Genomic DNA, 56,410 nt, shown 5'->3' with positions numbered 1-56,410 from the left:
CAGTATCTCGGGCATCGGCGATACGACGAGATGCGTTTGCATCGACCGCCGGTCGAAAATCGCGGTCAGTTCGCCCAGCGGCTCGACGCGCAATGCATCGGCCGGTGCGGCGCGATAGGTGCGATCAGCCATAATCTTCGGCGGCGGCGGTCAGTTTCGCAAGGATGGCCATCAGCGTGGCGCGTTCGCTGGCGCTGATGTTCGATTCGAGCTGCGTCTCGCTGGCCAGCGCCGCGGGGACGATCGCGTCGTAAAGCGAACGCCCCGTTTCGGTGAGTTCGAGATGGTGCGAACGCCCGTCGGCCTCATGCGCCTGGCGCGCGATGAGCTGGCGGTCGGCGAGCGCCTTGGCGGCGCGGTTCACCGTCACCTTGTCCATGCGCGTCGCCTCGACCAGCTCGCGCTGCGTCTTCGGCTGCCCTTCGCCGAGCACCGCCATCAACCGCCATTCGGGGATCTTCAGCCCAAAGCGATTCTCATATTCGGCGGCGATCCGGCTCGACAGGGCGTTGGAGGCGATGGACAGGCGGTAGGGCAGGAAATTATCGAGATTCAGCTTCTTCGCGGCCATGAATTGGTCACCCCCACACGCTCAAAAAATCCCGGCGCGCCCATCCTATCGCCTGTTTCGGGCCTGTGAAGGGCGGAATGACGCGAAAGTCAGAAAGACATGCGCGCGCCGACCCATAAGGTCCGTGGGGTCGCGCGTTCGACGATGCCCGACGACGAGATCGCGGCGGGCACCAGTTCGTCGAAGAGATTCTCGCCGCGCGCCTCGATGCTTACCGCCCCCGAAAAGCGCCACGACAGCCCGGCGTCGAGCGTCAGCGCGTCGTCGAGCGCGAGCAATCCAAGGTCATCTTCGTTCTGCTTGCCGACATAACGCAGCGTCGCGAAGCCGCCGAACGGACCATTGTTATTGGTGCGCAGCGAGACGCTGCCGCCGTGCTTCGCAATCTGCGCCGGGCGGCGTCGGTCGAGCCCCAGCGCCGCGCCCGATGCATCGACCTTCGCATCCGTGAAGGCATAGGTCGCGCGCAGCGTCGCCGGGCCGATCCGCTGCTCGGCGCTGACTTCGACGCCCTTGCTGTCGATCGCGTCGAGATTCTGCCGCTGGTTGAGGTTCGGCGCGAGCGTCACATTGGCGATCGCATTCGTCAGATGGTTGGCGAAGAGTGTCGCCGACAGTTTCGTGTCGCCATTGTCCCAATCGGCGCCGACCTCGCCGCCCCACAGGCGTTCGGGTTTCAGCGCGGCATTCGCGGTCGTCACTTCGGCGCCGACGCGGAACGGCCGATAAAGCTCGTTGAGCGTCGGCAGGCGCCAGCCGCGATAGGCGGCGGCGCGCAGCGAGAATGCGTCCGACGTCCAGCGCACGCCGGCGCGGCCGCTGCCTTCCCAGCCCTGCCGCGCGGCGAAGCGCAGGTCGGTGATGACGGGACCCGCGATATTGCGTTCGAGCCGATAGCCCTCGCCGAGCCACCAACGGTCGACGCGGCCGCTGAGCGTCCACAGAAAGCCGTCATTGACATCGCCCGACGTCCATTCGGCGAAGGCGCCAACGGTATCGCTGCTGCCGCCCGCGATGCGGTGGCGACCCGGCGTGACGCCGCTGAAGAAGAAATCCTCCTCGGTGCGTCCGGTTGTCCGCCGCCAGTCGGCGCCGATGCGAAGCGGGTTGGCGTCGCCGATCAGCGGCCGCAACTCGACGCGCGCGCCCAGCCCGGTGGCCGGCACCCGCTGAAAAAGCGCCGGTGCCACGCTGTTCCGTCCCGCCGGGACGCTTGCGAAGCCGCTTTCGAAATCACGAAGCTGGATATAACCGAGCGCGAGCCATTGCGTTTCGCCAACCGGATCATGGATGAAGCGAAGGCTGGCATCGACCCCATCGACCTGGCTTTGCGTAAAATCGGTGCCCCGGTCGCGCCGATCCGAAAAGCCGCGCAGGCTCGCCTCGACCCGGCTGTCATCGCCGGCATCGAAACGCAGGCGCAGACCGAGGCCACCCTGTTCATAGGGCGCGGCGCGATCGACGCTGCCGCGCTGTCCCTTCGCGACCGGCACAAATCCGTCGCCGCGGCTGTAGCGCCCGTCCACCGCGATGTGGCCGCTGCCGACCTCGCCGCCAATCGATGCTGATGCGTCCCAACTATCGCGGCTGCCATAGGCGAGGCTCGCTTCGGCGCCATCGGTCATTTCCGAATAGAGTCCGACCGTCCCCGCAAGTGCACCCGGGCCATCAGCCCCACTGCCACCTCCGCGCGCGACGATGATGCCGCCAAGGTTGATCGCGTCATAGGCGCTCCACGCGACCCAGCCACCAAAGGGATCAGCCTGCGGCACGCCATCGAGCGTGACGAGCGCGCGCGCCGACGCATTGCCGCCGAGCCCGCGCAGCGTGATGCCCTGGCTTGTCGGATGCGCCGAACGGCCGTCGGAGCGGCGGAACTGGACGATGCCAGCCTCGTCGCGCAGCCGGTTCTCGACCCGCGCGCCGAGGCCGGGATCGAGATCCAGAAGGATCGCCGAATTCTGGACCTTGTCGCCGGGAGGTGGCCCTAGCTGCCCCGCACCGATAACGACGATCTCGTCTTTCGAGCGCAGCGAAGAAGCGGAAGGTTGAGAGTAAAAATAATCATCCGCTTCTTCGTTCAACGCCGTTTCATTTCCCTGCGCCATCGCCGCCGCCGGCAGCGCCAGCGCCAGGGTCCCCGTCAGAAGCCGGATCACGCGGGTTTTACCGCGTCGGGGTGAGCGCGCTGGAACGCCTCATGCTCCATGCACGCCGCGTCGATTTCGACGAGCCGCGGAAACGCGTCAAGCGGCACCTCGAAACGCCGCGCATTATAAATCTGCGGCACAAGACAGCAGTCGGCGATCCCCGGCGTATCGCCGCCGAGATAGCGGCCGTCACCCGCCATCGCCTCGAGCGCCTCGAACCCCTGGCTGATCCATGTCGCGATCCAGCGGTCCTTGGTCTGCTCGTTGAGGCCGAGGTCGCGCTTCAGATATTTAAGCACGCGCAGATTGTTGAGCGGATGGATGTCGCTCGCGATCACCTGCGCGCGTGCAAGCGCGACGGCGCGCGGCATCGCTTCCTCGGGGATCAGCCGCGGTTCGGGAAAGGCGCGGTCGAGCCAGTCAATGATCGCCATGCTCTGGATGATCGGCTCGCCATCGACGACGAGCATCGGGACAAAGCCTTGCGCATTCTGTTCCAGATAGGCGTCGCTGCGCTGCTCGCCCGCGATCAGGCTGATCTCGACGCGCTCATAGTCGAGCCCTTTCAGGTTCATCGCGATGCGAACGCGAAAGCTGGCCGAGGAGCGGAAATAATCGTGGAGGACGAGCTGGGTCATGGCCCGCCTAATGCGATGCTTTCGGCATCTCCGCAATCCATTGCCGTAGCAGTGCCGCGCCTTCCCTGTGCACCGTCGACCGCCCGACCTCGGGCATCGCGATGCCGGGGTCGGTGCTTTCGAGGCGATAGATCAGGAAGCTGTGCGCGGGATCGCCCGGCGCGATGGCGAAGTCCATCCCGCCGCTGCCGCGCCCTGCCGCGGTCGGGCGCTTGCCGATGCCGTAATTGACGCCCGCGGGATCGTCGGTCCAGCGCAGGAAAAGCCCGCTGTTCGACGCGCTGCCTGCAGGATTGTGGCAGTGCGCGCAATTGACGTCGAGATAGGCGCGCGCGCGCGTCGCGACGCTGCCGCTCTTGGGATCGTCCCACACCGGCATCGTCGGTTTGAGCGCGGCAGGGTTTTCGAAATAGAGGCTGCGCAGCTTGTCCGACGCCGCCGGGTCGAGGATGAAATTGCGCGCCTTGGGCCCGATCGGGACAATCTCGCCGGCGAGGCTGTGGCATTCCTTGCACTGGTTCTTGTTCGGCACAGCGTAACGGATGCTGTGCGTCTCGCCGTCGGGGCTCTTGAAGGTCACCGGCACGCGGCGGCCACCCAAGGCCAGCGTCGCATCCTTGCCGTCGGCGTCCCAGATATAGGGCAGCGCAGTCCAGCCGCCGGCGCGGCGGATCAGCAGGCGCGTTTCGACCGGGCGGCCGTCGTTGACGTCGCTCCAGCCGAAGCTTTTGACGAGCACGGTTCCAACCGGAAACTCGATGACGCCGTCGGCCGCGACCTTCGCCTTCTTTCCCGCCGGGATCGAGATGAAGCGGTGCTTGTCGGTATAGTCGCTAAACAGCGGCGCACGCAGCGTGTAGCCGATGCCGGTCGAGGGTGTTTGCGGATCATTGCCGCGAAACAACCCGAACGCTGACAGCTTTGCCGGCATCGCATCGCTTTCGACCACCGCCTGATCGACCCCGGGCGGCGGCGATGCCGCCCCGCCGCTCGCGCACAGCAGCGCCGCTCCGACCGCGGCGAAAACGCGTCTCACCGGACCTTCGCCTCCATCGCGTCGGGCAGCTTGATCACGGGCAGCGCCGCGGGCGGCGTGCCCTTCGACAGGTCGGCGGGCGACGGCTTCGCCTCGCTCTGCGGCGTCTTTACGTCGGGCAGGTTCAGCGACAGCACGCCGACCTTGTCGAGCACGATCGCATCGCCCGCACCGTCCCAAAGGACTGGCGGGATGCTGCCGCCCATCGCCGCCGCGATCATGTCGCCGCCAGGGAACTTCGGCGCATAGCCCGCCTTGCCATGCTGGTTGCCGCGCACGACGATCGCGCGGGGCAGCGGCTGATATTTCGGATCCTTGTGCTCATAACGATAGCCCACGATCATCACGTTCGCGGTGCCATTGTCGGCGAAGACATTGTCGAAAATCTCGACATTGCGGTTCGCCATCACGAGCACGCCGGTGCCCGTCGGAACGCTCGCGACAATATTGCCCTTGGGCGCGAAATTGGCCGTGCTGTTGTCGTTCACGATATTTTCGAAGACGCGGACATTGTGCCCGCCCTGCATCGGCAGGCTCGGCAGGTCGAACACCAGGATGCCGCCGGTATTCTTCGTCGCGATATTGTCGTGAACGTCGGCGTCGTAGCTGTTCTCGATTTCGATCCCCGCGACATTTTCGGTCGCGATCGAATCGCGGACGACGATATTCTTCGACTGGCCGACATAGATGCCCGCATCCGACGCGCCGCGCACGAACACGCTGTCGATCAGCACGTCGCTGCTTTCGACCGGATATATGCCGTAGGCGCCGTTGGTTTCCTTGGGCCCCGCGGTCCATTCGACGCGCAGCTTGTGATAGACGATACGGTCGGCGCCTTTCGACTTGATCCCGTCGCCCTTGGTGTTGAGCACCGCGAATTCGGTGAGGAAGACATCGTCGGAGGTGACGAGCAGTCCCTCGCCCGCGCCCTGCTGCCCGGCGAAGTCGAGGATCGACCCGCCCTCGCCCGCCCCGGCGCCGCGCACGGTCACATTGGCGACGTCGAGCGACAGGCCGTCGGTGAGCTTCCACACGCCCGCGCCCAATTGCACCGTGTCGCCCGGCTGCGCGAGGATCAGGGCTTCTTGCAGCTTTTCGTTCGCGTCGGGCGTTGTTGCACTGACGCTGATCACTTTCGCCGCCGCCGGACTGGCGGCAAGGACCGCCACGATGCTGAGCGTCGCCGCGTGGCGCAGGCCATGGAATCGCATATGTCTCTCCCCTTATTTTCGGGGAGCATGGTGCAAGACTTGACGGATGCCAAGCGATGTTGCTGACATATGTGTAGCTAACCCGGGGAGAGGTCGCTTTGATTCACAGATTAGGTTTGGCGCTTGTCGCCTTGATAGCCGTGCCGTCGATGGCGGCGGCGCCCGCGCCGATTGCCGGGCGCTGGAAAACCGACGATGGCAAGGCCGTCGTCGTCATGGCCGCGTGCGGAAACAAGATGTGCGGGCGCGTCGATCGCCTGCTGATCAAGCAGCCGACTGGGGGCCAGCGCGACGAGCGCAATCCCGACAAGGCGAAACGCGGCCGCCAGGTCACCGGACTACAGATTTACTGGGATCTCGTGCCGCATGGCGACGGCTGGAAGGGCGAAGGCTATAGCCCCGAGGATGGGCGATATTATAAGGCGCACCTGCGCGTGAACGGCGGCAAGATGACGATGAAGGGCTGCGTCAGCCTGTTCTGCCGCACGGTGACATGGACGAAGATGGGATAAACTCGATCCTCCCTGTGCCGCAGGCATGGGGAGGTGGCAGCGCGAAGCGCTGACGGAGGGGCTGTGGCGCAACGTCGCCGCCCCTCCACCACCGCCTACGGCGGCGGTCCCCCTCCCCATCGCTTCGCGACAGGGAGGATTTGCCTTCACCCTTCGCCCAAAATCCAGTTGACGCCCTCGGCGACGTGAATGCGCGTGGTGTCATAGATCGGCAGCAGATTGGCGTCGGTGTCGACGAGCATCACCAGTTCGGTGCAGGCGAGCACGATCGCCTGGATATCCTGTTTGGCGATATCGGTGATGAAGGTTTTCATCGTGCGGCGCGAACTTTCGTTCACCTTGCCGAGCATCAGCTCTTCGTAAATGATGCGGTCGATCTCGTCGACGCGGCTCGAGTCATAGGGTGCGAGCGTCAGCCCGTGGCGCACCAGCCGCTGACGGAACCAGGGTTCGGTCGTCACATTGCGCGTGCCGATCACGGCCGCCGACTTGACCCCGTCGGCCTTCATCTTCTGGCCGGTCTCGTCGACAATGTGGAGGATCGGGATCGAGATCGCCGCGGCGACATCCTCGGCGACCTTGTGCATCGAATTGGCCGCGATCATCAGCGCGGTCGCGCCGGCGGCCTCAAGCCGCTGCGCCGAGGCGATCAGCACCTCTTTCGCATGCGTCCACCCTTCAGGGGTCGTGATGCGCGAGAGCTCGCAATAGTTGAGGCTTTCCATCAGGATCGGCGCCGAACAGGCTGTGCCGAGGCGCTTTTGCACCCCCTTGTTGAGATGGCGGTAATAAAGCTCGGTCGACGCCCAGCTCATTCCCCCGATCAGGCCGATTTTGCGCATATTGCCCCTTTTGAAAACACGTCGCCCCCGCGTAGGCAGGGGCCGCTGGCAGCTTTGCGCCACCTCGATAGCGGCCCCTGCCTTCGCAGGGGCGACGATTCTTGTCTAGTGCCCGCTGCCGCTAAGCGCCTTGACGATGTCGTCGGCCATCTTCTTGGCATCGCCGAGCAGCATCATCGTCTGGTCCATGTAGAAGACGTCATTGTCGACGCCGGCATAGCCGACCCCGCCCATCGAGCGCTTCACGAACAGCACGGTCTTCGCCTTTTCGACGTCGAGCACGGGCATGCCGTAAATCGGCGAGGTCTTGTCGGTCTTCGCCGACGGGTTGGTTACGTCGTTCGCACCGATGACGAAGGCGACGTCGGCCTGCGCGAATTCGCCGTTGATGTCCTCGAGCTCGAACACCTCGTCATACGGGACGTTCGCTTCGGCGAGCAGGACGTTCATATGGCCGGGCATGCGGCCTGCGACCGGATGGATCGCATATTTGACCGTCACGCCCTCTTTCTTGAGCTGGTCGGCCATTTCGCGCAGCGCGTGCTGCGCCTGCGCGACCGCCATGCCGTATCCGGGAACGATGATGACGGTATCGGCCTGGCTCATCAGGAACGCCGCGTCTTCGGCGCTGCCCGGTTTCCACGGGCGCTGTTCTTTCGACGCGCCGTCGCTCGGTCCCGCGTCGGCGCCAAAGCCGCCTGCGATCACGCTGATGAAGCTGCGGTTCATCGCGCGGCACATGATGTACGACAGGATCGCACCCGACGAGCCGACGAGCGCGCCGGTGATGATCATCGCGGTGTTGCCGAGCGTGAAGCCCATCGCCGCCGCGGCCCAGCCCGAATAGCTGTTGAGCATCGACACGACGACCGGCATGTCGGCGCCGCCGATCGGGATGATCAGCAGGAAACCGATAAGGAAGCTGAGCCCGGTAACCGTCCAGAAGATCCACGGGCTCTGGTCGAAGGTGAAATAGGCGACGAGCCCGATGATCGCGGCGAGCGTGCCGAGGTTGATGATATGCCGCCCCGGCAGCATGATCGGCGACCCCGACATATTGCCGTTGAGTTTCAGGAAGGCGATGACCGACCCCGAGAAGGTGATCGCACCGATCGCGATGCCGAGCCCCATTTCGATCCGGCTGACGGTGAAGATTTCGCCCGCGGCGTCTGCAATGCCGAACGCTTGCGGATTGAGATAGGCCGCCGCTGCGACCGCGACGGCCGCCAGGCCGACGAGGCTGTGAAAGGCCGCGACAAGCTGCGGCATCGCGGTCATCGCGATCCGCCGCGCCATCACGATACCGATCACGGCACCGATCGCGATCGCGACGAGGATTTCGACCAGCCCGACCGTATCGAGGAAGCCCTCGGCGGTGGCCGGCGCATGGGTGAGCAGCGTGGTAACGACGGCAATCAACATGCCCGCCATACCGAAACGGTTACCCGCCTGCGCCGTCGCCGGGCTCGACAGCCCGCGCAGCGCGAGAATGAACAGAACGCCCGCTACCAGATAGGCGACGGAGGCCCAGGGATTAACCGCGAGACCGTGGCCGCCGGTTGCGGCGGAAAGGATCGACTGAAATTCCATCTCAGCGCTCCTTCTTCTTGTACATCGCCAGCATGCGCGCGGTGACGGCGAACCCGCCGAAGATATTGATGCTCGCCATCACGACCGCGGCGAGGCCGAGCCATTTGGACGAGGCCGAACCCGCGGCGGCGCTGGCGATCAGCGCACCGACGATGATCACCGACGAAATGGCGTTGGTGACGCTCATCAACGGCGTGTGCAGCGCCGGGGTCACCGACCAGACGACGAAATAGCCGACAAAGCAGGCCAGTACGAAAATTGAAAAAATCGCGATAAAATCCACGGGCTCGCTCCCCTGCTGATTCCGTTTCGCGCACCTCTTGCCGCGCGCCGCCGAATGTGTCGACTCCAAAGCTCCCAAAAAGAAACGCCCGCATTCCTCAGCGTGAGAAATGCGGGCGCTTTGCGACATAAAATATCGCTTTGCCGGGCTAGCCGGCGATGTTTTTTACATTTTCGGGACGAGCACCGCGTCGATGACATGGACGACACCGTTCGCCTGGCCGATATCGGCCTGCGTCACCGTCGCCTTGTTGCCGCTGGCGCTGGTCAGCAAAATGGTGTCGCCGCTCTTGGTTGCGGTCAGATCCTGCCCGTCGGCGGTCTTGAGCACGGCCTTGCCGCCGCCTTCGGCGATCTTCGCGCCAAGGTCCGCCGCGGTCAGCTTGCCCGGAATGACATGATATTTGAGTACGCCGGCGAGCACATCCTTCTGCGCCGGGCGCATCCAGCCGTCGCGCGTCACCGGCGGCACTTGCACAAAGGCGGCGTCGTTCGGAGCGAACACGGTGAATGGCCCCGCGCCCGAGAGCGTTTGCGCCAGACCAGCCTGCGTCACCGCCGCGGCCAGCGACTTGTGATCGGGCGAGGCCGCGAGGTTGGCGGCGATGGTGCTGCTCGCCAGCATCGCCGACGGGCCGGCAGCGGGCGTCGCGGGCACCGCGGTTTCGCCGCCCGCGACGGTGGTCGTCTCGGTCGGCGTTTCCTTCTTGTCGCCGCAGCCCGACAGCGCGAGCGCGGCCGCTGCGGCCGTCAAGATCAGATGGGTTTTCATATCCTTATCCTTTCGAAAGCCGGACGCAGCGGCGCGAATCATCAGCCGAGGCTGGGCATCAACACGCCGTTGATGACGTGAATATTACCGTTCGACTGCTCGACGTCGGGCTGGGTGATGAAGCCGCTGCTGCCCTGCGTGCCGTCGACCTTGATGTTGCCCTGCACTTCGGTGAAGGTCAGCGTCTCGCCTTCGACGGTCGCGAGCGTCGCCTTGCCGCCGCCGGCCTTGATCTTCGCGTAAAGATCCTCGGCGGTCACGCGGCCCGGAACGACATGATAGGTCAGCACCTTCGCAAGCGATTCGGTATTGTTCGGGTTCATCAGCCAGTCGGTCATCGGCTGCGGGACCGCGGCGAAGGCCTGGTCGGTCGGCGCGAAGATCGTGAACGGCTGGCCCGCGAGCTTGTCCGACACGCCCGCCGCGGTCAGCGCGGTGGCCAGCGTCTTGTGGTCGGGCTTGGCGGCGATTTCGAGCGCGATGCCGGTGGGCTGCGCGGGTGCGGCAGGCGCGGCTTCAGCCGGAGCGGCGGCGTCGGCGGCCACTTCAGCGGCTTCGGCCGGCGCGGCGGTTTCCTGTGCGTAAACGGGCGACAGGGTGGCAAGCACAAGGAGGGGAGTGGCGAAAAGCTTCGCAGGCAACATCAATCATTCTCCGGTTGGTTGATAGTCAGGGTTGGAAGACCCTGAACGCACTCTAACCGGAGAAAGTTTCCTGAAAAGGCCGAAAAGGGCCGTTTCGTCGACGAAATCAGCTGGCGTCGTCTAACAGGGCTTCCAAAGCGGTAACGGCCGTCCCGAATGCAAAGATCGCCTCCCACGCCGCCTTGGGATCGGAGCATAGCGATTGCGGCGGAGGCATCATGTAGGGGCGGCGAACGCTATTGAGGGCGTGTGGGTACCGGGCTTCAAACTTGCGACCTGCCGCTTTCAAGCGCTGATCCAGCGGCCGAAACGGCGATTTCGGATCATCGTAAAGGCTGTTCGGCAAGGAGCATAGCCGGTTTCCAGCGGTCACGCTGAGCAGCCGGGTGCGCCAGTACAGATCGAAAACGATCTTGAACCTGGCGTCTTGCAGAAGAGCGGGAGAGGCCTGTGGCGGCGCGGCTCGAACGGGCTGCGCGGTTAGCAGAAGCAGCCCCGCGAAGACAAAGACGCCTCTCGCCTTCAACCCAGCAACCGCTCGTTCACAACCTTGCCGCCCTGCGTCAGGCGCACGGCGTTGCCGATTTCCTCGTCGAGCACTGGCTTGCCGGCTTCCTTGTCCCAGAAGGCCGAGAGGAAGTTGAACAGGTTGCGGCTGAACAGCGCGCTCGTGTCCGCGGGCATCAACGCCGCGATATTCTTCGCGCCGATCACGATGACGCCGTGGATTTTCTTCGCTTCGCCCGAGACCGATCCCTCGACATTGCCGCCGCTTTCGGCTGCCATGTCGACGATCACGCTGCCGCTGCGCATCGTCGCGAGCTGCGCGTCGCTGATTAGCCGCGGCGCGGGGCGCCCCGGGATCAGCGCGGTGGTGATGACGATGTCCTGCTTGGCGATGTGCGACGACACGAGTTCGGCCTGCGCCGCCTTATATTCGTCGGACATTTCGGTGGCATAGCCGCCCGCGCCCTCGCCCTCGATCCCCGCGACACTCTCGACGAAGATCGGCTTGGCGCCGAGCGACAGTATCTGTTCCTTGGTCGCGGCGCGCACGTCGGTCGCGCTGACCTGTGCGCCCAGACGGCGCGCGGTCGCGATCGCCTGCAGCCCGGCGACGCCGACGCCCATGACGAACGCCTTCGCGGCGCTGACGGTGCCCGCGGCGGTCATCATCATCGGAAAGGCGCGGCCATAGGCGTTCGCCGCGATCAGCACCGCCTTGTAGCCCGCGAGATTCGCCTGGCTCGACAGGATATCCATCGACTGCGCGCGCGTGATGCGCGGCATGAATTCCATCGCCAGCGCCTCGAGTCCCAGCTTTGCGTATTCATCCACGCGCGCGCGCTCACCGAACGGGTTGAGCCCGGCAGCGAGCCAGGCGCCATCGGCAAAGCCCGACAGCCCCTTGGGGTCGGGCCCCTGGATCGCGAGGATGATGTTCGCGCCCTTCAGCGCATCGGCGCGGTTGCCGACGCTCGCGCCGGCGGCGCTATAATCGGCATCGGCGATCGAAGCCTGATCGCCCGCCCCCGATTCGACGGCAACTTCGGCCCCCAGGCCAATGAATTTCTTCACGGTTTCGGGGGTTGCGGCGACGCGGGTCTCGCCGTCGGCGAGCTCCCTCAGGACAGCGATGCGCATGCCGGTCGGGTCAGGACGCGATGAGCAGGACGACGCCGATGACGACGACCGCGGTGATGATCGAGCCGATCTTGAACAGGCTGATGAAACCCGCGTAGGTTTCTTCGGCTGCCTTCATTTCCTGCTGCTGCGCCATCTTTTTTCCCCTTGAACGGCCATATCTGTGCGCGAACGCACAACGCTGCGCCTTAGAATCGGTTATCGCGCCGGTCTTAGCCACGCGCCCCGCGATGCTCAAGTGCGGGTTTGTGGACAGGGACCCTAGACTTCGCTGCAGGAAAAGACGAATGCCCTTAATCGCCCTTTTACCCCTATCGGATAGTTATGCAGCCCTCAGCAGAACAAACCCATAGCAATGTCGGTTCAGGGGGCAGATTCGATACGATGACTAGCACGCGCGACACGCGAATGGTGATGATCGTCGACAGCGAGCCTGCCCAGCAGCGCTTTCTGGCGGCCTTGGTGTCGCGTGGCGGCTGGCGCAGCGTCATCGCAGCCGACACCGATACCGCACTCGCCAAGCTCGGCACCCAGGAAGGCATGGCGCTCGACGCGGTGCTCGTCGATCAGGGTGCGCCGGGTATGGATATTTCCGAATTCGTCGGCGAACTGCGCCGCTGGCGCCCCGCGCTGCCGCTCGTCGTCATCACGATGCGCAACGGGGTCGAGGTCGCGGTCAGCGCGATGCGCGCCGGCGCAAGCGACTTCGTCCAGAAACCGATCGCCCCCGACCGCTTGCTCGAAGCGCTCGACCGCGTCGTGTCGACCAGCGGCCCGCAGGGCGAACTGCGCCCGCTCACCGAAAAACTGCGCGCGCCGCTCGCGTTCGAAGAAATCATCGGGTCGAGCCCCAATTTCCGCAGCGCGCTCGCGATCGCCGCCAAGGCCGCGCGCGCGCGCGTCCCGGTGATGATCAACGGCAAGCCCGGCACTGGCAAGGAAGTCTTTGCCCGCGCGATCCACAGCGCGTCACCCCGCGCCCGCGGCCAGCTCGTCATGGTCGATTGTTCGGCCGTATCACCCGGCTTGATCGGCTCAGGCCTCTTCGGCCACGAACGCGGCGCCTTCCCGGGCGCGTTCGACCGTCAGGTCGGCCGCCTCGTCCAGGCCGACGGCGGCAGCATCATCATCGACCATGTCGAATGCATCCCGCTCGAAACGCAGGCGAAGCTCGTCGAATTCCTGAACAGCGGCGAAGTGCAGATGATCGGCGGCTCGATCCGCCAGAGCGTCGACGTGCGCATCATCGCGACGAGCACCAGTCCGCTCGACAAGCTGATCGAGGCGGGTCATTTCCGCGAAGACCTGTTCTACGCGCTGTCGAGTGCGCAATTCACCCTGCCCTCGCTCTCGGAACGCCGCGGCGACGTCGGCCCGCTCGCGCGCCATCTGCTCGCGCGCATCGGCGGCCTGCCGGGGATGAGTTCGATCGGCGTGACCGATGACGCGCTGCGCCTGCTCGCCGCTTATGCCTGGCCGGGCAATGTCCGCCAGCTGCAGGACGTGCTGTTCCGCGCCGCGGTCGGCAGCACCACCGACGTCCTCACCAGCGCCGATTTCCGCGCGATCGAGGCGACGCTCGGCGGCGGCAGTCTGAACGGCGAAGGCGAGATCGCGATCAACGGCGAGGCGATCGGCGTCACGCTCTATCTGCCCGACGGCAACCTCCGCCCGCTCGAGGAAATCGAGGCCGACGTCATCCGCCTCGCGATCGGCCATTATCGCGGCCGGATGAGCGAAGTCGCGCGGCGGCTGGGGATCGGACGCTCGACGCTCTATCGCAAATTGAGCGACCTGGGGATCGACACGGCTGCCTGACGCGCCGTCAGCGCGGCTCGTCCGATCACGCTTGATATATAAGTTATAGCTTATATATTTATCCCGAAGCCATCGGGAGAATCATTATGTCGTTCGATACCGTCGCCCAAGCCGCCATGGTCGTCCGCAAGGTCGAGGACGTCACGCACGAGGGCCAACCCGCGCGCGCGGTTATCGCGTCGCGCGACTATCCCACCGACATCGCCGATCTGTGGAATGCGATCACCGAAAAGGACCGCATCCCGCGCTGGTTCGCGCCGGTCGACGGCGACCTCTCCCTCGGGGGGAAATATCAGATCAAGGGCAATGCCGGGGGCACCGTCACCGCGTGTGACCCGCCGCGCAGCTTTGCACTGACATGGGAATTCGGCGGCGGGATGAGCTGGGTCGAGGTCGAGCTGGCTGCGGCGAGCGACGACAGGACGCGCCTCACGCTCAGGCATATAGCCCCGCTCGACGACAAATCGGAGGAATTCTGGGACAGGTTCGGCCCCGGCGCGGTCGGCGTGGGCTGGGATCTGTCGCTGATGGGACTTGGCTGGCATATCGAAACCGGCGAGAGCAACGAACGTTTCGCCGAAGAAACCTGGGCGCTGAGTGACGAAGGCAAGGCGTTCGCGACATGGAGCAGCGAGGCATGGACCGCCGCTTCGATCGCCTACGGCACCGCGGAGGCGGCCGCGAACCGCGCTGGCGCCAATACGACCGCGTTTTACACGGGCGCCGAAGCACCCGAATGAGCCCCCAATGAGCAACGCCTTCGACATCCTCGGCGACCCTGTGCGCCGCCGCATCCTCGAACTGCTCGCCGACGGCCAACGCGCATCGGGCGAGATCGTCGAGGTGATCGCCGCCGAATTCGCCATCTCGCAGCCCGCGGTGTCGCAGCATCTGCGCGTGCTTCGCGACAGCGGCTTCGCGACGTCGCGTGCCGACGGGCGGCGGCGGCTCTACGCCATCGCGCCCGAGCGATTCGACGAGATCGACGCATGGGTCCAACGCTTCCGCCGGACGTGGGAGCCAAGGTTCGAGGCGCTCGCGACCGAAGTGGCGCGCGGGAAGAAGGCGCGGCGGGTGGAAGAATAACTTCCCTCCCTTTAGGGAGGGGTCGGGGGAGGGCCTGTTTCGACGGCGGACGACCTCGACATGCCCTCCCCTAACCCCTCCCGCAAGCGGGAGGGGGAAGAGATCAAACCGTCAGCGCCGCGTCCCTAAGCCCCCGCCACACCCGCAGCGCCTGCCGGTTTTCGGCGATGTCGTGGACGCGTAGCAACTGCGCGCCCTGCGTCGCCGCCTGATAATGCAGCGCCACCGTGCCGCCGAGCCGCTGATCGGCGGGCGCTTCGTTATCGAGCGCGCCGATCATCCGCTTGCGGCTGGCACCGAACAGGATTGGGCAGCCCAATGTGTGGAACAGCGCGAGGCCGTTGATTAGCGCAAGGTTGTCGCCGACGCCCTTGCCGAAACCGAGCCCCGGATCGACGATGATCTTCGCCGGGTCGACCCCGGCGGCAACGCACGCCGCGACGCGCTCGGCAAGCATGTCGTAGACGTCGAACAGGACGTGCGCGTAATTGCCGCCCTCGTGCGGGTCGCTCTTCGCTGATGGCGCGTGCATCAGCACGACGGGGCAGCCCGCGTGCACGACCACTTCCATCGCGCGGTCGTCGTAGCGCAGCGCCGAAATATCGTTGACGATCCGCGCGCCGGCGGCGAGCGCCGCCTCCATCACCGCGGCCTTGCGCGTATCGATCGACACCGCAACGCCGCCCCGCGCGAGCGCCGACACCACGCCTTCGATGCGCTTGATCTCGTCGCCTTCCCACACCAGCGGCGCGCCGGGGCGCGTCGATTCGCCGCCGACATCGATGATCGCCGCGCCCGCAGCGCCCATCGCGAAACCGGCTTCGGTCGCCGCAACCGCATCGACATGCTTGCCGCCGTCCGAAAAACTGTCGGGCGTGACGTTCAAAATGCCCATGAGCTGCGGCTCGTTCAGCCGGATTTTCCGCTCACCGAGTTGCAGCACGCCGCGCGGCCGCGCGACACCGGCACGCTGCGCATTTGCCGCCTGCGCCAATCTGTCGGGCATCGCCGCGATCCAGCCATCCCATTCGGCAACCGGAACGATCGCCGATTTGACGGTCAGACCGTCGCGCAGGCTGATGTGCCATGCCGCGAACCATACCATCGAGTCGGCGATCCGCAGGCAATCGTCGTCAAGTTCGTGCGGGCGGTCGACGAAGCAGGTCGGGCGGCAATAGATTTGCGCATCCGCCGACGCGGCGCCGAAGTCGGGCTTGGTTAGAGGTGAAAACATGCCCGGTCCCTTCGTCGCCCCCGCGAAGGCGGGGGCCGCTGGCATTATAAAGCCGCCACGTCGTGGCAAGCCGATTACGGCCCCCGCCTTCGCGGGGGCGACGGTCTTTTACGCTTCGTTTGCCAGCAGCCAGTCCTGCCGCACCGCGTCGATCACGCGGAGTTCCTTGCCATTGTCGACATGCCAGAAGGTCCAGCCGTTGCAGCTCGGCGCGCCTTGCAACCCCGCGCCGACCTTGTGGATCGACCCCGCCGGCTGGCCTTCGCAATCGAGGCTGCCATCGACGCGCACCTTGGCTTTCCAGCGGCGCTTGGTATCGGTCAGTATCGTTCCCGGCGCGATCATGCCGCATTCGACGAGCGTGCCGAACGCGACGCGCGTCGCGGCCTTCGGCGCCATCATCGTCTTCACCGCGCTTTCGTCGAGCGGCAGCGCCAGCTCGATACGTTCCAGCGCGGCCGCGATATAATCATCCTCGCGTTCGATGCCGATGAAGTGACGACCAAGGCGCTTTGCGACCGCACCCGTCGTGCCGGTGCCGAAGAAGGGATCGAGGATCACGTCACCGGGGTTCGAACAGGCGAGCAGGACGCGATAGAGCAGCGCCTCGGGCTTTTGCGTCGGGTGAACTTTCGTGCCGCCCTTCTTGAGCCGTTCCTGGCCGCCGCAGATCGGGATCAGCCAGTCCGAACGCATCTGCAGTTCGTCGTTCAGCGTCTTCATCGTGCGATAGTTGAAGGTGTAGCGCGACTTTTCGCCCATCGACGCCCAGATCAGCGTCTCATGCGCGTTGGTGAAGCGCGTGCCCTTGAAATTGGGCATCGGGTTCGCCTTGCGCCACACGATGTCGTTGAGGATCCAATAGCCATTGTCCTGCAACGCGGTGCCGACGCGGAAGATATTGTGATAGCTGCCGATCACCCAGATGCTGCCGTTCGGCTTGAGGATGCGCTTCGCTTCCTTGAGCCAGGCATGGGTGAAGCGATCGTAGGTCGCGAGGCTGTCGAACTTGTCCCAGTCATCGTCGACCGCGTCGACCTGGCTGCCGTCGGGGCGCAGCAGGTCGCCGCCAAGCTGGAGATTATACGGCGGATCGGCGAAGATCATGTCGACCGACGCGGCGGGCAAGCTGCGCATCATCTCGACGCAATCGCCCTGCAAAATGCTGTCGAGCGGCAGGTCCGCGGGGTCGACCTTCGGCGTCCGCTTCTTCGTCGCCGGCGCCTTGACCCGTTCCATCACACCCATGCTTCACCCCGTTCCTTGCTCGTAAGAAGGCCCTGATGAGTCCAGCGGAGTCCGCCGTCAAGCGCAGGAGTCTAAGGAATCCGCCTCTCTAACTGGTTAACGCGATGAGAACGAAACGAGTCTGGCACACCATATGGAGTCGGCCGCGACTCGGAGACTCAACCACTGGTGGTGTGGCGATGAAGACTCACTGGCGAAAAAAATTTGCGTCTCGGGGTCAGAGCCCCGGATCGACCCCCGTCAGGTCGATCGAACGCTGCCACAGTTCGCGCGCGAGCTTTGGATCGCGCGCGTCGCGCGTTGCGCGCGCCGGGCCCGAGCGGCCCGACACCTCGCCGAGCCCCTGCGGCCCCAGATAGTCGCCGCCCTGCACGCGCGCGCCCGTCGCCGCCTGCAAGGTCGGCCACGCGCCCTGCGCCGCGCTGTTGAAAAAGGGCGCGGCTAGCGGGGTCATCGTGCGCAGCGGCAGCGGCAAGTGGCGCGTCAGTTCAGTGAGCGCGACCCCCGGGTGGCATCCGATCGCCTGCGTCGCGCGTCCGGCAGCGCTCAGCCGCCGGTCGAGTTCGAACATATGGAGCAGGTTCGCGAGCTTGCTCATCTGGTAGCGCGCCCAATTATGGTAGCTGCGCGACGCCGACAGGTCGCTGTAATCCATCGCCCCGTTGCGGTGCGCGATGCTGCCGGTGATGACGATCCGGTCGTCGACATGCGGATGGAGCAGCCCGGTCAGCGCGAAGGTGCCGAGGTGGTTGACCCCGAATTGCAGCTCATACCCCTGCTTGGTCAGCGTCCGGGGCGGGATCATCACCCCCGCATTGTTGATGAGGACATCGATCCGCGGTCCCGCGAGCACCGCCTTCGCCGCATCGCGCACCTGGTCGAGGTCGGCGAGATCGAGCGACTGGAACGACAGTTCGGCCTTTGGCACGTCGACCCAGATGCGGTTCATCGCCACCTCGGCCTTGTCCTCATCGCGGCAGGCAAGGATCACATGCGCGCCGCGCGCCGCGAGGATTTTGGAAACTTCAAACCCGATTCCGGCATTGGCACCGGTAACAAGGAAACGCCGCCCTGTTTGCGTACCGACATCGTCGGCCGAAAATCCTCTGCTCATCGCCTGTTCCCCTCTTAGGCTTTTAGGCTTCGGGCGGTCAGACCAGCTGCATTTGTGCGACCGGGGCAAAACTGGTCCGATGGTGCGGCGTCGGGCCATGTTGGCGCAGCGCCGCGAGATGCTGCGCCGTACCATAGCCCATGTTGGTTTCCCAGCCAAAGCCGGGGAAGTCGCGCGCCGCGGCGACCATGAAACGGTCGCGATGCTCCTTCGCGATGATGCTCGCCGCCGAAATACATGGGTGGAGTGCATCGCCGCCGATGATCGCGGTCGCGGTGTAGCGCCAGCGCGGCAGCCGGTTGCCGTCGACGAGGACCTCGGCGGGCTCGAACCCCAGCGCCTCGACCGCGCGCGTCATCGCAAGGAAGGTCGCCTGCAGGATGTTGACGCGGTCGATCTCCGCAACGCTCGCCTCGCCGACGCCCCAGCGGCAGCGCGCCTTGATCTGCGCTTCGAGTTCGGCGCGGCGCTTGGCGGTGAGCTTCTTGCTGTCATCGAGGCCGGGGATGCCGCCCTCGCAGAGCAGCACCGCCGCCGCGACGACGGGCCCCGCGAGTGGTCCGCGCCCGGCTTCGTCGACGCCGACGATCACTTGTTCCCCTTCCATTTATGGGAGGGGTTAGGGGAGGGCCGGTCGAGGTTCGGCGCTGTCGAAACATGCCCTCCTCCAACCCCTCCCGCAAGCGGGAGGGGAGCTATATCCGCCACGGCGGATATCTCCGATATTCGGCCGCTTGGTACAGGCACAGGCGATTGCCCGCGGGATCGGCCAGCCGTGCCTCGCGCCAGCCCCATTCCTCGTCCTTGGGCATCTGATCGAAGCGCACCCCGCGCCGCGCCAGATAGGCGACCCACGCATCGAGCGCGCCGCTTTCGAGATAGGCGGTCACCCCGCCCGCCGCGCCCTCGCCGACGTGGATCGACAGGGTCACCCCGTTGGCGGCCTCGAAGCGCGCGTAACCATTGTCGGGGCTATCGACGATCTGTGTCAGCCCCATCTGCTTGTAGAAAGCGACCGACACAGCATAGTCGTTCGCGGGCAGCGTGACCTGATTCAGCGCCGGGCCGGTGAACAGCCCGTCGTTGCGCACATATTGCTGCCCCATCGGGCCATGCCCCTGCCCCAGTCCCGGCGCATCGTGCAGCGACAGCCGCACGAAATCGCGCGCGCGCGCGATCGCGGGTTCGAGCGGCATGCCCTGTGCCAGCCCGGTCGCGATCGCGCTCGCGAGCGTGCAGCCGGTGCCGTGGCTGTGCGGCGTGTCGATGCGTGGCGCTTCCCAGCGCGCGACTTCGCCCTCGCCGGTTTCGAGCAGCCGGTCGATCACCGTCTCGCCCTCGGCGTGGCCGCCCTTGACGAGCAGCGAACAGCCGTGCGCGAGCACCGCATCCTCGCCCCCCAAGGCTTCCAGTTCGGGCAGGTTCGGCGTTGCGACCATCGCGCGATCGAGCAGCGCGCGAAACGCGTCGATCGTCGCCGTGTCGGCGAGCACCGATCCGCTCGTCGCGATCATCACCGGATCGAACACGAGCGCCGCCTGCGCGAGATCGGGCCGCGACAATCGCTCCGCAACCGCAGCGGCGGTTTCGGCGCTGCCGATCATCCCGATCTTGACCGCATCGACGCCGATGTCCGACGCGACGCTGTCGATCTGTTGCAGTACCATATCGGTCGGGACCGGATGGACGCCCTGCACCCCCAGCGTATTCTGCGCGGTGATCGCGGTGATTGCGGTCATCGCATGGCCGCCAAGCATCGTGACCGCCTTGATGTCGGCCTGGATACCCGCACCGCCACCGCTATCCGAGCCGGCGATGATCAGGACGCGCGCGGTCACCGAACCACTCCGTCGTCCCAGCGGAAGCTGGGACCGCTATCGGGCATAAGCCGCGTCATGACGCACCCGATCCCAGCTTTCGCTGGGACGACGTGAAAGTGGACGGTCACCCCTTATGCTTTCGCTCCGTCGAAGCGGGGAATTTCGCCAGCGCCGCGCCCTCGCGCAGCGGCCGGTCGAGCAGGTCGCCGCCGCAATTGGGGCAAATCTCGTCGAGCTTGTCGGCGCAGTTCGCGCAGAAGGTGCATTCGAACGAGCAGATGAAGGCGCCGTGAAGGTTGGCGGGCAGATCGCGTCCGCATTTTTCGCAATCGGGTCGCATTTCAAGCATGATAAGTCTCTTTCGGTTCTAAAAAATCAAATGGTTATGCCGTCGCCGCGCGCACGGCGTCGCAGATCATGTCGACGACCTGCTCGACCTGTCCGGCATCGTCGCCTTCGGCCATGACACGGATCAGCGGTTCGGTGCCCGACGGGCGGATGACGAGGCGGCCGCGGCCGTTGAGCGTGGCTTCGCCTTCGGCGATCGCCGCGATGACCTGTTTGTCTTCGAGCGGCTTGCCGCCGGCAAAGCGGACATTCTTCAAAAGCTGCGGCACCGGGTCGAACTGGTGCAGCAATTCACTCGCGGGCTTGCCCGACGCGATCAACTCGGCGAGCACCTGCAGCGCCGCGAGCGTGCCGTCGCCGGTCGTCGCATGATCGGACAGGATCATATGCCCCGACTGCTCGCCGCCTACGTTGAAGCCGCCCTCCTTCATCCGTTCGAGAACATGGCGGTCGCCGACCTTGGTGCGCTCGAGCCGCAGTCCCTCGCCTTCGAGGAAACGTTCGAGGCCGAGGTTCGACATCACCGTCGCGACGACGCCGCCGCCTTTCAGCCGCCCCTGCCGCGCCCAGCTCGCGCCGATCAGTCCCATGATCTGGTCGCCGTCGACGATCCGTCCCTTTTCATCGACGACGATCAGCCGGTCGGCGTCGCCGTCGAGCGCGATGCCGATGTCGGCGCCACTCGCGACCACCGTTTCCTGCAGCAGCGCGGGTGCGGTCGATCCGCATTTGTCGTTGATGTTCGTGCCATTCGGCTCGACCCCGATCGCCACCACGTCGGCGCCGAGTTCCCAGAACACGGTCGGCGCGCTGTTATACGCCGCACCATTGGCGCAATCGAGCACGATACGCAGCCCGTCGAGCCGGACCGATTCGGGCAGGCTCTGTTTCACCGCATGGATATAGCGCCCGCGCGCATCGTCGATGCGCTTGGCGCGTCCGATGTGGCTCGGTTCGGCGAGCTTCGGTTCCTGCCCCAGCAAATGCTCGATCTGCGCCTCATCCTCGTCGGACAGCTTATACCCGTCGGGGCCGAACAGCTTGATCCCATTATCCCGAAACGGGTTGTGACTCGCCGAAATCATCACGCCGAGGTCGGCGCGCATCGAGCGCGTCAGCATCGCGATCGCCGGGGTCGGCATCGGCCCGACCTGGACCACGTCCATGCCGACGCTGGTAAAACCTGCGACGAGCGCGTTTTCGAGCATATAGCCCGACAAGCGCGTGTCCTTGCCGATCACGACGCGATGCTTGTGGTCGCCGCGCAGGAAGTGCGCGCCCGCCGCCATGCCGACGCGCATCGCGACTTCGGCGGTCATCGGGACCTGGTTGGTCAGGCCGCGAATCCCGTCGGTTCCGAAAAACTTGCGCATGTTCCCTCAGCTACCTAACCATCGCCCGGCAAATGCCTGCCCCGGCTTCCCACGGGATGGCCCCCGCGGAGCATTTCCCGGCCCAAAAACCGGTTCCCGTTTCTTTCGGGAGGTGCTCTAAGTCACCCTCTTTTGCTTGGCAAGCAGGCCAGAAAAAACGCCGGGAGAATCCGTCTTGAAATCCGCTTGGTTCATCCTTTCGGCGCTCGTCGCCGGCATGCTTTTGGGAATCGGCGTCGAGCTGGTGTCCCCCGATGCCGGAACCGCCTCGCTTCCCTTTGTCGAACCGATCGGGCTGCTCTGGCTCAACGCCTTGAAGATGACGATCGTCCCGCTCGTCGTCGCGCTGCTCATCACCGGCATCACCGCCACGGCCGACGCTGCGCGCGCAGGCAAGCTCGCCTTTCGCGCGGTGATGATCTTCCTCGGCGCGATCACGCTTTCGGGGCTGATGACACTGTTTCTGGCGCCGCTGCTGCTGCGCCTCTTCCCGCTCTCCCCCGACGCCGCCGAAGCGCTGCGCCACGGCCTTGGCGGCACGACGCAGACAGGACCGTCGCCGACTTTCGGCGATTTCCTGCTCTCGCTGATCCCGACCAATCCGATCGCCGCGGCGGCCGAGACCGCGATCCTGCCGCTGATCGTCTTCACCACGATTTTCGCCTTCGCGATCACGAAGCTCGAACCCGTGCAGCGCGCGACGCTGTCGGGGCTGTTCAAGGCGCTCGGCGACGCGATGCTAATCGTCATCGGCTGGGTCCTCGCGCTCGCACCGATCGGCGTTTTCGCGCTGGGCTATGCGCTCGCGGTCAAGGCGGGGGTCGCGGCGTTCGGCGGGCTCATCCATTATGTGCTGATCCTCTCGGCGATCGGGATCAGCTGCCTCCTCCTCGGCCTGCTGCTCGCGTGGCTCGTCGTCGGCATTCCGCTGCCGCGCTTCATCCGCGCGATGGTCCCGACGCTCGCAGTCGCGATCAGCACGCAAAGCTCGCTCGCCAGTCTGCCCGCGATGCTGAAGTCGTCGGAGGAGCTTGGCGTCGATCCCAAAAAGGCCGACGTCGTGTTGCCGCTCGCGGTCGCCCTGTTCCGCTTCACCAGCCCGGCGATGAACCTCGCGGTCGTCGTCTATGTCGCGTGGCTGTTCGGTGTCGAGCTGACCCCATGGGAAATGGCGGTCGGCCTTGCGGTCGCGATCGCCGCAGCGCTCTCTTCGGTCAGCCTGCCCGGCTCGATCAGCTTTGTGACCTCGATCGCGCCGATCGCGGTGTCGATGGGGGTTCCCGTCGCGCCGCTCGGGCTGCTCGTCGCGGTCGAGACTTTTCCCGATATCTTCCGAACCCTAGGTAATGTCATCGGTGACGTAGCGGCCACCAAATATGCCGCCGACGGTGTCGACGACGCGGCCCCCGCAGCAGGAGAAACACCATGAAATATCGCAAGCTCGGCCACGGCCTCGAAGTCTCAGCGATCGGGATCGGATGCATGCCGATGATCAAGGGCGGCAACATCCTGTACGGCGAGGCCGCCGACCTCGACGAATCGACGCGGACGATCCACCGCGCGATCGACCTCGGCGTTACCTTTTTCGACACCGCGCAAATCTATGGCCCGTTCAGCAACGAAGAGCTGCTCGGCGAGGCGATCAGGGGCAAGCGCGACGGGCTCGTGATCGCGACGAAGTTCGGATTCAAATTTGAGGGCAAGGCGATCACCGGGGTCGATGGCTCGCCCGCCAATGCCCGCGCCGCGTGCGAAGGCTCGCTCCAGCGGCTCGGCATCGACACGATCGACCTCTTCTACCAGCACCGCGTCGACCCGTCGGTGCCGATCGAGGAAACGGTCGGCGGGATGATGGAGCTGGTGAAGGAGGGCAAGGTCCGCCACATCGCGCTCTCCGAAGCCGGCCCCGACACGATCCGCCGCGCCGCAAAGGCCGCGCCGATCACCGCGCTGCAGAGCGAATATTCGATCTGGGAGCGCGACATCGAGGACGAGATCCTCGGCGCGTGCCGCGAGAATGGCATCGGCTTCGTCCCCTATTCGCCGCTCGGCCGCGGTTTCCTCGCGGGTGCGGTGCGCAGCCGCGACGAGCTTCCCGAAACCGACTGGCGCCGCAACGACCCGCGCTATTCGGAGGAGAATCTGCCCGCCAACCTCGCGATCGTCGACGCGATCGGCGCGGTCGCCGACCAGCATGGGGTGTCGAAGGCGCAGGTCGCGCTGGCGTGGCTGCTCGCGCAGGGCGACGATATCGTCCCGATCCCCGGCACCAAGCGCCGCGCGACGATGGAAGACAGCGTTGCGGCGGCAGAGGTCACGCTAACCGCCGACGACCTCGCCGCGATCGACGCGGCGGCACCGAAGGGCGGGACGAGCGGGCCGCGTTACGGCGAGGTGGGAATGCGGATGGTGCGGTTGTAGGGGCACCGTCGAACTGACGGCTAACGACCGTTTCCCGTCATTCCCGCGAAGGCGGGAATCCCGCTTCTTTCTCGCCGCGGCCAAGCGGGATCCCCGCTTTCGCGGGGATGACGAAGTAACTATCTCTTCCCGTCCAGCCGCACACACAGCGCGTCGACCTTCTCCGCCAGCTCGGCGATCCGCATCTGGTCGAGCTTCTCATGCAGCCGCATGATCTCCAGCTCGGCGCGCAGGTTGATCTCGTAATCGACACTCGCGGTCAGCCGGTCCTTCGCCGCCTGCCGGTTCTGGCTCATCATGATGATCGGCGCCTGGATCGCAGCGAGCGTGGAGAGCATCAGGTTCAGGAAGATGTAGGGATAGGGGTCGAACGCGAGGCCGAAGCGATGGAGTATTTCCGAATTGAGCAGCATCCAGCCGAACAGGATCAGCGCAAAGACGATGATGAAGCCCCATGAGCCGCCGACCGCCGCGACCCGGTCGGCCAGCCGGTCGCCGGTGCTCGCCTGCGCATCCTCGATATCGGCGGCGTCGCGGCTGCTGGGGGCGCGCTTTGCGATCGACGCGACCACACGCGATTCTTCGGGATCGAGCTCGTCGAACGCGCGGCCAAGCAGCCGCAGCGACAGGTCGTTGAGATGTGTGTCCGCGTTCATTCGGCTCCTATCCCACCCAACGCCAGATCCCGGCGACCATATAACCAAGCGCGCCATGCGCCCAGGTCGCGACAAGCCATAGTATGATCCCGCCGAGCAGCGCGTGCGGGCGCGGGATTGTGTCGGCCCATGGCGTTACCCCGCCGACCTGCCGCGCATAAGGCACGAAACTTGTCCGCGCGGCCCACTGGCGCCAGGCACCGCCCATCAGCCGCGCCTTTTTCGCATCCTGGCCCGCCGAACCGACGAGGGCGAGGAAGATAATCGTCGCGGACAGGATGATCTGCGCCGTGGTCGGCATCACCAGCACATGCGCAAAAGCCCACAGCGCAAAGCCCCACATCATCGGGTGCCGCGTGATCGCGAACACACCGCGCGGCGTCGCCGCCGCATCGCGCGCGGCGTGCGGTGCGGGCAGCGCCGGATTGCCGATCAGCGATCCGATGAAGAGGATGCTGGCGAAAAGTACGATCAGCGACGTGAGGATCCACAGCGGATCGTCGACCACCCATAATGGCGGCTCGGGCGGCATCCCGCGCCACGCCTGCACCACCATGATGAACGTCGCGATCGCGACGATCGAATAGACGATCTGGAACCCGCGCTCGCCGAGCCGCGCCGCGAGCCCGTCTCGAAGCGGATGCGACAGCGCGAGATGCGACCCCACGAACAACACGCAGGTGGTGATCAAAAGCGACACGGGCTGCATGACCAATCCCTCCTCCAACAATGTCTCATCATTTATCGCCCGGCTCGCCGCTGCGCGACTCGGAATGCGCCGGGCGCCAACGATTGCGCGACAAAGATAACAGTGTCAACATAAAGGGTAGGCGATGGGCAGGCGTCGAAACGCCTACCCCCGCCTATCGGTCGTATGCCTTGGGCAATGCCCCTTCCTGCGGCGTTGCATAACGATCGCGCAGGCGGTCCTGCCGTGTCGTCAGCGATTGCGCCTTGCCGTCGATCCACACCGCCGTCGGACGGCTGCCGAGTTCGAGCGGGTCATTGTCCCAGATCACGACATCGCCGGCGCGGCCCGGACGCAGCGAGCCGATGCTGCCTTCCATGCCGACGGCGCGTGCCGGGACGCTGCTGATCGACGCGAACGCCTGATCCCACGTCATCCCGCTGGCACCCGGCACGCGCGCGAGGCCGACGAGGTTGCCGGCATATTGCGTCGCATAGCCCATCTTGTGCGCGTCATCGTCGTCGAACACGCCGACCGACACGTCGACGCCCGCGGCCTTGAGCCGGCCCGCGTTCGACTGCGTCGCGCCGAGCTGTTCGAAGGTCGACGGCAGGTCGGTGAGCGGCGAGACGAGCACCGGAACCTTCGCCGCCGCGATGTCGCGCGCGACGAGCCAGCCTTCGGTCACCCCGACGAGCACGAGCTTCAGCGCGGGGAACTCGCCCTTCAGCTTGATGACGTTGACGATGTCGGCGGCGCGGTCGACGCGCACAAACAGCGGCGTCGTGCCGTCGATCACGCGCACCAGCGCATCGGCGTCGGCGCGCTGGATCATCGCGTCATTGCCCCATTCGGCGAGCGTCGCGGGATTGCTCGCATAGCTGCGCGCCGCGAGCAATTGCTCGCGGAAGAGCAGGAAAGTCGCCGCACGGCTGCCCCCCGCCTTTGCCGAGCCATCCTCACCGAACGCGACATATTGCAGCGCGCGGGGCTTGGTCACCATGTCCATATCGTCGGCGAGGTCGACGACCGCGCCTTGGCCTGCGAACAGATTGCTGCTGCTGCCCGGCGCGACGATCGCGCGCGTCACGCCCGACGCGCGGTTGACCGCGACGGGCGATCCCATCGGGTTCAGCGCGGGCGCGATATCGAGCCCCGCCGAGAAACGCGTGCGCGGGGCCGAGCGGTCGTTCGTGCCGGTGACGGCATCGACTTCGGTCAGCCCGACGCGGCTGAACGCCGCGACGATGCCCGGCGTGACATATTTGCCCTGCGCGTCAACGCGCTCGACGCCCGCGGGCACCGCAACGCCCGCACCCGCCGCGACCACCTTGCCGCCGCGCACGACGACGGTGCCGCCCTCGATCGGCGCGCTGCCGTCGCCGATGACGAGCTTCGCGTTGACGATCGCGACATCCTGCCCAGCGGCCGGAACCGCGATCAGCGCTGCGGCGGAAAGAAGAAGAGCGCGCATCATTTCACGTCTCCTTCGCCCGGCTGGCCCAGCTCGAAATCGCTCACCGGACGCCGTTTCGGGTCGTTCGCGTCGAACATCAGTGCGCCGTCGATCCACACCTTTTCGGGGCGCGTATAGGCACTGAACGGATTGCCGTTCCACAGCACGACGTCGGCCATCTTGCCCGGCTTCAGGCTGCCCGTCTTGTCGCCGATACCCAGCGCCTTGGCCGGATTATACGACAGCCAGGTCCACGCCACCTCATCGCTGACGTCGATGCCGATGCGGCGCCCCGCGGCACGCGCTTTCGCAGCTTCCTGGTTGAGCCTCTGGATCTGGTTCGCATCATCCGAATGAACGATCGTGCACGCCCCGGCCTTGTACACCAGCGGGATATTCTCGTTGACGCTGTCATAGGCTTCCATCTTGAAGCCCCACCAGTCGGCCCACATCGCCGAGCAAATGCCTTCCTTCGCAAGAATGTCGGCGATCTTGTACGCTTCGACCGCGTGGTGGAAGGTCGACACCTTATAGCCGAACTCCTTCGACATATCGATGACGAGCGCCATTTCGTCGGCGCGATAGCAATGGTTGTGGACGAGGATCTCGCCCGACAGCACACCCGCGAGCGTTTCCATCGCGAGGTCGCGGTCGACGGCCTTTCCGTCGTCCATCTTCTTCTTGTACGCCGCCGCCTTCTGCCAGGTCGCGCGGTTCACCGCGAAATTGCCCATGCGCGTCGAGGGCGCGCGCCCCTTGCCGCCATAGACGCGCTTCGGATTCTCGCCGCACGCCATTTTGAGGCCATAGGGCGCGCCGGGGAACTTCATCCCCTGCACCGTGCGCGAGGGCACATTCTTGAGCGTGATCGAACGCCCGCCCATCAGGTTCGCGCTGCCCGGCAGGATCTGCAAGCTGGTCACGCCGCCATTGGCGAGCGCGCGGCTGAACCCCGGGTCTTGCGGCCAGACGCTATGCTCGGACCACACTTCGGGGGTCGTCGGCGATGTCGCCTCATTGCCGTCCGAATGCGCCTCGACGCTGGGCGAGGGATAGTCGCCAAGGTGGCTGTGGATATCGATGATGCCGGGGGTAAGGAACTTGCCGGTGCCGTCATAGACCGCGATGTCCGCCGGGATCGGCGTATCGGGACCCCCGACGGCCTCAACCTTGCCGTTCGCCAGCAGCACGGTGCCATTGTCGATCCGCCCGCCCTCGCCGTCGAAGATCGTGACGTTACGGACCGCCGTGACCTGCCCGGGATAAGCCTTGTAGGTCGACGGATACGGGTCCTTGTTGAACTTCACCGGCTTTTCGGCGGGCTTGTCGCCCGCCGAGGCCGTCTCTCCATTGCTCGCCGCGCAACCGACGAGCGCCAGCGACACCGCAGCCAGCAGGCTGCCCTTCACACCACGGATCATCGATTACGCCCCCTTGGGTTCGGGATGAACGCCGGCCGCCTGCGGCTCGGCCTCGCCGATGCCCGCCAGCCCGTCGTCGCGGTCGCGCAGCGTGTCGAGGTGCATCCAGCGTTTGACGATCGGGCTGACCGCCAGCACCGCCACTGCGGCACCGATCGCGATCCAGCCAAACATCTCGTAAATCTCGAGCAGTTTGGCCTTGCTCATCTCGCCGCCATGCCCGCCGGTCGCTTCGCCGATCTTGCCGGCAACGAAATTGCCGACCGCGGTCATATAGAACCACGCGCCCATGATGAGCGACGCGACGAAGGTCGGCGCCAGCCGGTTCATCGCCGAGAGGCCGACGGGGCTGAGACACAGCTCGCCGGTCGTGGCGAGGAGGTAATAGAGGAAGACGAAGATCACCGGGGTCATCGCCGCGATGCCGAACGCCTGCGCGCCCCAGACGAGGATGAGGTTCGCAAGCCCCATCTGCGCCAGCGCCAGCCCGAACTTGGCGGGGGCCGACGGTTCCTTGCCGCGCTTGCCAAGCCATTGCCACAGTGCGGCGAACAGCGGGGCGAGCAGGATGATGTAAATCGGGTTGATCGACTGGAAGATCGAAGCCGGCACCGCGCCGCGATCGACATAGCGGTCGGTGAACAGGTTCATCGATCCGCCCGCCTGCTCGAACAGGCCCCAGAACAGCGGATTCAGGGCGATCAGGAACAGGATCGCGAACATCCGGTCGCGCGCATGGTCTTCGCGGTTCATCTTCTCGACCACCATCACGCCGAGGAGGAGGAGGAAGCCGAACAGCGCCACCCACGCCGCGGGCGCGAGCCCGAGCGCGACGGGTCCGCTGGCGATGCCGAGGCCGAGGATCAGCGCAAGCGGCAAGAACAGCATCAGGGCGAGGCCCGCGAGCGCGATGTTGACGCGGCTCCGCGGACCGGCGCCGATCGATCCGTACGGCAGCTGGAACGTCGCCACGAGGATGACGTAGCCGAGCAGGAGAATGCCCGAGACGAGCAGCAGATTCTGGATAACGTCCTGATACTGGACGAGCGCCCAGATCACCGCGACCGCGGCCAAACCGACGGCGTAGAGCGTCCATTCGCTCGACCGCGACAACGGTGCGGGTGCTTCGCCCGCGCCCTTGAGCGCGCTCTTGCCGAGAACGAAAACGACAAGACCGGCGAGCATGCCGATGCCGGCGAGCCCGAAGCCATAGCCCCATCCGATCCGCTGGCCGAGATAGCCGACAAGGATCGTGCCGAGCGCGGCGCCGACGTTGATGCCCATATAGAAGATCGTATAGGCGCCATCGCGGCGAATGTCGGTGAGCCGGTACAGCTGGCCAACCATCACCGAGATATTCGCCTTGAGGAAGCCCGAGCCGACGATGATGAAGGCGAGCGCGGCCCAGAAGACGTTGATCGTCGGATCATTCTGTCCGCCGACGCCTTCGACCGCCATCAGGCTGTGGCCGGCGGCGAGCAGCAGGCCGCCGAACAACACCGCCTTGCGCTGCCCGAGGTAGCGGTCGGCGAGATAGCCGCCGAGCACCGGGGTGATGTAGACGAGGCTGGTGTAGGCGCCGTAGATCAGGTTCGACTTGCTGTCGTTGAACAGCCAATGCTGGGTCAGGTAGAAAATCAGGATCGCGCGCATGCCGTAGTAGGAGAAGCGCTCCCACATTTCGGCGAAGAAGAGCATGTAGAGGCCCTTGGGGTGTCCGGCGAATTCGGGTTTCTTGCTGCCGGCGATCAGCGCACCGATGCTGAGGAAGACGCCGAGGACCAGAAGTGCGATTACCGCAATCCAGTCCCCCTCGTCCCACGAGCCCATATTTTTCATTATGTTGCGTCCCTTTTAGGATTGTCTGGCGCGGCCTCCCGCCGCGCGAATGCGGCAACCTAGCGCGAAAATTGCGTATTGGAAGAATCTAATTGCGCGTGAAACCGTCTCGATCGGGCCAAATATTACTGCGAACCGTTCGCAACACTTGCAGAAAGTGACGCGAAAGGCCACATGGCGCACCATGTTCAACGACACCTCCTCGCTCCTAGCCCATCTCGCCACCCGCCGTTCGGGCAAGGCGCGCGACATGATCGCCCCCGGCCCCGACGCCGCGCAGCTTCGGGGCATCATCGCGCTGGCACTACGCACCCCCGACCATGGCAAGCTCGCGCCCTGGCGCATCGTCACCGTCGCCGACGATCAGCGCGAGGCGTTCGCGGCGCTGCTCAAAAAGGCATGGATCGCAGAGAATCCGGGCGCCGCGGGCATGGACCTGTCGGCGCTCGACCAGTTCGCGCATCAGGCACCGACCTTGCTCGTGCTCGTCTCGGCGCCGGTGGCGGGAGCGAAGGTCCCCGTCTGGGAACAACAGATGTCGGCGGGCGCGGTCGGCATGAACCTGCTCCACGCCGCGCACGCGCACGGCTTTGTCGGCAGCTGGCTGACGGGCTGGGCCGCTTATAGCGCCGAGGTCGCCGCCGCGTTCGGCGCCGGCGACGGCGACACGATCGTCGGCTATTTCTTTCTGGGAACGCCCGCGCGCGAACTCGATGAACGGCCCCGCCCCGAATATGACGATGTCGTCCGGGCTTGGGAAATTTAGTTTCACTTTCCGAACCTAATTTGTAATAATCCTAATTTGACTGTGCTGCTGTCTTATGGCATTAAGGCGGCATGCTCGATCAGTCCAAACCCGTGTACCAGCGTCTGCGCGATGTCATCGCCAACGCCATCCTCGACGGCCAGTTTCGCGATGGCGACATGTTGCCGTCGGTCCGATCGCTCGCCGCCGAAGAAGGCGCCAACCCGCTGACGGTGGCGAAAGCGTATCAGACATTTCAGGACGAAGGACTGGTCACGGTGAAGCGCGGGGTCGGCATGTTTGTCGCAGCGGGTGCGACCGAGCGCCTCCGCGACCTTATGCGCGCCGATTTCCTCGCCAATGTCTGGCCGCCGGTCGCGCAGCAGATGCGCCGCATCGGCCTCGACGCGCGGACGTTGCTGGATTTGACCGAGGCGTAACGCCTTTTTCCGCTTTTGGATTGAGACCTGCCGTTCGCCCCAAGCTTCGTCACCCCGGACTTGATCCGGGGTCCATAACGATGGTGCGGTCATGGATCCCGGATCAAGTCCGGGATGACGATGAAAGATAGGGCGGCAATCGGTCGTTAGCCGACATTCCTCCACCTACCGCCCGATCTGCGCCGCCTTGTCGCGCAGGTCCGTCGCCGCTTGTTTGCTGCCGCGGCGTTCGAGCAGGTCCGCGTAAAACTCCATGATCCCGGCATTGAGCGGCTGCAACCGATAGGCGCGGTCGATCAGCGGCAGCGCGCGCGCATCGTCGCCTTTCGCCGCCCACGCCCGCGCCAGTTCGCGGAGCACCACGACGTCGCGATTGCCGATCCGCCGGCGTACGCGTTCGAAATGCGCGATCGCCTGGTCCCAATGTTCGAGGTCCATCGCCAGATGCCCGGACAATCGGTCGGCGGCGATGCTCGACGGCTGGCTGCGCTGCAGCGCGAGGATCGCAGCGCCCGAACCCGCGGCATCCCCCGCGCGGAACAGCGCATTGGCGAGCCGCAATGTGGTGCGCTCGCTCGCATCGAGATCGCGCGCGGCGCGATACGCCTGCACCGCCAGCTCAGTACGTCCGGCCGCCAGCGCCGCATCGCCCAGCAGGATATGCGCGTCGGCAACGCCGCGGTTCGCATCGCGGAGCCGCGTGGCGCGCGCGATCGCTCGCGCGCCATTGCCACTCGTCAAATCGGCCGAAATAGCGGGAATCGCACTAGCCGGATTGAGCGGCTCGGCATCGGCCGCCAGCGTCAGCAGGCCATAGTCATTGTCGGCGGCAAAGGGCACCGCCTCGCCGGGCGCCAGCGCCGCCGCGCGCCCCAGATAGTCCGCCGATTCGATGCGCCGGCCGAGTTCCGCCGCCGCGCGCGATGCGAGCAGCAGCGACCAGCTGTCGGCGTCGGGCCGCTGGAGCAGCGGCAGCAAGGCGGCGAGCGCGGCGTCGGCGTCGCCATCGCTCCATTCGGCGGCCGCGAGGATGCGGCGTGCGGTAAAATTCTCCGGCTGCTCGGCCAGCAGCCGGTCGGCCCAGGTCGCGGCCACCGCTTCGCCGCCGAGTTCGAGTTCGACGATCGCGCTCAGCAGCATGAACGACGGCTGCGCGTCGAGTTCGCCGCGCGTGCGCTGGAGCAGGCTGCGCGCGAGCCGGTAATTGTCGGCGCGCGCCGCGAGCACCCCCTGCAGATAGAAGAGACGCGGATCGCGCGGGACGATCGTCGCGGCGCGGCGCAGCGATGCGAGCATGTCGCGGTAGCGTCCGAGGTCGCCGAGCGTCGCCGCCTGCTCGATCAGCGCATCTTCATTGTCGGGATCGGCGGCAAGCGCGTCTTCGTACCAGGCGAGCGACGCGTTGAGCCCATCCTCGGTCCGCACGAGGTTCGCCTTGAACGCCAGCGCCGCGCTGTTCGCCTTGTCGAGTTCGATCGCATAATCGACCGCATCGCGCGCGCCGAGCGTGTCGGCATTGGCATCGCGAAAGCGCGCGACGTCGACCCACAAGGCCGACGAGCGCGGCAGTTCGTGCACCGCGCGGTCATAGGCTTCGCGCGCGGCGGCCAGATCGCCATTGCCGAGGTGCAGGTCGCCCGCGACCCACGCCGCCTCCCCGATCATCTCGGGAATGATCGGGCCGTCGTCGAGCGTCTGGAGCGCACGGCTCCCCTCATCCTGCATCGCATAGGCGCGCGCCAAGAGCGGGCGCAGCGCCGCTTCCTTGGCGCCCGCGCCGATCGCGCCCTTGACCGCCGCCTCGGCCCCGACCCCGTCGCCCAGCTTGATCGCGACGCGCGCCAGTTCGACACGCTCGACAATGACCTTGGGATCGCTCGCGATGGCGTTCTCGAGGGCAGCGCGGCGCTCCGCGAGCGCCTTGCGCGGCGCGGACGACGCCCCGTCGCCGCACGCTCCGAGCAGCAGCGCCGCCAGCAGCAGCGCCTTTGTCCAGAAGCGGCCTAAATCCATTCAGGCCTGCATCCGATATTGTTTGAGCAGGTCGTAGAGCGTCGGGCGGCTGATCCCGAGCAGCTTGGCGGCCGCCGAAATATTGCCCTCGCTCTGCGTCATCGCGCGGCGGATCGCGACGCGGTCGGCGGCTTCGCGCGCGCTGCGCAGGTTGAGCCACGCCTCCTCGCCTTCCGCCTCGCCGCCCGCCATATCGAGATCCTCGCGCATCACCAGCTTGCCATCGGCCATGATCACGGCGCGCTTGATGCGGTTTTCCAGCTCGCGGACATTGCCCGGCCAGCGCCCCTCGTCGATCGCCTGCAACGCGTCGGGCGCGAAGCCGCGCACACCGGGGTTCATCTCGGGCGCATATTGGTGGAGGAAATGCCGCGCGAGCAGCACCGCATCGCCCGGGCGCTCGGCGAGCGATGGAATCTTTACGACCATCTCGGCGAGCCGATAATAGAGGTCGTCGCGAAAGCTCTGGTCGGCGATCATCGCATCGAGGTCGCGGTGCGTCGCGCACACGATCCTTGTATCGACCGCGATCGCCTTGCGCCCGCCGATGCGCTCGATCGTCCGCTCCTGCAGAAAGCGCAGCAGCTTGACCTGGAGCGGCAGCGGAATGTCGCCGACCTCGTCGAGGAAGAGCGTCCCGCCATGCGCGAGCTCGATCTTGCCCTCGGTCGTCTTGACCGCGCCCGTGAACGCCCCCTTCTCGTGCCCGAACAGCTCGCTTTCGAGCAGATTCTCGGGGATCGCAGCGCAGTTGATGGCGACGAACGCCCCGTCGCGCCGCCCGCTCGCCTCGTGCAGTCCGCGCGCGAGCAATTCCTTGCCGGTGCCGCTTGCGCCGAGCAGCATCACAGAGACGTCGAGGTTCGCGACGCGCTCGATCGTGCGCGCCACCTTCTGCATCTCGGGCGCCCCGGTGATCATCCCGCCGAGCACGCGATTGTCGCTCGAACCCTGCTCGGCGAGCCGCGCATTCTCGACCTCGAGCTCGCGCACATGGAAGGCACGGGCAACGATCAGCCCCAGCTCGTCGATGTCGATCGGCTTCTGGTAGAAGTCCCACGCGCCGCTCGCGATCGCGGTCAGCGCGCTCGCGCGTTCGCCGTGCCCCGACACGACGATCACTTTGGTGTCGGGCTTGGCTTCGAGGATCGCTTTCAGCGTCCGGAACCCCTCGCGCGTGCCGTCGGGATCGGGCGGCAGGCCAAGGTCGAGCGTCACCACATCGGGTTCCTCGGCGCGCAGCAACTCGATCGCGGCATCATGGTCGCCCGCGACGAGCACCTGATAATCCTCATACGCCCATTTGAGCTGCGTCTGCAGCCCCGGGTCGTCCTCGACCACCAGCAATTTGCGCAGATTGGCCCCGCTATCGGTCATTTATGTCCCACTTTCATCACACGCGCGTCGCCCCCCGCGTCGCCGCGGGCATCGGCGAGCGGCAGCCACAGCGTGAAGCTGCTCCCCTTGCCCGGCTCGCTCGCCACCTCGATCGCCCCGCCCATCGCCTGCGCGATCTGCAGCGCTTCGAACGCCCCCAGCCCGAAACCCGATTCCTTCGTCGACACGAACGGCTTAAACAGCTCGTCGCGGATGAAATCGCGCGTCATGCCGCAGCCCTGGTCGATCACGTCGATCCGCACGCGCCCCTGTTCGGCCACCGCGACGACCTGGACCGAGGTGTCAGGCGCCGACGCATCGATCGCATTGGCGACAAGATGCTGCACGATCTGCCGGACCGCCCCCGCATCGGCCCATGCCGACAGCCCCGCCTGACAACCGACGAACAGCGCGCGGCGCGGACGCATTTCGGCCGCGATCTCGTTCAGCACCGGCTCGACCAGCGTCCGCCCCGCCTCTGCCGCTGGCCCGCGCTCGCGCGGCGACAGGCGGACGAGGAGGTCGCTGAGGCGCCCCGCCGAAATCTTCAGCGTCTCGATCATATCGGCGCGGAAATCGGGCTTGTCGGCGTGACGCTCGGCGTTGCGCGCGAGCAGCCCGATCTGGCTCGCCAGATTCTTGATGTCGTGCATGATGAAGGCAAAGCGCCGGTTGAATTCGTCGAACCGCCGCGCCTCCGACAAGGCCTGCTGGCTCTGCGATTCGGCGAGATAGCTTGCCGCCTGCTGCCCCGCGATGCGCAGCACGTCGAGATCCTCCCAATCGAGCGCGCGTGACACCGCGGGCCGATGCAGCACGACGACCGCGATCATCCGCTGGAAATGCAGCACCGGCACGACCACCCAAGCGCGCGTATCGGCGATCAGCCACTCGGGGATCGCCAGATCTTCGCCGGGATGACCCCGGCGCTCGGCATCGAGGTCGACGATATGCTGCGTTTCCTGCAGCATGAAGGCCGACCGCAACGAGAGCATGGCATCCTCGCTCGCGCCGTCCGGCCAATGCCAATGCTCGGCGATGCGAAAGCCCCCCGATGCGCCGGGCAGCATCAGCAACGCGCCGGGGCTTCCGGTCAGTTCGGCGAGCGCCTTGGCGACGCGGCGGTGCAGATTGCGGTCGTCCTCGCCCCCATCGCCTTGGGCACCCTGCCCCAATGTCGCGGTAAAGCGCATCCATTCGGCGCGATAGTCATAGCGGTGCTCGAAGAAATGCTTGGAAATCATTACCGACAGCCACGCCCGCGATCGCGCCGAGGCGAGCATCAGTCCGCCAGTGCCGAGCGCGACGAACAACGAGATCGCCTGCGCCAGTTCGGCATAATCGCCGCCGGCGACGCGCGCGACGGCACCGGTCAGCGCGATCACGATCAGATAGGCGGCGGCGCCGAGCAGGATCAGCGTGCGCGTCGCGGCGGTGCGCGACAAACGCATTCGCTCGCGCCCGATGTCCATCGCGGCAACCACATAGACCGGCAGCGTGAGCAATACGATCGCCGGAAGCAGCGCGATCAGCGTCGATGCGATTTCGCCGGTCAGCGCGCCGATCAGCTGGACGTTGAGTTCATAGGCCCACAGCATCGCAAACCCGCCGGCGACCGCCATCACCGGCATGCGCTGACCCGCGCTCGCATGGCGAATTCCGGCGTCGATCATCAACAGTCCACCGATCGCCACGACCGTCGCGGCAAAACCCAGCGTCGGCGTCATCCATGGCTCGGCCGCCGCGCCGGCGCGCAAATGCGCCGCCGCGCCGAGCAGCAGCGCCAGCAGGCAGATCGTCGCGAGCATACGTACGATCAGGCGCAGCGGCCGCGACATCGGCGCACGCGGCGACCAGAAGGTTGCCCCCAACCAGAGGAGCATGGCGAGGTCGCGCACCGTCTGCACGACCAAAGATTGCGACGATCCGGCGCCATAGACGGCCATCGCTGCGCACCACAGCGCGGTGGCGGCTGCGGTTACGGCGAGCAACCGCGGCGCCGGCATCAATGCCGCCATCCGCGCGCGCGGCCGCATCAGCAGCCACAAAGTGACACCGGTAAAGCCCGCCAGCGCGAGGCCCGACAGGATCTGGGACAGGCCGGCCAGCGCGCCCACGGCTACCGCGCGCCCTCCGGCCACAGCACGACGCGTACGGTCTGGAGCAGGATCAAAAGGTCGAGGAAGGGCGAATAATTCTTGGCGTAATAGAGGTCATATTCGAGCTTCACGCGCGCGTCCTCGACCGAGGCGCCATAGGGATAGTTGATCTGCGCCCAGCCGGTCAGGCCCGGCTTCACCATGTGGCGTTCGGCATAAAAGGGCAGCTTCTTTTCGAGTTCCTCGACGAAGCTCGGCCGTTCGGGGCGCGGCCCGACAAAGCTCATGTCGCCCTTCAGCACGCACCAGGTCTGCGGCAGCTCGTCGATGCGCAGCTTGCGGATGATGCGGCCGACGCGGGTGACGCGCGGGTCGTTTTCGCTCGCCCACACCGCCTTGCCCGCGGCCTCGGCATCGGTGCGCATCGAACGGATCTTAAAGATGTCATAGGATTCGCCGAATAGCCCGACGCGCGGCTGGCGGTAAAAGACCGGGCCGCGGCTATCGAGGATCACCGCGATCCCCGCGACGATGATCAGCGGCAGGCCGACGACCAGCACAAGCAGGCTGGCGAGGATGTCGAACAGCCGCTTGCCGACCTTCGAAATCCGTTGTCCCGCCGAAAATCCGTCGGAAAAGATCAGCCCGCTGGGGTTCGTCGTCGCAAGGTCGACGCGTCCCGTTTCGCGCTCGATAAAACTCGCGATATCGTTGACATGCACACCCGTCGTCTTGACGCGCAGCAGGTCGTTCAGCGGCAGCGCGTTGCGCCGTTCCTCCAGCGCGAGCACGACTTCGCCCGCGCGCAGCATCACGACATGGTCAGACAGATTGTCGAGGGCTTCGCGCGGCACGGCGCCCGGCACGGTCTTTTCGGTCGCACTCATCGCAATGAAGCCGACCATTTCGAGCCCGCTCCCCGGCGCGTCGGCAAGCGCCGCAAGGCGCGCGGCGCGCGGCCCGGCGCCAAGGACGAGGATGCGGCGCCGGAACGCCTCGGTCCCCGATGACTGCGTCAGCGCGAGGCGGATGACGAACAGCACCGCGATGGCAAAGATCATCGCGTACAGGCTGTTGGCGCGCCACAGCGTCGCCGTCGGCAACAGGAAGCCGAGCACCGAAAGGAAAATCACGCCGAGCGAAATCGCCGCGAGCAGGCGCGCGGTGGCGAAACGCATCGAGCGCAGCCCCTCGTTCCCGTACATTCCGGTCGCCATCATCGCGAGCGAATTGGCAAGGCCGAAGGTCAGCAGCGGCAGCCAGCGGCCCGCGAGCGGCCCGGCGTCGAACCCCGCCTGCTGCGCATAAAGATGCCACGCCCCCTCGGCCGAGCCGAGCAGCGCGAAAAATTCGATCAGCGCCAGCCAGACGACGGCGTGCGGGACATAATGTTTAAACAGCCGGAACATGGGGACCTTTCGCGCGCTCGATACTACAGCCGAGGCGTCAACTGTCGGTTAATTTTACACTCCCCATATCCGCAATGACAGGGTGACCCGCCGCTTCCAACGCGATAGACTCGAACTTATGACGCTGATGATCCAGCCCGTTATCCTGTGCGGCGGTGCCGGCACCCGGCTTTGGCCCGAATCGCGCGGCACCCGCGCCAAGCAGTTCCTGCTGCTTCACGGCCAGCGCAGCCTGTTTCGCCAGACTGTCGAGCGCACCCCTGCCGGTCCCGACTTTCTCCCCCCGATCGTCCTGTGCGGCGACGGGCATGTCGCGATGGTTCGCGAACAGATGGACGACCGTGAGGAAACGCTGCTCGTCGAGCCGATGCCGCGCAACACCGCCGCGGCGATCGCGCTCGCGGTCGCGCAGGCCGATGCCGACACATTGCTGCTCGTGATGCCGAGCGATCATGTGATCGCCGACGTTCCCGCATTTCACGCCGCGATCGCCAAGGGGGTGCGCCTCGCGCAGCAGGACTGGCTCGTCACCTTTGGCATCACGCCCGACAGCCCCGAAACGGGCTTCGGCTATATCGCCGCCGGACGCCCGCTCGGCGGCGCCGACGAATCCTGGGGCTTCGCGGTCGATCGTTTCGTCGAAAAGCCCCCGCTCGCCGATGCCGAAGCCATGCTCGCGGCCGGCGGATACAGCTGGAACGCCGGGATTTTCCTGTTCCGCGCCGCACGGATGCGCGATGCGATGCTGACGCATTGCCGCGCGATCTTCGAGGCCGCGGACAACTCCGTCGCGGCGGGTATGCGCGACGGCGACGCGCTCTATGCCGACGCAATCGAGTTCGCGAAGGCGCCGTCCGATTCGATCGATTATGCGGTGATGGAAAAGGATGATCGCGTCGCGGTCGTCCCCGTGGCGATGGGTTGGTCCGATCTCGGCTGCTGGCACACGATCCATGCGCTCGCCGACAAGGACGGCGCCGACAATGCCGTCACGGGCGACGCCTTTCTCCACGAAAGCCGCGGCAATCTGGTCCGCGCGGGCGACAAGCGCGTGTCGATCCTCGGCATGGACAATATTGCGGTGATCGTCGACGGCGACGACATATTGGTGATCCCGCTCGGGCGGTCGCAAGAGGTCCGCACGGCGGCCAAGGCGCGCGAATAGAGCGAAGTCGCATCAAGCACTTGCACCCGCGGTGACTTGCTATACCAGTACACCCATGAGGCGCCTCCACTGGAGCGCGCCATAGCTGTTCTGGAGATCGCCCCATGTTCGACCGTCGCACCCTACTCGCCGCCGCCGCGGCTTCCTCGATGCTCGCCGGCGTCCGTCCGCGCACCGCGTTCGCCGCGGTGCCCGACGGCGAAGGCGCGCGGCTGACCGCAATCTACGAGCGCATCTACGACATGCTGCTCGATCAGGACCCCGAATTCGCGACGTCGCTCGGCGCCGACAAGGGCGACCGCGCCGCGGCGAAAGCGAAACTCGCCGACCGCTCGCCCGCGGGGATCAAGAAGGGGCACGATCTCTATCGTACCGGGCTCAAGGAACTGAAGACGATCGACCCGAAGAAGCTCTCGGGCATGGACCTCGTCAATTACGAGACGTTCCGCGGCCCGTGGGAGGATTATGTCAAAGCTTACGACACCTTCAGCTACGGACTTCATAGCTGGCCTGAACCGCATCCAGTGACGCAATTGAGCGGCACCTATCGCTCGATCCCCGATTTCCTCGTCAACCAGCACAGCATCGCCAACGCCGCCGATGCCGAATCCTATCTTTCACGCTGCGCTGATTTCGCGGTGCAGCTCGACAATGAAACCGGCCGCATCAAGGCCGATCATGCCGCCGGCGTCATCCCGCCCGATTTCGTCATCGACCGCACGCTGGCCCTCTTCGAAAGCATCATGGCGCCCGCCCCCGATGCGAATATCCTGACCACCAACCTCAAGACCAAGACCGCCGCGATTCCCGGCGACTGGGCGAGCCGCTGCGCCGCGATCGTCGAGGGCAAAATCTATCCCGCGATGCGCCGCCAGGCCGCCGAGCTCACCGCGGTGCGACCGCGTGCGACGCATGACGCCGGCGTGTGGCGCCTGCCCAAGGGCGACGAATATTATGCCTATGCGCTGCGCTATGCGACGACGACGGGCATGTCGGCCGAGGAGGTGCACAAGCTCGGGCTCGACCGCATGGCAGCGCTCACCGCGCGCGCCGACGCGATCTTCAAAAAGCAAGGCATGACCAAGGGCACGGTCGCGCAGCGGATGCGCGAACTCGGCAAGGATCCGCGCTTCCTCTATCCCAACACCGACAAGGGCAAGGCCGACCTGATCGCCAAATTGAACGAGCAGATCCAGGAAATGCAGCGCCGCCTGCCCGAAGCCTTCGGCCGGCTGCCCAAGGCGAAGTGCGATATCCGCCGCGTGCCGCCCGAGATCGAGGCGGGCGCGCCCGGCGGCTATTACCAGATCCCGGCGCTCGATGGTTCGCGCCCCGGCGCCTATTACATCAACCTGCGCGACACCGCCGAAAACCCGTCGTGGACGCTGCCGACGCTGACCTATCACGAAGCGACGCCCGGCCATCACCACCAGATCGCGCTCGCGCAGGAGGCCGAGGGCGTCCCACGCCTCCGCCGCCTGCCCGCCTATTCGGTCTATACCGAGGGCTGGGGGCTCTATGCCGAGCAGCTCGCCGACGAAATGGGCGTGTATGAAAACGACCCGTGGGGCCAGCTCGGCTATCTGCAATCCTATATGTTCCGCGCCGCGCGCCTCGTCGTCGACACCGGCCTCCACCACTTTCGCTGGAGCCGCGAGAAGGCGATCGCCTATTATAACGACTCGCTCGGCACCCCCGAAGGGTCGAACGTCACCGAGATCGAGCGCTATTGCGTGTGGCCGGGCCAGGCGACGAGCTATATGGTCGGGCAAACGCGCTGGGTCGCGATCCGCGAGAAGGCGAAGGCCGCGCTCGGCGACAAATTCGATATCCGCGGCTTCCACGACACGGCTTTGTCGGCGGGTGCGATGCCGATCTCGGTTCTCGAATCGGTGATCGACCGCTGGGTGGCCGCGCAAAAGGCCTGAGCCACACATGAAAACCCTTCGCCTGTCAGCGACGGGCGAAGGGCCATCGCGGCCCCGAAGGCAGCTAATTCTGGAAGATCGCCGGGGTTCCGGGCTTGACCATCTGGGCCAGACGCGCGGCGTCCCAATTGGTCAGCCTGACGCAGCCGTGGCTCTCGGCGCGCCCGATCGTATGCGGCTCGCTTGTTCCGTGAATGCCATAGTGCGGCTTGTTGAGGTCGAGCCACACGACCCCGACCGGGCTGTTCGGCCCGGGTTGCAGCAACACCGCCTCCTTGCTGTCGCTGACGTCCCAGAACAGTTTCGGATTATAATGAAAGTCGGGATTGCGGCTCACGCCCTGAATCTTCCAGTTGCCGATAGGCAACGGGTCGCGGCTGCTGCCCATCGTGGCAGGAAATTGCGCTACCAGCTTGTCCCCCTCGTCATAAACTTTCAGCACACCCTCTGATTTGTCGACCACCAGCTTTGCGGCTGCGACCTGTGTCGGCGCGACGCCCAGGCGTTCGAGCGTGCCGTTCCAGCCGCGCGCATCCTCGCCCAATGTCGCCCGGTCGATATCGGGGATGTTGGGGACGCGGAACGGGCGGCCCGCGCCCACCAGCGTCGAGGGGCTGTTGAGCGCGACCAGTGTCTCGGGCGTGGTGTGAAAGCGTTCGGCGAGCGCTTCGGTCAAATTGCGATAGCCCAGCGCGGGCAATTTGGCCTGGTCGGCCGCGTCTTTCGGAAATGCCGGAACGAACGGCCCCGCAGCAAAGCCGGCGGGAATGATCACCAGCCGGGTCGCGGGAACCTGTTGCCATTGTTGCAGCGCCTGCAGCGTTGCCGCGTCGAGTTTGCCGCTGTCGTGCAGGTCATGCGCTTTCTGGAAACCACGGAGCGCCGCTGAATAGGACTGCCCTTCCTTTCCATCGATCACACCGGGGGAAAAGCCGAGGCGATCGAGCAGGACTTGTGCGCGAAGCGCCGGTGGTTCGCTGAATGAAACCGCGGCGGGCGGGGCATCTTTGAAATCCAGCGAAGCCGGATCGGCGGCGGTCGTCGATGATGTCGGTTTTTTGGCGCTATCGTCCGGGGCGGCGTTGCAACCGGCGATCAGGAAAAGGCACGGTAAAAAAGGGGAAAGTTTCAAGCGCTGGTCCTCTTGGCTAGGAGCAGGATCAACGATCCTCCGCGCGAAAGGATGCGCGCGCAGCAGGCGATCGGCCGCGTGTGAGTCAGTTGGAACTGCTCATCGGTCGGCGCCGCGCGGGCCGATCGGATGATCGGGATCCGGCACGGCGGCCGACGCCGTGCTCGACGCAAGGATGCGAACGCGCAGCACATCCCAATCTTGAAAGCGCCAGAAATTCGGGCTGTCGCGACTGATGATCCGCGGATGTTCGGCCGCCGGCGCGATCGCGCGGTCGATGGGTTCGATCTCGGACAGCGTCTCGCAGTCGAAAAAGACCCGAACGACGACATCTTCGTCCGCATCGCCGGCGCTTCCGACGACAACCCCGAGCTCGCCCGTCGACAGCCGGACCAGTGTCCCGACCGGAAAGATCCCCAGGCTATCGGCGAAGCGGTCGAGCAGCATGGGGTCGAAATGCCCGGTCCATTTCTGCATCGCGGTCAGCGCCCCGCACGGCGTCCACGCGTCCTTGTACGGCCGGTTCGACGTCACTGCGTCATAGACGTCGCAAATCGCCCCCATGCGTGCGGCGAGCGACAGCTCGTCACCCTTCAGGCCGCCGGGATAACCCGACCCGTCGATCTTTTCATGATGCCGCAGGCAGAGCTCGAGCGCGAGGTCGGGGGCGCCGGGCGAACTTGCGAGCAGGCGATGACCGGCGACCGGATGGCTCCGCACCGACCGCATTTCGACTTTCGACAGTGCGCCGGGCTTGTTCAATATCGCGTCGGACACCGCGACCTTGCCGACATCGTGGAGCAGTCCCGCAACGCCCAGATCCTCGACCTCCTGCGGTTCAAGCCCCATGTGGCGGGCGAAGTTGATCATCAGCGCGCAGACCGCGACCGAATGAAGATAGGTATATTCGTCCTTCTCCTTGAGCCGGACGAGGTTGATCAGCGCCTTGGAATCGCGCTCGATCGAGGCGCCGATCGCGCTGGCGAGCTTGACCATCCGGCGAACCTCGACCGCCCGGCCCAGCCGCGCGGCGTCGAACATGTCGACCACGGCCTCGCACGTCCGCTCGATCGCCCGCTTGGCGCGGCGGCACTCCCCGGCATAGCCGCGGCGGCGGCGCGGCGCGTCGCGCGCGGGCGACGACGGCGGCGCAAAGGGGGCGGCGGCGCGGAACGGCGTGGCGTCGCTCCCCGGCCGTTTCGCTGGTGGCGAACGCTTGCTGCGCGGTTTTTCTTGGGTTTCAGCCGCCGGCCGATCTTCGGGCGCGCCAAGTCCGCGCCCGTCGTCGATCACAATGCCGTCGATTCCCGAATAGCGAATTCGCTGCAGCTGGTCCTGGGTCTCGACCCGAAAATAACGGCGCCAGAACGGGTGGTCGAACCACGACCCTTCAAAGGCGTGGATGAACATGCCGATCTCGACGTCTTCTGGTCTTATTCGAACAAGCATTTTCGGTCCCGTCGCGGCCGATCACCGCGCCACGTTCCAAATACGGCACCGCGCGTGTCGATTTAAGCCGCGCATCGGCAATTTTCGGTCAATCGCCCGCGAAATCGAACGCGCTCACCCCGCGCTCGCCTTCGCGGAAGCGCAGCGGGCGGCCGAGCGGCGGCATCGAACGCTGGACGCAGCCCGTCCGCGTGCAGCGGCGGCAGCCGAGCCCGATCGGCGTCGCGGGGCTGCGCATCAGGTCAATCCCGCGCGCGGCGATCAGCGGTGCGGCAACCTTGGCATCGACCCCGACGCAGACGGCGAAACGCGCGGGCGCGCCGCTTCCGGTCGCGCCGGGGGCGGCGACCGAACGCGACTGGGTGAACCAGCGCGATCCGTCCTCGAGTTCGACCAGATCGGCGACCACCTCGCCGGGGCGGGCGAAGGCTTCATGGACGCCCCACAAAGGGCAGCGCGCGTCGCCGTCGACGAGCGGCGACTGGCTCGCCCCGGCATAACGCTTGCTCCCCTGCCCCGCGCGGTCGATGCGCAGCATGAAAAAGGGCAGCCCGCGTGCGCCGACACGCTGGAGCGTCGTCAGCCGGTGCGCGACCTGCTCATAGCCCGCACCGAAACGGCGCTGGAGCAACAGCAGATCATAACCCGTCGCATCGCACGCGCGCAGGAAGCGGCTGTACGGCATCATCAGCGCGGCCGCGAAATATTGGATCAGATGGCGCTCGAACAATCGCGCGGCGGCCGTTTCAGCAAATTCGGCGCCCGCGACGAGCGCGTCGATCTCGGCCTTCGCCTCGATCTGCGCCAGCGTCGCCGCCGCCTGAAAGGTGCGCGATGCGGGGCGCAGCAGCTCATTGAGCATGAGTTGCCGCGCATGCCAGTCGAGCCAGCGCAGCCGGTCGGGCATCACGTCCGACGGCAAGATGCGGATGCCGAGCTGGTGCCGCGTGCGCAAACGCTCCGAAATCGTGCCGTAAAGATCGCCGCCCGCGAGCCGCAATTCGTCGGCCAGCTCCTCGGCGCGCGCGTCGAGATCGGGGAAATGGTTGCGCCATTTATCGATCGCACGACGCACCGCGGCAACTTCGGGCGCATCGCCTTCGCCATCCGCGCGCCCCTCGGGCGCCGCATCGAACAATCGGGCAAAGGCGGCGGCGGTGGCCGGCGCCGTCTGAAGCCACTCCTCGACCTCGTGCGTCCCGATGCCGAGGTCGGCGAAGCGCGGGTCGGCGAGCCGCCGCCGCAGGCCCGCCAGTCCTCCCGGCAAATCCTCCGCGCCGAGCTTTGCCGCATCGAACCCGAAGCGTTCGGCGAGCTTCACGATGACCGTGGCGCTCAGCGGACGCTGGCCATGCTCGATCAGGTTGAGATAGCTCGGCGAAATGTCGAGCGCATCGGCCATCGCCGCCTGCGTCATCGCCGCCTCGCGCCGCACCTTGCGCACCGCCGGCCCCGCAAACACCCGTCGCTCCGCCATCGTTTGTAACTTTCTTTACCAATTTACACGCTGATTTACACCTAACGGCCATATTTCACAAATATTATTGACAAAGCTTTTCACTTTCGGCGGCAACTTCGCCAACTTCCACCCATCACCTCCGCACAAGGATATGACGATGGGTTATCAGGAAGACATGGCGCAGGCAGGCCGCCTCATCCGCGATTACGACGGCACATGGGACGGCATCAGCGGCGAAAGCATCGCCCGCATGCGCGCCCAGAACAAGTTCCGCACCGGCCTCGACGTCGCACGCTACACCGCGCGTATCATGCGCGCCGACATGGCCGCCTATGACGCCGATCCCGCGAACTACACCCAGTCCTTGGGCTGCTGGCACGGCTTCATCGCGCAGCAGAAAATGATCTCGATCAAGAAGCATTTCGGCACCGTCAAAGGCCGCTACATCTATCTCTCGGGCTGGATGATCGCGGCGCTGCGTAGCGAATTCGGTCCGCTGCCCGACCAGTCGATGCACGAAAAGACCAGCGTTCCGGCGCTGATCGAGGAAATCTACACCTTCCTCCGTCAGGCCGACGCGCGCGAACTCGGCGGCCTGTTCCGCGAACTCGATGCGGCGCGCGCCGAGGGTGACGAACTCAAGGCCAAGCAGATCCAGGCCGCGATCGACAATCACGAAACGCACGTCGTGCCGATCATCGCCGACATCGACGCGGGCTTCGGCAACGCCGAGGCGACCTACCTCCTCGCCAAGAAGATGATCGAGGCCGGCGCCTGCGCGCTGCAGATCGAAAATCAGGTCTCGGACGAAAAGCAGTGCGGGCATCAGGACGGCAAGGTCACCGTGCCGCACGAGGATTTCATCGCGAAGATCCGCGCCTGCCGCTACGCCTTCATGGAACTCGGCGTCGAGGACGGGATCATCGTGACGCGCACCGACAGCCTCGGCGCGGGCCTCACCAAGCAGATCGCCTTCACGAAGGAACCCGGCGACCTTGGCGACCAGTATAACAGCTTCCTCGATTGCGAAGAGGTCGACGGCGCGGGCAACCCCGGCGACGTCCTGATCAACCGCGACGGCAAGCTGGTGCGCCCGAAGCGCCTGCCCTCGAACCTCTATCAGTTCCGTTCGGGAACCGGCGAAGATCGTTGCGTTATGGACTGCATCGCTTCGCTGCAGAACGGCGCCGACCTGCTGTGGATCGAGACCGAAAAGCCGCACATCGAACAGATCGCCGGCATGGTCGACCGCATCCGCGAAGTCGTCCCCAACGCGAAGCTCGCGTACAATAATTCGCCGAGCTTCAACTGGACGCTGAACTTCCGCCAGCAGGTGTTCGACGCGTGGGAGAAGGACGGCAAGGACGTCAGCGCCTATGACCGCGCCAAGCTGATGAGCGTCGATTATGACGGCACGCCGCTCGGCGACGAAGCCGACAACCGCATCCGTACCTTCCAGCGCGATTCGGCGAAGCGGGCGGGGATATTCCACCACCTGATCACGCTGCCGACCTATCACACCGCGGCGCTGTCGACCGACAATCTCGCCAAGGAATATTTCGGCGAGGAAGCGATGCTGGGTTACGTCAAGGGCGTCCAGCGCGCCGAGATCCGCCAGGGCATCGCCTGCGTGAAGCACCAGAATATGAGCGGAAGCGACATCGGCGACGATCATAAGGAATATTTCGCCGGCGAAGCGGCCCTCAAAGCCGCAGGCAAGGACAACACGATGAACCAGTTCGCCGCGTAAACAAGTTAGACGCGGGGGCCCGTTGCAACCCCCGCGTCGCCCATCTTGGCGCGGGGGCCAGCGACCCGACCCCCGTGCCTCCCGAGCTTTCCTGGGGAGGAAAGCCTGTCCGTCGGAAGCCCTTGCGCTTCCGGCGGACATTTTTATTGCGGCAATGCCGCTTCTTCCTCGCGCGTCTTGACCAGCGACCAGATGATGCCGCCTGCGATCAAGGCTACCGTCACGCCTAGGCTGACCAGCGGCGGGAATTTCGCTCCGCCCAGCACGAAGTCGGCAACGAAGATTTTCGATCCGATAAAGATCAGCACCAGCGCGAGCGCATATTTGAGGTAGTGGAAGCGGTGGACCATCGCCGACAGCGCAAAATAGAGCGCGCGCAGGCCAAGGATCGCCATGATATTCGACGTGTAGACGATGAAAGTGTCGGTCGTGATCGCGAAGATCGCCGGCACGCTATCGACCGCGAACACAAGGTCGGCGAGGTTGATCACGACGAGCGCGAGGAAGAGCGGCGTCGCGGCGAGGACGATCTTGCCGGTCTTCGTATCGGGCACGCGCACGAAGAATTTTTCGCCGTGCAGTTCCTCGGTGATCGGCATCCGGCGCGAAAGCCATTTGACCACCGGGTTGCCCTTCACGTCCATCGGCTTTTCGCTCGCGAACAGCATCTTCACGCCGGTGAACACGAGGAACGCGGCGAAGATATAGAGCAGCCAGCCATATTCGGTGACGAGCGCCGCGCCGCCCGCGATCATGATGCCGCGCAGCACGATCACCGCGACGATGCCCCAGAGGAGCGCGCGATACTGGTAGCGCGGCGGGATCGCGAAGGTCGTGAAGATCAGCGAGATGACGAAGATATTGTCGATCGACAGCGCCTTCTCGATGAAGAAGCCGGTATAATATTGCAGGCCGGCCTCGCCGCCCTTCGCGGCCCAGACCCACGCGCCGAACGCGGTCGCGATACCGATGTAGAGCGCCGAGAGCTTCAAGCTCTCGCCGATCCCCATCTCCTTGTTTTCCTTGTTGAGAATGCCAAGGTCGAAGGCGGTGAGCGCGATAACGAGCGCGATGAACGACAGCCAGAACCAGGCCGGGGTGCCCAGCCAGTCGGCAAACAGAAATTCCATGGTGATTTCCCTGGATATGCCGAGCGCGCCGCCTTTCGGCAGCGTGCTCGGTCCTTAGTTATGATGGATTAGCGCGCGAGCGCCGGGCGCAGCGCGGGCCGCCCCAAAGAAGCCAGGGTCAGCGCGGCAAGCCGCTCCTTCACCGCGAGCTTCAGCGTTTTCAGGCGCAGCAATCGGAACGGATCGGCGCCGCGCCGGCGCACCTCGCGGCGCTCGGCATCGTCGAGTTGGCGATGCAGCACGGTCAGACGATAAAGATTGGGATTCAAAGTCATACAGGGCCTCCTGATTGAGAAATCAAGCAGGTGACGCCGATGCCGGGACCCCGGAAACAGGGGGGAGATAGGGCCAGAGCATCGGAGTCACCCGATGCGGTCCGACATCACGTGGCGGGATATGTCCCGCCGACGCCAGAGGGGCCCGGCCCGCATTTCTTCTATTTAGGGTGTCGCCCCGCCGCTTGCAAGTCCCCCGGCGCCCCGGCACGCTGCGATGAACGAAAGAGGAGGGTTTGCATGAGCGTGCTTGTCGAAAGCGATGGCCCCGTTACGATCGTCACCATCGACCGCCCGGCGCGCCGTAATGCGGTCGATCCCGATACCGCCGTCGCATTGCGGAATGCCTTCGCGGCCTTCGCCGCCGACGAAAATGCGCGCGTCGCGATCCTGACCGGCAGCGACGGGCATTTCTGCGCGGGCTTCGACCTCAATGCGGTCGGCACGTCGCGCTACGACCCCGATGGCCCCGGGCCGATGGGACCGACGCGCATGCTGCTCGACAAGCCGGTGATCGCCGCGGTCGAAGGACACGCGGTCGCCGGCGGGCTCGAACTCGCGCTCTGGTGCGACCTGCGCGTCGCGGCGACGAGCGCGGTGTTCGGCGTCTATTGCCGCCGCTGGGGCGTGCCGCTGATCGACGGCGGCACCGTGCGCCTGCCGCGCATCGTCGGCCAGGGCCGCGCCCTCGACATGATCCTGACCGGCCGCCCGGTTGCCGCCGACGAGGCGCAGCGCATCGGCCTCGCCGACCGCGTCGTTGCCGACGGCCAGGCGCTTGTCGCCGCGATCGAGCTGGCGAAACAGATCGCCGCCTTCCCGCAAATCTGCATGAACAGCGACCGGCTCAGCGCGTATCGCCAGTGGGATTTCGACATCGAAGGCGCGCTCGCACACGAAGCGCATGCCGGGGTTGCCGCGCTCCGCGAAGGCGCGGCGGCGGGGGCCAAACGCTTTACCGAAGGCGCCGGCCGCGGCGGCAGCTTTGCCGCCTTCAAGGAGGAATGAAAAAGATATGGATTGCCACCGCGCGGCACGTTTCCGCATCGCGAAAAGGACAAGGCGACCGCCCGGGGGCAAGCCCGGGCGGTCGAAGTGGGAGGGGCATTGTCTGCGCGCGTGCGAAGTCCGCAACTTTGCGGAACGCGCGGGGCGTCAGGGTTGATTGGTATGTTAGCGCCACGCGATGCCGGCGGTGCAAACCGACCCGCGATCAATCGATGCGATTAAAACGCGTCGTTTCCAATTTTTGACGATTGTCGCTGGACCAGACAATCGTTTCGGTCATGGATTTCAGATCCTTGGCGACGGTGTAGACGCGCGTCGACACCCGCGCCCCGGCCTTTCCCAGTGTCATGACCAATGTGTCCGGCGCCGGCTGACGCAAGGCAACACTGTCGATGAAATCCATATTTCCGGTGATCGGTACGGGGACGCCGTCAAGAGCGGCGGTCGATTCCGAATGCCTGCTGGAGCCGTCGGGCGCGACGATTTCGACACGCGTTGTCCATTTGCCATCTTGCGATGGACGGAACGTCATCGTGACCCGTTGAGGGCGTTCCTTTTCCGGCATGAGCGATGCGTCCAGCGACCAGCTTCCGACCAGCGGCACCGGCTTGGATGCAGCGCTGTAAACGGCGTTCGGTGTTTCGACCTGATCGGCCGAAGGGGCGACTGCGACCATTAATCCGGCAGCGGCCATGGGTATTGCGATGAGCATGACGATCATTCCTTTCGAACCGCGAACCCCGACGGTCGCGGCATGCGCCAAGTCCTTCACGGCGGGGCGCTCTCTCGAAAGATCGATATTTTCGTCACAAGTTTTTTGGAGGTCCAGCAGGCGCGCCAATTCGCGGCTGCTGCCGACACCCGTCTTGCGGCGGGCGGAGCGCAAACGCTCGTTAATCGACGTTTCCGAACGGCCCAGACGCGCTGCGATGGTCTTTACGGTATGTCCAGCGACCAACAGGCGCAGAATTTCCATTTCCCGGTCAGTGAGGCATGCGGACAAGCCGGGAGCAGGTTCATTGAACGACATGTCCTTTGCTCACCACAGCCTCACGAGCAGGTCCATCCCAATTTATTTGGGAAACGGCAGCGCCGCTAGGTAAATGCCGAGTTGGTGCCCCCGCCGGGTTCGGTGTCTCTTAACCCTTCGCCATCAGCTTCATCGTCATCGCGGTCAGCGCCTCGGTCGCGGTCGAAATCACCGCGGGCGCATCGGGCGCCCAGAAGGGCGAATGAAGGCTCGGCAAGGTCCGCCCTTCCTTCTTCGCCGCGTCATATTCGGCCTGCGGCACCCCGCCGACCCAGACGATCAGACTTTTGATGCTCTTGTCCTCGCGCCCGAAGCGGCTGAAATCCTCGCCGCCCATCACCGGAGGCATCTGGACGACGCGATCGGCGCCGAAGCTCGTTTTCAGATACGCCGCCATCTCTTCGGTGAATTCGGGGGTGTTGAAGGTCGAGGGCGTATATTCATTCTTGTCGACGCTCACGACGGGCATCTTGTCGTCGGGCATCCCCGCGGCGATCGCCTCGCCCTTCGCGATGCGCGCGATGCCGTCGAGAAGATGATCGCGCACTTCGTCGCTATAGCTGCGAACGGTGAGCTGGAGCTTCGCTTCGTCCGAAATAATATTATGCTTCGCCCCGGCATGGAAGCTGCCGACGGTCACCACCGCGCTGTCGAGCGGACTGATCTCGCGCGAGACGAGCGTCTGGAGCGCACCGACGATGCGGCTCGCGAGCACGATCGGATCCTTGGTTGTCTGCGGATAGGCGCCGTGTCCGCCGACGCCCTTCACCGTGATGTCGACGCTGTCGACATTGGCGAGCGCATAGCCCGGCGTGTAGCCGATCTTGCCTGCCGGGAACTGTGCGGCGTCGTGGAACGCCAGCACATACTCCGGCTTGGGAAAGCGCGTATAGAGTCCGTCGGCGAGCATCATCCGCGCACCCGCGCCGCGCTCTTCGGCGGGCTGGCCGATCATCACCAGCGTACCCGACCATTTGGCCTTGTTCGCGGCCATCAGCCGCGCGACGCCGACCCATGCGGTCATATGTGTGTCATGTCCGCAGGCATGCATCACGCCGGTTTCGACGCCCTCTTTGGTGGTCACGCGTATCTTCGACGCGCCGGGCAGCCCCGTCTGCTCGGTGACCGGCAGGCCATCCATGTCGGCGCGTACCAGCACAACCGGCCCGGGGCCATTTTCCATCACCGCGACGATGCCGGTACCGCCGACCTTTTCGGTGACCTTGAAGCCGAGCTTGCGCGCCTCGGCGGCGAGGATGCCCGCCGATCGGACTTCCATGAAACTGAGCTCGGGATTGGCGTGCAAATCCTTGTAGATCGCCATCAGCGACGGCATCTGCTTTTCGACCTCGCCGCCGAGCGTTTGCGCCGCGGCGGGCGCAGCAAGAGCCAGCGCGGCTGCGCTCGTCCACAAAATTCGCATGCTGTTTCCCCTGTTGTCTTTTAGCTCGCCGGGACCAGTTCGATCACGTCGAGTAAGGATTCATAGGCCGGTGCGGGCAGCACGAGCCGCCAGCGATTGTCGCCGATCCGCTCGATCAGCCCCGCCATGTCGCGCATCCGGTCGCTGCCGTAATTGACCGCCATCTTCTCGTCGCCGAGTTCGAGCGTGCCGAGAAAAATCTGGCGCTTCAGATTGTCGGGAAAGATCAGGCCGACGGGCCGCTGCGACCCCGAGATCTTGGTCAGGCTCGACAGTCCCTGTTCGGGCGCGACGCGGCACCGGAACCAGCCATAGCCGATATAGGCGAGATCGCGGCGCGCCTGCGCCCCGACCTTGACCGTCCGGCACCGGTAATCGCCGGCGGGCAGATGCGGATTGGGCAATGCCGCCATCGGTTGCAGCAGCACGCCTTCGCGGTCGATGTCGGCGCCAAAGCCTTTCGCGCGGGCATCGGCCAGTGCCGCCTGCCAGCTGCTGTACCAGCTGCGAATGCGCTCCTTGTCCTGCGTTGTCGCGGTGCCGCGCCATGTGCCCGTCTCCGCCGGAGCATCGGCGGCCGACGGCGGCACTGGCGGCACCGTTCGACAGGCGCTGACAGTCAAGCCCATCATCAGGGCTAAAATCAAATTGGTACGACCCCTCATTCTCCGTCACTCCCCGGTCCGGTTGCGTTAACCTTAGGAGGGCGAAGGAAATAGCTCAAGGGCGCAGCCGATCAGGCGGCCGTCCAGCCGCCGTCGACGCTGAGGTTCGCGCCGGTGATGTTGGCGGCCTCGTCGCGGGTCAGGAAGGATGCGATCGCCGCGACCTGCTCGACGGTCACGAACTGCTTCGTCGGCTGGCCCGCCAGCAGCACATCGTTGATGACCTGTTCGCGCGTCATGCCGCGCGCCTTCATCGTGTCGGGAATCTGGTTTTCGACGAGCGGCGTCCAGACATAGCCGGGGCTGATGCAGTTCACGGTGATCCCGGCATCGGCGACCTCGAGCGCGACGGTCTTGGTGAGGCCCGCGAGCCCGTGCTTGGCCGTGACATAGGCCGATTTGAACGGCGAGGCGACGAGCGAGTGCGCCGACGCCGTCGCGATGATCCGCCCCCATTTCTTCTTGCGCATGACGGGGACGGCATGGCGGATCGTGTGGAACGCGGCGGTCAGGTTGAGCGCGATGATCATGTCCCATTTCTCGACCGGGAAATCCTCGACCGGCGACACGAACTGCATGCCCGCATTGTTGACGAGAATGTCGACCCCGCCGAAATCCTTCTCGGCGCGCTGGAACATCGCTTCGATCTGCTCGGGCTTCGTCAGGTCGGCGCCGTCATAGGCGGCCTTCCCGCCGCTGATCGCTTCCAGCCCCTTGCGCTCGGCCTCGATCGCGTCGGCATCGCCGAACCCGTTAATGATGATCGACGCGCCCTCGGCGGCAAAGGCTTTGGCAATGCCGAGCCCGATGCCCGAGGTCGATCCGGTGACGAGGGCGGTCTTTCCTGTGAGGCGCATGCGATAGTCCTTTCGGTGGGGAGATTCAGGAAACGTCGGGTTCGGTCTTTGGTCGCAATGCATTCGATTGCACCGCAAAACTGTCCGACCGGCCTTCGGCGATGCTGTCGGCGAGCAGATGACCGTCCTTCATCGCGGCTTCGACCGCGTCGCGACCGAGCGCCCAATTGACCTCCATCGTCGAGCGCGAAAATTCGAAATCGCGCGCGCCGGTCTGCCATGACGGCGGTTCGTGGATCAACTGGACGACGTTGAGCGCCTTGCAGTCGACCATCTTGCGCACCGCCTTGACCTCGGACAGGTCGGCGAACTCGAGCGGCAATTTCTGCAGCATCCGGTCGATCAGCCGGTGTTCCTTGCGCCGCCGCACCAGTCCGTCCGAAATGCGGCGCGTCCGGCTGGAAAAGCGGATGTCCTTTTCGCGCGACCAGGCTTCTTCCATGTCGTGCGGGCGATCCCCGCGCGCGGGGAACAGGTCGACCTGAAACACCAGCATATCCTCGTTCGCCGATTCGACGACATGTTCGAGCGGAGTGTTCGACACGAGGCCGCCGTCCCAATACCATGTCCCGTCGATCTCGACCGGCGGCAGACCGGGCGGCAGCGCGCCCGAGGCGAGGATATGCCGCGCGTCGAGCGTTTCGAGCTTCGTGTCGAAATAGCGGAAATTGCCGGTCTCTACCGCAACTGCGCCGACCGACAGCCGCACCTTGCCGTTGTTCACCCGGTCCCAGTCGACCAGCCGGTCGAGTGTCTGGGCCAGCGGCGCGGTGTCGTAGAAACTGACCGCTTCGGGCGTCTGCCGCTCGGCAAAGGCGGGCGGCGGGAAGCGCGGGGTAAAGAAGCCGGGGACGCCGAACGCCGCGACCTGCCCCGCCGCCGCCATATGCGTCCACTCGCGCGCCCAGTCGCTGTCGACCGTCGGCAGCGAGGGCAGCTCCGACGACACGCCTTCCCAGAATTCGCGCATCTTGCCCACGGCCTGATCGCGTTCGTTCCCTGCGATGATCGCGGCATTGACCGCGCCGATTGAAATCCCCGCCACCCAGTCGAGCTCGATGCCGAGATCGATCAGCGCCTCATACACCCCCGCCTGAAACGCGCCGAGCGCGCCGCCGCCCTGCAGGACAAGCACGACGAGGTCGGGAAGCGGAAGCGCGGCGCGGGCGGCACGGCGTGGCATGGACTCGGGGGATCCTTGATTGGCGGGTGCAAGATTTGTGCACCGCAACACAGCCTATTGCAATGGCTCGATTATATGCGAAGCCCCTTCCAATTGCCCGGCGCTGCTGTAACACTCGCGCCGAGACGACCATTTACCGGTGGAGAAGCCCCATGCGCCTCGACGACTATGATCCCGGTGACGACATCCGCGACCTGGGCCGCGGTAGCGGCGGCGGTTTCGGCGGCGGTGGGGGCGGCGGTCTCGGCGGGCTTCTCATCGGATTTCTGCCGATGCTGCTCGGGCGCAAGATGGGTTGCGGCACGATCCTGCTGATCGGTGCGGCCGCTTTCTTCCTTCTCGGTCCCGGCGCCAATATGCTCAGCAGCGGCGGCGGCACCGCCGATCCGGCCGTGGACAGCCGTAGCGGCGCCAATGTTGCCTGCGATACCGCGAGCGAACGCTTTGCGTGCAACGTATTCGGATCGACGCATACGGTGTGGGAGGGTCTGATCACCGGCTATCGCAAGCCGACGCTCAATTTCTATGAACAATCGACGCGCAATTCGGGCTGCGGCGCCGCAAGCTCGGCGATGGGCCCCTTCTATTGTCCCGCCGACCAGGGCGTCTATCTCGACACCAGCTTCTTCCGCGAACTCGAACAGAAATTCGGCGCCGCGGGCGACGCGGCACAAGCCTATGTGATCGCGCACGAGGTCGGCCATCATATCCAGACGATCAGCGGCATTTCGGATCAGGTCCGCCGCGCGCAACAGCGCGCCTCGCAGGCCGAAGGCAATGCGCTGCAGGTCCGCATGGAGCTTCAGGCCGATTGCTACGCCGGCGTCTGGGCGGCGCGCGCCAGAAACAGCGCGGGCCAGCCGGTCATGGAAGAGGGCGACATGGAAGAAGCGATGCGCGCCGCGAACGCGATCGGCGACGACACGCTGATGCGCTCGGCGGGGCAGCGGCCGGTGCCCGAAAGCTTTACCCACGGCACGAGCGAACAGCGCATGAGCTGGCTGCGCCGCGGCCTGCAATCGGGGGATCCGCGCCAGTGCGACGCGTTCGGCGCGGCCGGCTGATCGCAGCGCTCGCGGCGGCACTCGCCGCAGCGCTCGCGGCGGCACTCGCCGCAGCGCCCGCATCGGCCGAAACCCTCTATGTCCAAACCGGGCGACTGATCGACGGCGTCTCGGACGAGGTCCGTACCGGCCAGTGCATCACCGTCGAGGCCGAGCGCATCAAGGCGGTCGGCGCGTGCGGCAAGGCGCCCGATGGCGCGAGGGTCGTCGACTGGTCGGGCTTTACCGTCCTGCCCGGCCTGATCGATCTCCACACCCATCTCGCCGATCTCGGCCAGAGCGCCGACCTTGCCGCACCAATGAAGGCATCGCCCGCCGAAACCGCGCTCGTCGGCGCGCGCAACGCGCGCGTCACGCTGGGCGCGGGCTTCACCAGCGTGCGCGACGTCGGCACC

Annotated in this window: 53 protein-coding genes (2 of these 53 running past the window's edge); 14 read left to right on the top strand and 39 right to left on the bottom strand. The window is 65.6% G+C overall.

Annotated features, from left to right (window positions below; genetic code table 11):
* From J2X38_RS08805 to J2X38_RS08780, 6 genes are all read right to left on the bottom strand, one after another.
* On the bottom strand, nt 1–132 hold the 5' portion of the coding sequence (locus tag J2X38_RS08805; RefSeq protein WP_310253260.1) for an HPr-rel-A system PqqD family peptide chaperone. It extends 150 nt beyond the left edge of the window; 132 of the gene's 282 nt are visible here — the first part of the coding sequence; it begins with the start codon at nt 130–132; its stop codon lies beyond the left edge, outside the window.
* The gene (locus J2X38_RS08800) at nt 125–571 is read right to left on the bottom strand and encodes a MarR family winged helix-turn-helix transcriptional regulator (RefSeq protein WP_058538038.1); all 447 of its coding nucleotides are present in this window, start codon (nt 569–571) and stop codon (nt 125–127) included. The genes J2X38_RS08805 and J2X38_RS08800 overlap by 8 nt, the downstream gene beginning before the upstream one ends.
* An 89-nt stretch (nt 572–660) precedes the next feature.
* Complete coding sequence (locus J2X38_RS08795) at nt 661–2,730, bottom strand: TonB-dependent receptor domain-containing protein (protein WP_310253257.1); 2,070 nt, start codon at nt 2,728–2,730, stop codon at nt 661–663.
* Nucleotides 2,727–3,359 carry a maleylacetoacetate isomerase gene (gene maiA / locus J2X38_RS08790; protein ID WP_310253255.1) on the bottom strand — a complete coding sequence of 211 codons (633 nt, stop codon included), beginning with the start codon at nt 3,357–3,359 and terminating at the stop codon, nt 2,727–2,729. Before maiA ends, J2X38_RS08795 begins: the two co-directional genes overlap by 4 nt.
* Nucleotides 3,360–3,366: 7 nt before the next feature.
* Nucleotides 3,367–4,395: an SO2930 family diheme c-type cytochrome gene (locus J2X38_RS08785; protein WP_310253253.1), complete on the bottom strand. Its 1,029-nt coding sequence runs from the start codon at nt 4,393–4,395 to the stop codon at nt 3,367–3,369.
* Nucleotides 4,392–5,606, bottom strand: a complete 1,215-nt coding sequence (locus tag J2X38_RS08780) for a parallel beta-helix domain-containing protein (protein WP_310253251.1) — start codon at nt 5,604–5,606, stop codon at nt 4,392–4,394. The genes J2X38_RS08785 and J2X38_RS08780 overlap by 4 nt, the downstream gene beginning before the upstream one ends.
* Before the next feature lie 98 nt (nt 5,607–5,704).
* On the opposite strand from J2X38_RS08780, the gene J2X38_RS08775 reads away from it, so the two are divergent.
* On the top strand, nt 5,705–6,118 hold the full coding sequence (locus J2X38_RS08775; protein ID WP_156419665.1) for a DUF2147 domain-containing protein: 414 nt from the start codon (nt 5,705–5,707) through the stop codon (nt 6,116–6,118).
* A gap of 146 nt (nt 6,119–6,264) precedes the next feature.
* Here the strand turns inward: J2X38_RS08775 and J2X38_RS08770 are convergent, their stop codons facing one another.
* The 7 genes from J2X38_RS08770 to J2X38_RS08740 all read right to left on the bottom strand — a co-directional run bounded on the left by J2X38_RS08770 (nt 6,265) and on the right by J2X38_RS08740 (nt 12,028).
* Entirely contained in the window at nt 6,265–6,960 is a 696-nt protein-coding gene (locus tag J2X38_RS08770) for an aspartate/glutamate racemase family protein (protein WP_058538044.1), read from the bottom strand.
* 105 nt (nt 6,961–7,065) lie between these two features.
* A complete protein-coding gene (locus J2X38_RS08765; protein WP_310253247.1) occupies nt 7,066–8,550 on the bottom strand; it encodes an NAD(P)(+) transhydrogenase (Re/Si-specific) subunit beta in 1,485 nt (494 codons plus the stop codon).
* 1 nt (nt 8,551) lies between these two features.
* The gene (locus J2X38_RS08760; RefSeq protein WP_039573456.1) at nt 8,552–8,833 is read right to left on the bottom strand and encodes a proton-translocating transhydrogenase family protein; all 282 of its coding nucleotides are present in this window, start codon (nt 8,831–8,833) and stop codon (nt 8,552–8,554) included.
* Nucleotides 8,834–8,998: 165 nt separating this feature from the next.
* Nucleotides 8,999–9,604: a fasciclin domain-containing protein gene (locus tag J2X38_RS08755; RefSeq protein ID WP_310253243.1), complete on the bottom strand. Its 606-nt coding sequence runs from the start codon at nt 9,602–9,604 to the stop codon at nt 8,999–9,001.
* A 41-nt stretch (nt 9,605–9,645) separates the two neighbouring features.
* Complete coding sequence (locus tag J2X38_RS08750) at nt 9,646–10,248, bottom strand: fasciclin domain-containing protein (RefSeq protein ID WP_310253241.1); 603 nt, start codon at nt 10,246–10,248, stop codon at nt 9,646–9,648.
* Between the two features lie 522 nt (nt 10,249–10,770).
* A complete protein-coding gene (locus tag J2X38_RS08745) occupies nt 10,771–11,892 on the bottom strand; it encodes an NAD(P) transhydrogenase subunit alpha (protein WP_310253238.1) in 1,122 nt (373 codons plus the stop codon).
* 10 nt (nt 11,893–11,902) lie between these two features.
* Entirely contained in the window at nt 11,903–12,028 is a 126-nt protein-coding gene (locus J2X38_RS08740; protein ID WP_310253236.1) for an aa3-type cytochrome c oxidase subunit IV, read from the bottom strand.
* A 248-nt stretch (nt 12,029–12,276) separates the two neighbouring features.
* On the opposite strand from J2X38_RS08740, the gene J2X38_RS08735 reads away from it, so the two are divergent.
* The 3 genes from J2X38_RS08735 (at nt 12,277) to J2X38_RS08725 (ending at nt 14,796) form a co-directional block, all read left to right on the top strand.
* Nucleotides 12,277–13,710, top strand: a complete 1,434-nt coding sequence (locus tag J2X38_RS08735) for a sigma-54 dependent transcriptional regulator (RefSeq protein WP_310253234.1) — start codon at nt 12,277–12,279, stop codon at nt 13,708–13,710.
* An 86-nt stretch (nt 13,711–13,796) separates the two neighbouring features.
* Nucleotides 13,797–14,450, top strand: coding sequence for an SRPBCC family protein (locus tag J2X38_RS08730; RefSeq protein ID WP_310253233.1), 654 nt, complete (start codon nt 13,797–13,799; stop codon nt 14,448–14,450).
* Nucleotides 14,451–14,457: 7 nt separating this feature from the next.
* Complete coding sequence (locus J2X38_RS08725; RefSeq protein ID WP_310253231.1) at nt 14,458–14,796, top strand: metalloregulator ArsR/SmtB family transcription factor; 339 nt, start codon at nt 14,458–14,460, stop codon at nt 14,794–14,796.
* Nucleotides 14,797–14,899: 103 nt separating this feature from the next.
* On the opposite strand, the gene folP is transcribed toward J2X38_RS08725, so the two are convergent.
* The 7 genes from folP to glmM all read right to left on the bottom strand — a co-directional run bounded on the left by folP (nt 14,900) and on the right by glmM (nt 21,933).
* The gene (gene folP / locus J2X38_RS08720) at nt 14,900–16,030 is read right to left on the bottom strand and encodes a dihydropteroate synthase (RefSeq protein WP_310253229.1); all 1,131 of its coding nucleotides are present in this window, start codon (nt 16,028–16,030) and stop codon (nt 14,900–14,902) included.
* Between the two features lie 108 nt (nt 16,031–16,138).
* The gene (locus J2X38_RS08715; RefSeq protein ID WP_058538053.1) at nt 16,139–17,278 is read right to left on the bottom strand and encodes a site-specific DNA-methyltransferase; all 1,140 of its coding nucleotides are present in this window, start codon (nt 17,276–17,278) and stop codon (nt 16,139–16,141) included.
* A 217-nt stretch (nt 17,279–17,495) separates the two neighbouring features.
* Nucleotides 17,496–18,392, bottom strand: coding sequence for an oxidoreductase (locus tag J2X38_RS08710; RefSeq protein ID WP_310253225.1), 897 nt, complete (start codon nt 18,390–18,392; stop codon nt 17,496–17,498).
* A 37-nt stretch (nt 18,393–18,429) separates the two neighbouring features.
* Nucleotides 18,430–18,999 carry a ribonuclease HII gene (locus J2X38_RS08705; RefSeq protein WP_058538055.1) on the bottom strand — a complete coding sequence of 190 codons (570 nt, stop codon included), beginning with the start codon at nt 18,997–18,999 and terminating at the stop codon, nt 18,430–18,432.
* Between the two features lie 88 nt (nt 19,000–19,087).
* Nucleotides 19,088–20,230 (bottom strand): bifunctional hydroxymethylpyrimidine kinase/phosphomethylpyrimidine kinase, encoded by a 1,143-nt coding sequence (thiD, locus tag J2X38_RS08700; RefSeq protein WP_310253222.1) that lies wholly within the window; start codon nt 20,228–20,230, stop codon nt 19,088–19,090.
* A 106-nt stretch (nt 20,231–20,336) separates the two neighbouring features.
* Complete coding sequence (locus J2X38_RS08695; protein WP_037510600.1) at nt 20,337–20,561, bottom strand: DUF1272 domain-containing protein; 225 nt, start codon at nt 20,559–20,561, stop codon at nt 20,337–20,339.
* Between the two features lie 34 nt (nt 20,562–20,595).
* Nucleotides 20,596–21,933, bottom strand: a complete 1,338-nt coding sequence (glmM, locus tag J2X38_RS08690) for a phosphoglucosamine mutase (protein WP_310253218.1) — start codon at nt 21,931–21,933, stop codon at nt 20,596–20,598.
* 175 nt (nt 21,934–22,108) lie between these two features.
* Here glmM and J2X38_RS08685 point away from each other — a divergent pair, with 175 nt between their 5' ends.
* Nucleotides 22,109–23,362, top strand: coding sequence for a dicarboxylate/amino acid:cation symporter (locus tag J2X38_RS08685; RefSeq protein ID WP_310253216.1), 1,254 nt, complete (start codon nt 22,109–22,111; stop codon nt 23,360–23,362).
* Entirely contained in the window at nt 23,359–24,354 is a 996-nt protein-coding gene (locus J2X38_RS08680; protein WP_310253214.1) for an aldo/keto reductase, read from the top strand. The genes J2X38_RS08685 and J2X38_RS08680 overlap by 4 nt, the downstream gene beginning before the upstream one ends.
* A gap of 119 nt (nt 24,355–24,473) precedes the next feature.
* Here the strand turns inward: J2X38_RS08680 and J2X38_RS08675 are convergent, their stop codons facing one another.
* The 5 genes from J2X38_RS08675 to J2X38_RS08655 form a co-directional block, all read right to left on the bottom strand.
* Complete coding sequence (locus J2X38_RS08675) at nt 24,474–25,010, bottom strand: DUF1003 domain-containing protein (RefSeq protein ID WP_310253212.1); 537 nt, start codon at nt 25,008–25,010, stop codon at nt 24,474–24,476.
* Between the two features lie 7 nt (nt 25,011–25,017).
* Entirely contained in the window at nt 25,018–25,719 is a 702-nt protein-coding gene (locus J2X38_RS08670; protein ID WP_310253210.1) for an NnrU family protein, read from the bottom strand.
* 154 nt (nt 25,720–25,873) lie between these two features.
* Entirely contained in the window at nt 25,874–27,175 is a 1,302-nt protein-coding gene (locus J2X38_RS08665) for an amidohydrolase family protein (protein WP_310253208.1), read from the bottom strand.
* A complete protein-coding gene (locus tag J2X38_RS08660) occupies nt 27,172–28,575 on the bottom strand; it encodes an amidohydrolase (protein WP_310253206.1) in 1,404 nt (467 codons plus the stop codon). Before J2X38_RS08660 ends, J2X38_RS08665 begins: the two co-directional genes overlap by 4 nt.
* 3 nt (nt 28,576–28,578) lie before the next feature.
* Nucleotides 28,579–30,414, bottom strand: coding sequence for a peptide MFS transporter (locus tag J2X38_RS08655; protein ID WP_310253204.1), 1,836 nt, complete (start codon nt 30,412–30,414; stop codon nt 28,579–28,581).
* 184 nt (nt 30,415–30,598) lie between these two features.
* Here J2X38_RS08655 and J2X38_RS08650 point away from each other — a divergent pair, with 184 nt between their 5' ends.
* Both J2X38_RS08650 and J2X38_RS08645 read left to right on the top strand, forming a co-directional pair.
* Nucleotides 30,599–31,180, top strand: a complete 582-nt coding sequence (locus tag J2X38_RS08650) for a nitroreductase (RefSeq protein ID WP_310253202.1) — start codon at nt 30,599–30,601, stop codon at nt 31,178–31,180.
* Between the two features lie 71 nt (nt 31,181–31,251).
* Entirely contained in the window at nt 31,252–31,599 is a 348-nt protein-coding gene (locus J2X38_RS08645; RefSeq protein ID WP_056374231.1) for a GntR family transcriptional regulator, read from the top strand.
* 165 nt (nt 31,600–31,764) lie between these two features.
* Here the strand turns inward: J2X38_RS08645 and J2X38_RS08640 are convergent, their stop codons facing one another.
* The 4 genes from J2X38_RS08640 to J2X38_RS08625 are packed head-to-tail and all read right to left on the bottom strand — an operon-like array spanning nt 31,765 to nt 38,497.
* Nucleotides 31,765–33,612: a tetratricopeptide repeat protein gene (locus J2X38_RS08640; RefSeq protein WP_310253200.1), complete on the bottom strand. Its 1,848-nt coding sequence runs from the start codon at nt 33,610–33,612 to the stop codon at nt 31,765–31,767.
* Entirely contained in the window at nt 33,613–34,989 is a 1,377-nt protein-coding gene (prsR, locus tag J2X38_RS08635; protein ID WP_058538065.1) for a PEP-CTERM-box response regulator transcription factor, read from the bottom strand.
* Complete coding sequence (gene prsK / locus J2X38_RS08630) at nt 34,986–37,106, bottom strand: XrtA/PEP-CTERM system histidine kinase PrsK (protein ID WP_310253195.1); 2,121 nt, start codon at nt 37,104–37,106, stop codon at nt 34,986–34,988. Before prsK ends, prsR begins: the two co-directional genes overlap by 4 nt.
* A gap of 2 nt (nt 37,107–37,108) precedes the next feature.
* Nucleotides 37,109–38,497 carry a TIGR03013 family XrtA/PEP-CTERM system glycosyltransferase gene (locus J2X38_RS08625; RefSeq protein ID WP_310253193.1) on the bottom strand — a complete coding sequence of 463 codons (1,389 nt, stop codon included), beginning with the start codon at nt 38,495–38,497 and terminating at the stop codon, nt 37,109–37,111.
* 118 nt (nt 38,498–38,615) lie between these two features.
* Here J2X38_RS08625 and J2X38_RS08620 point away from each other — a divergent pair, with 118 nt between their 5' ends.
* Nucleotides 38,616–39,662 (top strand): sugar phosphate nucleotidyltransferase, encoded by a 1,047-nt coding sequence (locus tag J2X38_RS08620; RefSeq protein WP_310253192.1) that lies wholly within the window; start codon nt 38,616–38,618, stop codon nt 39,660–39,662.
* 104 nt (nt 39,663–39,766) lie between these two features.
* Nucleotides 39,767–41,590 carry a DUF885 family protein gene (locus J2X38_RS08615; RefSeq protein WP_310253190.1) on the top strand — a complete coding sequence of 608 codons (1,824 nt, stop codon included), beginning with the start codon at nt 39,767–39,769 and terminating at the stop codon, nt 41,588–41,590.
* 64 nt (nt 41,591–41,654) lie between these two features.
* Here the strand turns inward: J2X38_RS08615 and J2X38_RS08610 are convergent, their stop codons facing one another.
* The 3 genes from J2X38_RS08610 to J2X38_RS08600 form a co-directional block, all read right to left on the bottom strand.
* Nucleotides 41,655–42,722 (bottom strand): L,D-transpeptidase family protein, encoded by a 1,068-nt coding sequence (locus J2X38_RS08610; protein WP_310253188.1) that lies wholly within the window; start codon nt 42,720–42,722, stop codon nt 41,655–41,657.
* 99 nt (nt 42,723–42,821) lie between these two features.
* The gene (locus J2X38_RS08605) at nt 42,822–44,171 is read right to left on the bottom strand and encodes an HD-GYP domain-containing protein (protein WP_310253186.1); all 1,350 of its coding nucleotides are present in this window, start codon (nt 44,169–44,171) and stop codon (nt 42,822–42,824) included.
* Nucleotides 44,172–44,259: 88 nt separating this feature from the next.
* Nucleotides 44,260–45,648, bottom strand: a complete 1,389-nt coding sequence (locus J2X38_RS08600; RefSeq protein ID WP_310253184.1) for a short-chain fatty acyl-CoA regulator family protein — start codon at nt 45,646–45,648, stop codon at nt 44,260–44,262.
* A gap of 139 nt (nt 45,649–45,787) precedes the next feature.
* On the opposite strand from J2X38_RS08600, the gene J2X38_RS08595 reads away from it, so the two are divergent.
* Nucleotides 45,788–47,380, top strand: coding sequence for an isocitrate lyase (locus J2X38_RS08595; protein ID WP_310253182.1), 1,593 nt, complete (start codon nt 45,788–45,790; stop codon nt 47,378–47,380).
* Nucleotides 47,381–47,523: 143 nt separating this feature from the next.
* Here the strand turns inward: J2X38_RS08595 and J2X38_RS08590 are convergent, their stop codons facing one another.
* Together J2X38_RS08590 and J2X38_RS08585 are read right to left on the bottom strand one after the other, a co-directional pair.
* A complete protein-coding gene (locus J2X38_RS08590) occupies nt 47,524–48,510 on the bottom strand; it encodes a TerC family protein (RefSeq protein ID WP_058538073.1) in 987 nt (328 codons plus the stop codon).
* Nucleotides 48,511–48,578: 68 nt separating this feature from the next.
* Complete coding sequence (locus tag J2X38_RS08585) at nt 48,579–48,785, bottom strand: DUF465 domain-containing protein (RefSeq protein ID WP_058538074.1); 207 nt, start codon at nt 48,783–48,785, stop codon at nt 48,579–48,581.
* A 240-nt stretch (nt 48,786–49,025) separates the two neighbouring features.
* On the opposite strand from J2X38_RS08585, the gene J2X38_RS08580 reads away from it, so the two are divergent.
* Entirely contained in the window at nt 49,026–49,793 is a 768-nt protein-coding gene (locus tag J2X38_RS08580) for a crotonase/enoyl-CoA hydratase family protein (RefSeq protein WP_310253179.1), read from the top strand.
* 205 nt (nt 49,794–49,998) lie between these two features.
* Here J2X38_RS08580 and J2X38_RS08575 read toward each other — a convergent pair whose 3' ends face one another.
* From J2X38_RS08575 to J2X38_RS08555, 5 genes are all read right to left on the bottom strand, one after another.
* Nucleotides 49,999–50,823: a helix-turn-helix transcriptional regulator gene (locus J2X38_RS08575; protein ID WP_310253177.1), complete on the bottom strand. Its 825-nt coding sequence runs from the start codon at nt 50,821–50,823 to the stop codon at nt 49,999–50,001.
* Between the two features lie 109 nt (nt 50,824–50,932).
* Nucleotides 50,933–52,246, bottom strand: coding sequence for an amidohydrolase (locus J2X38_RS08570; RefSeq protein ID WP_310253174.1), 1,314 nt, complete (start codon nt 52,244–52,246; stop codon nt 50,933–50,935).
* 20 nt (nt 52,247–52,266) lie between these two features.
* Complete coding sequence (locus tag J2X38_RS08565; protein ID WP_310253172.1) at nt 52,267–52,878, bottom strand: DUF4893 domain-containing protein; 612 nt, start codon at nt 52,876–52,878, stop codon at nt 52,267–52,269.
* Between the two features lie 104 nt (nt 52,879–52,982).
* Complete coding sequence (locus J2X38_RS08560; RefSeq protein WP_310253170.1) at nt 52,983–53,768, bottom strand: 3-hydroxybutyrate dehydrogenase; 786 nt, start codon at nt 53,766–53,768, stop codon at nt 52,983–52,985.
* A gap of 25 nt (nt 53,769–53,793) precedes the next feature.
* On the bottom strand, nt 53,794–54,951 hold the full coding sequence (locus J2X38_RS08555) for a patatin-like phospholipase family protein (RefSeq protein WP_310253168.1): 1,158 nt from the start codon (nt 54,949–54,951) through the stop codon (nt 53,794–53,796).
* Nucleotides 54,952–55,103: 152 nt separating this feature from the next.
* Between J2X38_RS08555 and J2X38_RS08550 the strand changes: the two genes are divergently transcribed.
* Nucleotides 55,104–56,015, top strand: a complete 912-nt coding sequence (locus J2X38_RS08550) for a neutral zinc metallopeptidase (RefSeq protein ID WP_058538080.1) — start codon at nt 55,104–55,106, stop codon at nt 56,013–56,015.
* Nucleotides 55,988–56,410 carry the beginning of an amidohydrolase family protein gene (locus J2X38_RS08545; protein WP_310253165.1) on the top strand. The gene runs 885 nt beyond the window's last position, so the window shows 423 of its 1,308 coding nt (coding positions 1–423); the start codon lies at nt 55,988–55,990; its stop codon lies beyond the right edge, outside the window. Before J2X38_RS08550 ends, J2X38_RS08545 begins: the two co-directional genes overlap by 28 nt.

Origin of the sequence: Sphingopyxis sp. BE235, from assembly GCF_031457175.1 — a bacterium.
Classification (GTDB): domain Bacteria; phylum Pseudomonadota; class Alphaproteobacteria; order Sphingomonadales; family Sphingomonadaceae; genus Sphingopyxis.
Note: the sequence above shows the minus strand (reverse complement) of the source record. Positions and strands in the feature narration are given on the sequence as shown.

Excerpts from the sequence above, each read along its gene's own strand:
- glmM (WP_310253218.1), bottom strand. The coding sequence starts at position 21,933 with ATGCGCAAGTTTTTCGGAACCGACGGGATTCGCGGCCTGACCAACCAG.
- J2X38_RS08765 (WP_310253247.1), bottom strand. The coding sequence starts at position 8,550 with ATGGAATTTCAGTCGATCCTTTCCGCCGCAACCGGCGGCCACGGTCTC.
- prsR (WP_058538065.1), bottom strand. The coding sequence starts at position 34,989 with ATGACCGATAGCGGGGCCAATCTGCGCAAATTGCTGGTGGTCGAGGAC.
- maiA (WP_310253255.1), bottom strand. The coding sequence starts at position 3,359 with ATGACCCAGCTCGTCCTCCACGATTATTTCCGCTCCTCGGCCAGCTTT.
- J2X38_RS08590 (WP_058538073.1), bottom strand. The coding sequence starts at position 48,510 with ATGGAATTTCTGTTTGCCGACTGGCTGGGCACCCCGGCCTGGTTCTGG.
- J2X38_RS08665 (WP_310253208.1), bottom strand. The coding sequence starts at position 27,175 with ATGATGCGCGCTCTTCTTCTTTCCGCCGCAGCGCTGATCGCGGTTCCG.
- J2X38_RS08670 (WP_310253210.1), bottom strand. The coding sequence starts at position 25,719 with ATGCAGCCCGTGTCGCTTTTGATCACCACCTGCGTGTTGTTCGTGGGG.
- J2X38_RS08585 (WP_058538074.1), bottom strand. The coding sequence starts at position 48,785 with ATGACTTTGAATCCCAATCTTTATCGTCTGACCGTGCTGCATCGCCAA.
- J2X38_RS08725 (WP_310253231.1), top strand. The coding sequence starts at position 14,458 with ATGAGCAACGCCTTCGACATCCTCGGCGACCCTGTGCGCCGCCGCATC.
- J2X38_RS08655 (WP_310253204.1), bottom strand. The coding sequence starts at position 30,414 with ATGAAAAATATGGGCTCGTGGGACGAGGGGGACTGGATTGCGGTAATC.
- J2X38_RS08555 (WP_310253168.1), bottom strand. The coding sequence starts at position 54,951 with ATGCCACGCCGTGCCGCCCGCGCCGCGCTTCCGCTTCCCGACCTCGTC.
- J2X38_RS08595 (WP_310253182.1), top strand. The coding sequence starts at position 45,788 with ATGGGTTATCAGGAAGACATGGCGCAGGCAGGCCGCCTCATCCGCGAT.
- J2X38_RS08745 (WP_310253238.1), bottom strand. The coding sequence starts at position 11,892 with ATGCGCATCGCTGTCCTGAGGGAGCTCGCCGACGGCGAGACCCGCGTC.
- J2X38_RS08625 (WP_310253193.1), bottom strand. The coding sequence starts at position 38,497 with ATGTTCCGGCTGTTTAAACATTATGTCCCGCACGCCGTCGTCTGGCTG.
- J2X38_RS08680 (WP_310253214.1), top strand. The coding sequence starts at position 23,359 with ATGAAATATCGCAAGCTCGGCCACGGCCTCGAAGTCTCAGCGATCGGG.
- J2X38_RS08755 (WP_310253243.1), bottom strand. The coding sequence starts at position 9,604 with ATGAAAACCCATCTGATCTTGACGGCCGCAGCGGCCGCGCTCGCGCTG.
- J2X38_RS08660 (WP_310253206.1), bottom strand. The coding sequence starts at position 28,575 with ATGATCCGTGGTGTGAAGGGCAGCCTGCTGGCTGCGGTGTCGCTGGCG.
- J2X38_RS08705 (WP_058538055.1), bottom strand. The coding sequence starts at position 18,999 with ATGGAAGGGGAACAAGTGATCGTCGGCGTCGACGAAGCCGGGCGCGGA.
- folP (WP_310253229.1), bottom strand. The coding sequence starts at position 16,030 with ATGTTTTCACCTCTAACCAAGCCCGACTTCGGCGCCGCGTCGGCGGAT.
- J2X38_RS08740 (WP_310253236.1), bottom strand. The coding sequence starts at position 12,028 with ATGGCGCAGCAGCAGGAAATGAAGGCAGCCGAAGAAACCTACGCGGGT.
- J2X38_RS08640 (WP_310253200.1), bottom strand. The coding sequence starts at position 33,612 with ATGGATTTAGGCCGCTTCTGGACAAAGGCGCTGCTGCTGGCGGCGCTG.
- J2X38_RS08730 (WP_310253233.1), top strand. The coding sequence starts at position 13,797 with ATGTCGTTCGATACCGTCGCCCAAGCCGCCATGGTCGTCCGCAAGGTC.
- J2X38_RS08570 (WP_310253174.1), bottom strand. The coding sequence starts at position 52,246 with ATGCGAATTTTGTGGACGAGCGCAGCCGCGCTGGCTCTTGCTGCGCCC.
- J2X38_RS08565 (WP_310253172.1), bottom strand. The coding sequence starts at position 52,878 with ATGATGGGCTTGACTGTCAGCGCCTGTCGAACGGTGCCGCCAGTGCCG.
- J2X38_RS08735 (WP_310253234.1), top strand. The coding sequence starts at position 12,277 with ATGACTAGCACGCGCGACACGCGAATGGTGATGATCGTCGACAGCGAG.
- J2X38_RS08600 (WP_310253184.1), bottom strand. The coding sequence starts at position 45,648 with ATGGCGGAGCGACGGGTGTTTGCGGGGCCGGCGGTGCGCAAGGTGCGG.
- J2X38_RS08650 (WP_310253202.1), top strand. The coding sequence starts at position 30,599 with ATGTTCAACGACACCTCCTCGCTCCTAGCCCATCTCGCCACCCGCCGT.
- J2X38_RS08675 (WP_310253212.1), bottom strand. The coding sequence starts at position 25,010 with ATGAACGCGGACACACATCTCAACGACCTGTCGCTGCGGCTGCTTGGC.
- J2X38_RS08575 (WP_310253177.1), bottom strand. The coding sequence starts at position 50,823 with ATGTCGTTCAATGAACCTGCTCCCGGCTTGTCCGCATGCCTCACTGAC.
- J2X38_RS08800 (WP_058538038.1), bottom strand. The coding sequence starts at position 571 with ATGGCCGCGAAGAAGCTGAATCTCGATAATTTCCTGCCCTACCGCCTG.
- J2X38_RS08715 (WP_058538053.1), bottom strand. The coding sequence starts at position 17,278 with ATGGGTGTGATGGAACGGGTCAAGGCGCCGGCGACGAAGAAGCGGACG.
- J2X38_RS08695 (WP_037510600.1), bottom strand. The coding sequence starts at position 20,561 with ATGCTTGAAATGCGACCCGATTGCGAAAAATGCGGACGCGATCTGCCC.
- J2X38_RS08710 (WP_310253225.1), bottom strand. The coding sequence starts at position 18,392 with ATGAGCAGAGGATTTTCGGCCGACGATGTCGGTACGCAAACAGGGCGG.
- J2X38_RS08560 (WP_310253170.1), bottom strand. The coding sequence starts at position 53,768 with ATGCGCCTCACAGGAAAGACCGCCCTCGTCACCGGATCGACCTCGGGC.
- J2X38_RS08580 (WP_310253179.1), top strand. The coding sequence starts at position 49,026 with ATGAGCGTGCTTGTCGAAAGCGATGGCCCCGTTACGATCGTCACCATC.
- J2X38_RS08550 (WP_058538080.1), top strand. The coding sequence starts at position 55,104 with ATGCGCCTCGACGACTATGATCCCGGTGACGACATCCGCGACCTGGGC.
- J2X38_RS08645 (WP_056374231.1), top strand. The coding sequence starts at position 31,252 with ATGCTCGATCAGTCCAAACCCGTGTACCAGCGTCTGCGCGATGTCATC.
- J2X38_RS08750 (WP_310253241.1), bottom strand. The coding sequence starts at position 10,248 with ATGTTGCCTGCGAAGCTTTTCGCCACTCCCCTCCTTGTGCTTGCCACC.
- J2X38_RS08620 (WP_310253192.1), top strand. The coding sequence starts at position 38,616 with ATGACGCTGATGATCCAGCCCGTTATCCTGTGCGGCGGTGCCGGCACC.
- J2X38_RS08615 (WP_310253190.1), top strand. The coding sequence starts at position 39,767 with ATGTTCGACCGTCGCACCCTACTCGCCGCCGCCGCGGCTTCCTCGATG.
- J2X38_RS08780 (WP_310253251.1), bottom strand. The coding sequence starts at position 5,606 with ATGCGATTCCATGGCCTGCGCCACGCGGCGACGCTCAGCATCGTGGCG.
- J2X38_RS08770 (WP_058538044.1), bottom strand. The coding sequence starts at position 6,960 with ATGCGCAAAATCGGCCTGATCGGGGGAATGAGCTGGGCGTCGACCGAG.
- J2X38_RS08605 (WP_310253186.1), bottom strand. The coding sequence starts at position 44,171 with ATGCTTGTTCGAATAAGACCAGAAGACGTCGAGATCGGCATGTTCATC.